The sequence below is a fragment of the Lysobacter zhanggongensis genome (assembly GCF_046638635.1).
GTDB lineage: Bacteria > Pseudomonadota > Gammaproteobacteria > Xanthomonadales > Xanthomonadaceae > Novilysobacter > Novilysobacter luteus.
Map to the genome: position 1 here is coordinate 1 of NZ_JBJXHK010000004.1, position 56,126 is coordinate 56,126.

Consider the following 56,126-nt stretch of genomic DNA (forward strand, 5'->3'; position numbering starts at 1 on the left):
CGGGCCCCCGCGCACCCCATCCCCACCAACCCCCAGGTAACGTCCCCACAAGCACCGCGTATCCATCCCATCACCCGAAATAGCACACCACGCCAGAACCGTTCTCATCCCACGAGACCGCGATCCTGCAGAATGGCTCCATGCCCGACGCACAAGCCGATCCGCTGATTGTCGCGATCTCTTCGCGCACCCTGTTCGACCTCGAGGACAGCCACACGCTGTTCGAGCGTGAGGGCCTCGATGCCTACGCCGCGTTCCAGCGCAGCCACGAGGACGACCTGCTTGAACCGGGCGTGGCCTTCCCGCTGGTGCGCAAACTGCTGGGCCTCAACGACGGGTCCCCGCCGGATGCGCCGCGGGTCGAGGTGATCCTGATCTCGCGCAACTCGGCCGACACCGGGCTGCGCATCTTCAATTCCATCGCCCACCACGGCCTCTCGATCCGGCGTGCCGCGTTCAGTAATGGCGCTCCGCCCTTTCCTTACATCCGCCCGTTTGGTGCCGACCTGTTCCTGTCGACCCATGCAGAGGACGTACGCAGCGCGCTGGCAGCGGGGGTCGCGGCGGCCACGCTGCTGCCGGCCAAGGCGCCGCAGCACCGTCATGACCAATTGCGGATCGCGTTCGATGGTGACGCCGTCATTTTCGACGACGAGGGCGAGCGGGTATCGCGCGAGGGTGGGCTGGAGGCCTTTGCCGAGCACGAGCGCACGCGCGCAGGTGAGCCACTTTCTGGTGGGCCGTTCCGCGGGTTCCTCGATGCACTACACCGGCTGCAGGCGGCATTCCCGATCGGCGAGGCGTCGCCGATCCGTACCGCGCTGGTCACCGCACGGTCGGTGCCTGCACACGAGCGGGTGATCCGGACGCTGCGCGAATGGGGCATCCGGCTGGACGAGGCGCTGTTCCTCGGTGGCCGGCCGAAAGGCCCGTTCCTGGACGCGTTCGGGGCCGACATCTTCTTCGACGACTCCGAGCACAACATCGAGTCGGCCCGTGGGCTGGTGACCGCCGGCCACGTCCCGCACGGCATCGCCAATCCCGTCCTGCCGGTGGGCAAGCCGACCGGCTGACGCCGGGGTGATCAGTCGACCGCGCTGATCGGCAGCCGGATGTCGGTGAGCTTCCACTGCAGGCCGTCGCGCGTCAGCACGAACGTGACCGGCTCGCCGTTGCCGTCCTCGACGGTGGCGGTAAAGCGCGACAGGGAATCGAATCCGTAATCGGGTTCGCGCAACGGATCACCCGGCGATGCGTGCTCATAGGTGTTGCCGGTGACGCCACCGCCACTGGCGCGGTGCCACACCGCGCGCCCCTGCAGTAGCGCGCCGATGCCGGCTGGCGTGACCATGGTGTCGACCGCGCCACCCGCCAGTCCACTGGCGATGCGCACCGCGACGGCGCCGAACAGGCTCGCCTGGGCATCGGGGCCGGCACGGCGCACCACGTAGTCGTCGACCTGCGCCTTGAGGTTGGCACGCAACACCGGGAAGTCCACGTGGCGCGCCAGCGCGCCGGTGTCCTGGGCCTGCACGGCGTCGCGGATGCCGTTGTAGGCCAGGAACGGGCCGGCAACGACGTAGGCGAGCAGCAACGCGAGGGCGAGGACGGGGAGGGCGAGCCACTTCTTCATTCAGAACTCCAGGTCCAGCGACGCACACAGGTAGTCGACAAACGGGGCGAGCGTTTCGAGGTCGCTCCGCAGCGTTGCCAACAGGCGGGGGCCGGTCATCGTGTCGTCGCCCAGCGGACGCAACGCGGCGAAGTTCTTGCGCCGCAGGTCGTCGGCAAACTCGAAATCGGACGGGAACCCCGCCGGCATGCGTACCAGCATCTCGCTGTCGTCGTGGCGGAACCGCCGGCGCAGACGGGTGCCGTGGGCCGCGGCTTTCCAGCCGGCCGGATTGTCCACGATGAAATGCCGGACCCGGCGCACGGTAGGCGTTTCCGGGTGCCACAGGCCGGCGCCGACGAAACATTCGCCCGGCTGCAGGTGGATGTAGAACGATGGCGCGGCGACCTGCCGGCGCCGCTCGTGGAAAACCCGCGCGCCCTGCCAGCCTTTGTACGGCGATTTGTCGTTGGCGAAGCGCGTGTCGCGCTGGATGCGGAACATCGACCCGCCCACTGTCCGCGGGTCGGACCGGTAGTGTGGGCTGATGCCGGCAATGATGGGTTGCAGGTCGGTCAGCAACTGCTGGAACGGTGCCCGGACCTGGGCCTCGTAGTCGGCCTTGTGCGCGTGGAACCAGGTCCGGTTGTTGTTGCGCGCCAGCGCCCGCAGGAACCGGAACGACCTGTCGCTGAAGTACGTGGACATGGCGCCTATCCTAGCCGTGGATGCCTGACGTTGAACTGTCGTGGATCAAGCCAGGCTGCGCTCGATGTCGCCGCGCCACGCCTCGATCTCGTCCAGCAGGGCCAGGCTTGCGGGATTGCCGGCGTGGAGGGTCCGGAGTTCGGCCAGCTCGGCGTCGAACCGCGCAAAACCGTACTCGGCGCCGGCAGCGTCATCGCGCAGGCGCCTGCGGCGGTAGTCGTTCCACCGCGCACGCTCGGTGGGGGACAGGGTCTCCGGCCAGTTGCGGGCGCGGTACCGGAACAGCAGTTCGTGCAGGCGGGCGTCGCGGAACCCAAAGTTCGCCCCGCCCAGCGCTTCGGGCGCGGTCGCGCGTACCTGCGGGAGCAGGCGCTTGTCGGCGCTGTCGATGAAGCCGTCGTACAGGCTCCCGTCCGGATCGCCGGGGGTGTGTTCGCGATTGCGCGCGAACACCTGGCGGACCTTTTCGGCCAGGTCCGGGCCGGCGTCGCGGATCGTTGCGGCGCGGCTTTCGGCCAACGCCGCGTCGATGCCCAGCCTGGCGAAATCAGCCGGGCGCAGGTGGTTCCAGGCCGACAAAGCCGGGCTCCGGTTGAGGTGGATCTCCTTCAGGCCAATGCGCTCGACGCCCTCGGGCAGGTCTGTGCTGCGCACGTACAGCCGTGCGGCGATTGCTTCGGCATCCAGCGCCAGCAACGGGCCGGGGTCCTGGCCCAGGTCGAACGCGACCACCCGATTGTCGATGTGCGGGTGGCGGGCAATCGGCACCATCGGCGCCGCGCACAGACGACTGGCCGGGAACCGCTGCGAGATGTGCAGCACCGGGGTCATCGCCACGGTGTCGAGCAGGCTCGCGGCGAACCGCTTGTCGCGCAGGCGCAGCGCGTAGTCCCATAGCCGCGGCTGGGCAGCCTTGAGCTTGCGCGCCAGGCCGATCAGGGCGCGCACATCCGACAGCGCCTCGTGGGCATCACCCTCGCGGACGCAGTTGGCCTCGGCCAGGTGCTCGAGCCGGAACGACGTCGCGCCGTCCTCGCGTGTGGGCCAGGCCAGACCTTCGGGGCGCAGGGCGTGCGCGAAGCGGAGCACATCCAGCAGGTCCCAGCGCGAGTTGCCGCCGCGCCATTCGCGCTCGTAGACGTCGAAGAAGTTGCGGAACAGCCCGTGCCGGACGAACTCGTCGTCGAACCGCAGCGAGTTGTAGCCGAGGCTGCAGGTCTCCGGCCGCGACATCTCCTCGCAGATCAGCGCGAACGCATGGGCCTCGGCCATGCCCTCGCTCAGGGCGTGTTGCGGCGTGATGCCAGTGATCAGGGTCGCGGTGGGCGAAGGCAGCAGGTCGTCGGCCGGGCGCACGAAGATGCTGATCGGCTCTTCGACCTGGTTGAGGTCGGTGTCGGTGCGGATTGCCGCGAACTGGGCGACCCGGCTGCCGCGCGGGTCGGCGCCGAAGGTCTCGAGGTCGTAGAACAGGAAGCTGGCGGGCATGGGCGGGTTCGGTTGGGCTACGGCAGGGCGCGCGCGGGCGTGCCCGGCATCATGCGGGCCGGTCGTCCCCGGGCAACGGCGCCAGGCGCGCGCGCACGGCCGCGTCCACTGAATCCCAGTCCAGCGTATCCAGGCGCTGGTGGCCGCGGGTCAGCTCCACCAGCAGCTCGCGCTGGATGTTGCCGCGCTCCAGCGCCACCGCGTACGGAATGTGCCGGAACGTGACCATCGCGTAGCGGGGCACGAAGCGGTCGGGATGGCGCTCGGCCAGCAAACGTTCGAGTGCGCGCTGGATCAGGTAATCATCGTCGTCGACCCGGTCGCGCATCTCCAGGTAGTTCTCCAGCGCCATGTGCTGGATCGCGCGGGCGTTGGGCAAGCGCTCGGCCTGGAACGCGGCGAATGCGGTGGCGCGGTCGGCGGTCCGGTCCAAGTGTTCGGCCAGCGCGACGCAGTCCTCGAACGCGCAGTTCATGCCCTGGCCGTGGAACGGCACCATGGCATGCGCGGCGTCGCCGACCAGCACGGCGCGCCCGTCCAAGTGCCAACGATCCAGGTACAGCGTGCCGAGCACGCCCGTCGGGTTGCCGTCAAAATCCTGCTCCAGCCGCGGGATCAGCGCCGAAGCGTCGGGGAACTCGCGGTCGAACAGCGCACGCGCGTCGGCGCCGGTGCGGATGGTGTCGAAGCCCGGCACGCCGGTCTCGGGGTCGGCCGCGTTGGGCAGGAACAGGGTGACGGTGAACGTCTGCTCGTCATTGGGCAGCGCAATGCACATGTAGCGGCCGCGGGGCCAGATGTGCAGTGCGTTGGGCTCGATCAGGAAGTCGCCGCCGGGCGATGGCGGAATCTCGAGTTCCTTGTAGGAGTGGTCGAGGAAGTCGCTGCGCTCGCGCAGGTCGGTCTCCGCCGCCATGGCCTGGCGCAGCGAGGAACCGGCACCGTCGGCACCAATCAGGGTGCGGAACGGGATCGCGCGCGACTGGCCGTCCCGGCCACCGTAATGGGCGATCCGGTTGTCGAAGTCGACGGACTGCAGGCCGAGGTCGAAGTGGAGCCTGGCGCCGGCGCGCTCGGCGATGTCGAGCAGGATCCGGTTGAGTTCGCCGCGGTGGACCGACCAGATCACTTCGCTGTCGTCGCGACCGTAGCGCTGCAGGTCGGTGCGGCCGTCGGCGAAGTGCACCATGCGTCCCCGCATCATCACCGCCTGCGCCATCACCGCTTCGTCGGCCGCGGCCTGGCGCAGCGCATTGCGGCCGCGCTCGGCAAGCGCGAGGTTGATCGACCGGCCGCGCTCGAGGTCGCGCTTGCGCGGATCGTCGCGCTTCTCGTAGACCTCGACGTCCCAGCCGCGGCGGGCGAGCAGGGTGGCGAGCACGGCACCGGCCAGGCCGGCGCCGATGATGGTGAGGTGCCTGTCGTTCGGTGGGTTCAACGGAGCGGACCTCTTCCCGGATCGGTGGTCATGGGGCTAGCGCCCGGCATCGCGCCAGGCTTCGACGGCATGGGCGAAGCGGAACACGTCCTCGAAGGTGTTGTACAGCGGTGCCGGCGAGATGCGGATCACGTCCGGCTCGCGCCAGTCGCCCAGCACGCCGTGCGCGGCGAGGTGGTCGAACAGTGCGCGGCCCTGCTCACGACCGCCGCGCACGCGGATCGACAACTGGCAGCCGCGCTGTGCCGGGTCGCGCGGAGTCACCACCTCAAGCGTGTCGGCCAGGCGTTCGTCGATCAACTGCTGCAAATAGCCGGTCAGCCGCAGCGATTTCTGGCGCAGGGCAGGCATGCCAACCGCGTCGAACTGGTCAAGCGAGGCGCGCAGCGGCGCAAGGCCCAGGATCGGCGGGTTGCTGAGCTGCCAGCCATCGGCGCCCTCGGACGGCACGAAGTCGGGGCCCATGCGGAAACGACTGGCCGGCTCGTGGCCCCACCAGCCGGCGAACCGCTGCACGCCACTATGCGCATGGCGCTCGTGGACGAAACAGCCGGCGACCGCCCCCGGCCCGCTGTTGAGGTACTTGTAGTGGCACCAGACCGCGAAGTCGGCGCCGTCGTCATGCAACGACAACTCGATGTTGCCGACCGCGTGGGCGAGGTCCAGGCCGCAGCGGGCGCCCTGGGCATGCGCGAGCCGGGTGACTTCGCGCAGGTCGAACGACTGGCCGGTGCGGTACTGGACGCCCGGCCACAGTACCAGCGCGAGCCGGTGGCCGTGCGTTTCGATGGCGGCTGTGATCGCCTCCATCGAGAACAGACCACCGGGCAGGTCGGGCTCCAGTTCGATCAGGTCGGTGGCCGGGTCGAAACCGTGGAAGGCGATCTGCGAAGCCACCGCGTACCGGTCCGACGGGAACGCACCGGCCTCGATCAGGATCGCCGGCCGCTCGGCGGTCGGGCGGTAGAAGCTGACCATCATCAGGTGCAGGTTGGCGGTCAGCGAATTCATCGCGACCACTTCCAGCGGCTTCGCCCCGACCAGCCGGGCGAGTGGCTCGCGCATCAGCCCGTGGTAGCTCAGCCACTGCGAGTGCCCGCGGAAATGACCCTCCACCGCCTCCATCGACCACTTGTCCAGCACGTCCTCCACCTGGGCGCGGGTGCCGCGCGGCTGCAGCCCGAGCGAGTTGCCGACGAAATAGGCCTGGTCGGCGTCATCGTGCCGGGGCACGTGGAACTCGGCGCGGCGCGTGGGCAACGGGTCGGTCGCATCGAGCGAGCGGGCGTGGTCGAGCGAGTACGGATTGGTCACTTCGGATGGGGTCCTTTGCGGGGCGGGGTGTCAGGCGAAGCGGGACGGCGGCAGGCCGAGCCACTCCAGCGCGGTGCCGTGGAACAGCCGCGCTTGCTGGCCGGCATCCAGTTCCAGCGCATCGATGCCGGCGCCGGGCGCCTGCTCGCCCAGCGGGAACGGATAGTCGGTGCCCAGCATCACCCGGTCCACGCCACAGGTGTCGAGCAGATAGCGCAACGCGGCACGGTCGGCCACCCAGGAGTCGAAGTAGAGCCGCTGCAGGTACTCGCGCGGGTTGCGCGGGTTGTCGGTGGCGACCAGGTCCGGGCGCATGTTGAAGCCGTGCTCGATGCGGCCGATGGTGTACGGGAACGAGCCGCCGCCATGGGCCAGGCAGATCTTGAGCTTCGGCAGCCGCTCCAGCACCCCGCCGAAGACCAGCGAGCAGGCCGCGCGCGATTGCTCGGCCGGCATCCCGACCAGCCACGGCAGCCAGTACTTGGGCATGGTGTCGGTGCCCATCATGTCCCACGGGTGGACCAGGATGGCCGCGCCGAGTTCGCTGGCGGCCTCGAAAAACCCGAACAGCTCCGGCGCGTCGAGGTTCCAGTTGCCACCGTCGGCCAGGCCGACGTGGCTGCCGATCTGCACGCCCTGCAGGCCCAGCTGGTCCATGCAGCGCTCCAGTTCCTGGGTCGCCAGCCGCGGCGACTGCAGCGGCACGGTGCCGATGCCGGCGTAATGCCGCGGGTAGTCGCGGCAGGTCTGCGCCATGTGGTCGTTGAGCGCCTGGTGCAGCTCCAGCGCGTGGTGCGGCCGGGCCCAGTAACAGAACATTACCGGCACCGTGCTCAGTACCTGGACCTGAACGCCGTAGCGGGCGTAGTCGTCGATGCGCTCCTGCGGGTCCCAGGTCTTGGACCAGATCTCGCGGAAGAACTTGCCGTCCTTGTAGATGCGGTGCCGGCCATCCTCGGTGTGGTGGATCACCGGGAAGCGGTTCTCGCCGTACTTGCGCGCCAGGTCGGGCCAGTCGCGTGGCAGGTAATGGGCGTGGGTATCGATCTTGAGCATCGTCACATCATGCCGGAGCGTCGGGTGGGCGGGCCAGCAGGGCGCTAGGTGATGTCGGCCTGCGAGTCGGCGTCCAGCTCGTAGCGCGACGGCCGTGGGTTGAGGGTGCCGCAGTGGGCGCAGGTGCGCAGGGCCTCGTCGCGGTAGAAGTTCTCGAACACCCGGAAGAAGTCCTGCTCGATGTCGACCAGGTGGAAGGTTTCCTCGTAGAGCTTGTGGTTGCAGTTAATGCAGAACCACATCAGCGCATCGTCCTCGTGCGCCAGGCGTTTGCGCTCGATCACGAGCCCGACCGACCCGGGCATCCGCTGCGGGCTGTGCGGCACCCGCGGCGGGAGGTAGAACATCTCGCCGGCGCGGATGCGCACGTCGCGCGGTATGCCGTCCTCCTGGATGCGCAGGACCATCTCGCCTTCCAGCTGGTGGAAGAACTCCGGGCCTTCCTCCCAGTGGTAATCGGTTCGGGCGTTGGGGCCACCGACGATCATCACGATGTAGTCGTCGTCGACGATGCACTTGTTGCCGACCGGCGGCTTGAGCAGGTCACGGTGTTCCTCGATCCACGCCTGCAGGTCAATCGGGGCGGGCAGCGGCATGGCAGTTCTCCGTCAGGCAGGCAGGGCGGCGACGCACTTGAGCTCGATGGCGATCGGCGTCGGCAGTGCGTCGATACCCAGGGTGGTGCGGCACGGGGCGGCGTCGATGTCGGGGAAATACTGCGCCCACACCGCGTTGTAGCCGGCGAAGTCGCCCGCCATGTCGGTGAGGTAGACGGTGACGTCCACCAGGTCCTCCCAGCGCGCGCCGCTGGCCTCGAGCACTGCGCGCACGTTCGCGAACACGGCATGGGCCTGGGCACCTATGTCGTGGGCGACCAGCCGGCCCTCGGCGTCATGCACGTTGCCGGCGATGGCGTTGGTGGCGGGGTCACGCGGGCCGATGCCGGACAGGAACAGCAGGTTGCCGACCCGCCGGGCGTGCGGATACGCGCCGACCGGCCGTGGCGCCGCGCTGGCGCGGATGCCGCCGGACATGTCAGCGGTCCTCCTTGTCCACGCGGATCCGGGCGAGGGCGTCGGCGTACTTCCCGGGCAACCGCTCGGACGCGTTGACGTCGATGCCCAGGTCGTGGACCCGGCCGTCGCGCAGGGTGTAGACCCAGCCGTGCACGGCCAGCGACTGCCCGCGCGTCCAGGCATCGCGCACGACGGTGGTGTGGCAGACGTTGACCACCTGCTCGAGCACGTTGAGCTCGCACAGGCGGTCGTGCCGCAGCTCGTCGTCGTTGAAGTTGCACAGCGCGTCGCTGTGCTGCTCGGCAACGTCGGCGACATGCCGGATCCAGTTGTCCGACAGCCCAAGGCGGCGCCCGTGCAGCGCGGCGTGCACGCCACCACAGCCGTAGTGGCCCACCACCAGGATGTGCTTGACCTTCAGCACGTCGACCGCGAACTGGATCACCGACAGGCAGTTGAGGTCGGTGTGCACGACGACGTTGGCGATGTTGCGGTGGACGAACACCTCGCCCGGTGCGCGGTCGATGATCTGGTTGGCCGGCACGCGTGAATCGCTGCAGCCGATCCAGAGGTACTCGGGTGCCTGCTGGCGCGACAGCCGTTCGAAGAAGCCGGGATCCTCGGCGCTGACCCGGTCGGCCCATTCGCGGTTATGGCGAAGAAGTTCGGAAAGTGAAGGCATCGTGTCTCAGTCCAGTCGTAGGCCGACGTTCTTGGCGTCGGTGAAGAATCGCATCGCTTCGGCGCCGCCTTCGCGGCCAAGCCCCGATGTGCCGGTGCCGCCGAACGGCGTGCGCAGGTCGCGCTGCAGCCAGGTGTTGATCCAGACCATGCCGGCGCGCAGGTCGCGGGCCAGCCGGTGGGCGCGGTTGAGGTCGCGGGTCCAGACCGAGGCGGCCAGCCCGTAGTCGCCGGCATTGGCGAGCGCGAGCGCCTCGTCGTCATCGTCGAACGGCTGCAGCGTCACGACCGGCCCGAAGATCTCCTCGCGGTTGCTGGCACAGTCCGGCCCGAGCCCCTCGATGACGGTGGGAGCGACAAACCAGCCCGGCCGGTCGACCACGGTGCCGCCGCACAGCACGCGTCCGCCCTCGTCGCGTGCGCGCGCGATCGCGGTGATCACCTTGTCGAAATGCGCCTGCGAGACCAGTGGGCCGAGCTGCGTGTCCTCGTCGATCGGGTCGCCGATGCGCAGGGCGGTCGCGCGTTCGACCAGCGCCTCGCGGAACTCGACCTGGATGCGGCGTTCCACCAGCATCCGTGAGCCGCACAGGCAAATCTGCCCGGAGTTCTGGAATGCCGACCGCACGAGGGTGTCCAGATGATCGCGCCAGTCGCTGTCCGCGAATACCAGGGTCGGGTTCTTGCCGCCCAGCTCGAGCGAGACCTTCTTCAGCAGCGGCGCCGCCAGACCGGCGATGCGGCGTCCGACCGGGGTACTGCCGGTGAACGACACCGCCTTGACCGCAGGATGCAGTACCAGCGGTTCGCCGACCTCGGGCCCGAGGCCGTGGACGATGTTGAGCACGCCGGGCGGGAAGCCAATCCCGGCCGCCAGCTGCGCCAGCATCGTCGCCGTCACCGGGGTGATCTCCGACGGCTTGGCCACCACGGTGTTGCCGGCCGCAAGCGCCGGCGCGATCTTCCAGGTCAGCAGGTAGAGCGGCAGGTTCCAGGGCGAGATGGTCGCCACCACGCCCAACGGGGGGCGCAGGGTGTAGTTGAGGCCGGCCTCCCCGTGGTGGGACTCGCTGGCGAACTGGGTCGCGGCATGGGCGAAAAAGCGCAGGTTGCTGATGGCACGCGGGATCTCGACTTCGCGCGCAAGCTTGATGGGCTTGCCGCCATCCCGCGATTCGGCTTGGGCGAACGCCTCCAACCGCGACTCCAGCGCATCGGCCAGTTTTTCGAGCCAACGGGCGCGGGCGCTGTTTGGCAGGGCGGACCATGTCGGGAAAGCCGCACGTGCTGCCTCCACAGCCGCATCGACATCGGTGGCGTCGCCCTGGGCGACCTCGGCGAACGGCCGGGTGCTGGCCGGATCGAAAACCGGTTGCGAGCGGCCATTGGCCGTCTCGCGTGCTTTGCCGTCGATCCAGTGGGTCAGGCGCATCGGGGAAGCTTAGCGCGCACCCCGGCATCCGTCTTTTGCATGCGCTACCGCACGGAGTTAAACCATCCGCCGCCCCGGCTCATCCGAGTGACTATGCTGACCGCCGTGATCGACCTCCCGAGCCACAACGATGCGAAGCCCCGGGCAGACGCCGGGCAGCGCGCCGATGACGCGGGCGCGGTCGATGACGACCGGCTGCTGGTCGCGGCTGCTGCCAAAGGCGGGGTCGCGGCCTTCGAGACGCTGTACCGGCGCCATGCCGGTCGCGTGCATGGCGTCATCGTGCGACTGGTCGGTGGCCGTGGCGCACGCGCCGACGATCTGACCCAGGAAGCCTTCGTGCGCGCGTGGCAGGCGTTGCCGGAGTTCCGGTACGAGGCGGCGTTCTCCACCTGGCTCCACCGGTTGGCGGTCAACACCGCGCTGATGGAACTGCGCAGGCGCCGCTCGCGCCCGCAGGACGACGGCGACGATGACGCCTTCGAGCTGCTGGGTGCGACCGACTCGGCCGGCCACACCACCGCGCTGTCGATGGACCTGGAGCGCGCCGTGGCGAGCCTGCCTCCGCGAGCCAGGGCGGTGCTGGTGCTGTACGACGTGGAAGGCTGGAAACACGAAGAGATCGCGACCGAGCTGGGCATGGCGGTAGGCAGTTCCAAGGCGCAGTTGCACCGCGCGCGCAGCCTGTTGCGCGAGCGGCTGGGAGCACATGCATGAACGATGACAACAACAACCTGCGCGACGACGCGACGGGCGACCCGCTGCGCTGGCAGTTGCGGGCGCTACGCCGCGACCAGGCGCCCGACCGCGATCTGTGGCCGGGCATCGAAGCCGCATTGGCGCGCCCGCTGGCCGCGCCCCGTCGCAACCGTTTCGTCCTTCCGGTGGCACTGGCGGCAAGCCTGCTCGCGGTGGTCGGGGTTGTAGGCTGGTGGCAGGCCGGCGAGCCGGTCTCCGTCCAGGTCGCCCGTCCGGACGCCACGGTGCCGGTCACCCTGGTCGAGCGCGAAGTTGCCGGCATGACGCGGCAGTACGACGCCGCGCTCATGGAACTCGGCACCGCCCGGGTCGCGCCAGACAGCGACCACGCCTACAGCGCCGCCCTGGACGAGCTGGACCGCAGCGCCGGTCTCATCCTCGACGCGCTGGCCCACGACCCCGACTCGCGACTGCTCCTGCAGCAGCTGCGCCGCACCTATACCCAGCGGCTTGCGCTCGCGCAGCGCGCCGCCCTCAGTTGACCGGAGCCCCGCCATGAATACTGTCCGCCACCGAATCCTCGCCCCGTCCATCGCCTTCGCCCTGCTGGCGGCGGCAACCGCTGCCTGGGCTGATACGCCGATCGACGAGACCCGTGCGCTCGACCCCGACGGCCGGATCGAGATCGACAACCTCAAGGGCCGCATCGACGTCGAGGCCTGGGACCGCGCCGAGGTGCGGATCACCGGTTCGCTCGGCGAGGGCGTCGAGAAGCTCGAGATCGACGGCGACAACCGCAGCCTCAGCGTGCGGGTGAAATACCCGCGGCGCGGCGGGCTCGGTTTCCTGTCGGGCGACAACACCGGCCCGACCCGGCTGCACGTGATGGTGCCGCTGCGCGCCGACCTGGAGATCGACTCGGTGGCGGCGGACATCGATGTGGTGGGCGTCGCCCCGGCCGAGGTGTCCATCGACAGCGTCAGCGGCAACGTGGTGCTGGTCGGCGCGCCGCGCGAGTTGTCGGTCGAAACCGTCGGCGGCGACCTGCGGGTGACGTCCAACAGCCGTGATGTGGACATCGCCAGCGTCAGCGGCGACATCCGGCTGGGCGGACGGCTCGACGGCAAGGTGGACCTGGAGACGGTCTCCGGCGACGCCGTGATCGAGGTGCACGAGTCGCTGGTGCGATCGGTGTCGGCGACCTCGGTGTCGGGCGACCTCGAGTTGCGCGCGGCCCTCGCCGCCGGCGGTGAGATCTCGATGGAAAGCGTCAGCGGCGATGTCGACCTGCGCCTGCCGGCCAACCTGTCGGCGGAAGTACGCGGCGAAAGTTTCAGCGGCGACCTGGTCGCCCCCGACGCGCGTATCGAGCGGCCGCGCCACGGCCCCGGTGCCAGTTTCCGCCACCGCTACGGCAGTGGCGACGGCGAGATCTCGGTCGAGACCTTCTCCGGCGACGCCCGCCTGCGGCTGGACTGACCGCCGGCGCCTGCCGGCGCGCGCGGGCTAGAGCGAGCGTGTGCGGCCGCCGTCCACCGGAAGGTTGACGCCGGTGATATAGGCCGCGGCCGGGGAGCACAGGAAGGCGACCGCGTTGGCGGTCTCCTCCGGCCGGGCGAAGCGGCCCAGCGGGATGTCGGCGACCATCGAAGCAAAGACGTCCTCGCGGCTGCGTCCGGTGCGCTCCGCGCTGGTGGTGATGATCTGCTCGATTCGCGGCGTCTCGGTTGAGCCCGGCAGCACGTTGTTGACGGTGATGCCGCGCGGCGCCAGCTCGGTGGCCAGTGTCTTGGCCCAGCTGGCGACCGCCCAGCGGGTGGTGTTGGACACGCCCAGCCCGCGGATTGGTTCCTTCACCGAGGTCGAGATGACGTTGACGATGCGGCCGTAGCCGTCGCGCTCCATGCCCGGAACCACCGCCTCGGCGAGCACGTGGTTGGCCAGCAGGTGCTGGCGGTAGGCGGCCTCGAACGCGGCCGGGTCGGTGCCGCGGATGGTGCCCGGGGCGGGGCCACCGCTGTTGTTGACCAGGATGTGGACGGGCTTGCCGGCCACCAGGGCTTCGACCCGGGCACGCAATTCCTCGGTATGACTGGCGTCGGCCGCAATCCACCCGTGTGCCTGGGCGCGCTGGCGGGGGAGTGCGGCGACGACGTCGCGCAGGACCTCCTCGCGCCGTGCCAGGACGGTGACATCGGCACCCAGGCCGGCGAGTGCCTTCGCGGTGGCCAGGCCGATGCCCTGGCTGGCGCCGCAGACCAGCGCGTGCCGGCCGGTGAGGTTCAGGTCCATCGTCGGTCTCCTCGGTTCCCGGAAGCGCCGGGTCGGGTCAGTGGCGGACGGGCAGCTTGCGCAGCATCCGCGCGGGCAATTCCTCGTCGCTGCCGGCCGGGGGCTCGAGCTCCGACAGGGTGAATCCACGGGCGGCCGCGTCGTCCTCGTCCATGCCGTCGAAGGCGCTGAACTCGGCGTCCATCAGCGCGGCGCGCGCGCTGTCCTCGCTGTCGTAGGACAGGGTGGCGCCATCGCTGTCGAACACCTCGGCGGTGCCGGCCTCGCGTACCCGCAGGCGGGCCCAGACCACGGTCCGGCCGATCGTCGCCAACCACCATTCCTCGCGGGTCGCCCGCGGCGTCTCGTCAGTCATGCGGCCACCAGTGAAAGCAGGTAGAGGGTCCCGGCCCCGACCAGGCCGGTGATGATCGTGGAAAGGGCGATCCGCGCCGGCGTGGCGAGGCCGTCCAGGTTGCGGTCCCCGGCCGATCGATAGCCACCGCGCAGCAACCAGGCCCATGCCGACGGCCGCGCGAACGCGTTGGCGCCCAGCTCGGCCAGCAGCGTCGGGTGGCGGTCGCGCACATGGACCAGCATCAACGGCCAGAAGATCACGAACGCGGTGGCCCCGGCGATGGCCAGGGCGAGGAAGAGCAGGGCGAAGAACAGGATCACCGTCGCCGCCTGTCAGTAGTCGGCCGTGCCGGGCGCACGCGGGTAGGGGATCGCGTCGCGGATGTTCGACAGGCCGCAGACATAGACAACCAGCCGCTCGAAGCCCAGCCCGAAGCCCGAGTGCGGAACCGAGCCGTAACGGCGGAAGTCGCGATACCACTGGTAGTGGCCGGGGTCGAGGCCGAACTGCGCCATGCGCGCGTCGAGCACGTCCAGGCGCTCCTCGCGCTGCGAGCCGCCGATGATCTCGCCGATGCCCGGGGCCAGCACGTCCATCGCCGCGACCGTCCTGCCGTCGTCGTTGAGGCGCATGTAGAAGGCCTTGATGTGCTCGGGGTAGTTGCTGACCACCACTGGGCGACCCACGTGCTGCTCGGTCAACCAGCGCTCGTGCTCGGTCTGCAGGTCCAGGCCCCACTCTACCGGGAAGTCGAACTTCTGGCCGGAGGCCTGCAGCAGCTTGATCGCATCGGTGTAGTCGATCTGCTCGAACGGTGCGTTGATGAACGCCTCCAGCCGGGCGACCGCGTCCTTCTGCACGCGCTCGGCGATGAACGCCATGTCGTCGGCGCGCTCGTCCAGCACCGCGCGGAACAGGTACTTGAGGAAGTCCTCGGCGACGCGCGCGTTCTCCTTCAGGTCGGCGAAGGCGATCTCCGGCTCCACCATCCAGAACTCGGCCAGGTGGCGGGTGGTGTTGGAATTCTCGGCGCGGAAGGTCGGGCCGAAGGTGTACACCTTGCTCAGCGCAAGGCAGTAGGCCTCGACGTTGAGCTGGCCGGACACGGTCAGGAAGGTCTCCTTGCCGAAGAAGTCACGGCTGAAGTCGACCTCGCCGCTGGCGTTGCGGGGCAGGTTGGCCAGGTCCAGGGTCGAGACCCGGAACATCTGTCCGGCACCCTCCGCGTCGGAGGTGGTCACGATCGGCGTGCTGATCCAGAAGTAGCCGTTCTCGTGGAAGAACCGGTGCACCGCCTTGGAGAGGCAGTCGCGGATGCGGGTGACCGCGCCGAACAGGTTGGTCCGCGGGCGCAGGTGGGCGACTTCGCGCAGGAACTCCAGCGAATGCGCCTTGGGCTGGATCGGGTAGGTCTCGGGGTCGTCGACCCAGCCGACCACCTCCACGCGGCTGGCCTGGATCTCGAAACCCTGGCCCTTGCCCTGCGAAGCGACCAGCTCGCCCGTGGCGATCACCGAGCAGCCGGCCGTGAGGTGCTTCACCTCCGACTCGTAGTTCGACAGCGTGGCCGGCGCGACCACCTGGATGGGTGCGAAGCAGGAGCCGTCGCTGACGTTGACGAAGCTCAGGCCGGCCTTGGAATCGCGCCGGGTGCGCACCCAGCCGCGGACGGTGACTTCGCCGCCTACCGGCAGCCGGCCTTCAAGGGCGTGTTGCACACTTGTCGTGGTCATGCAGTTTCTCGTTCCAGGGGGTCGCCGCCAGCCGGGCTTGAAACGCCGCGGCGCGGGCCGATATCAAGCGACGAAGTCTACCGGAGCGGTTCATCCCACGCCGCCGTTACCGCCGCCGCACCGCTATAATCGGCCCGGCCACACGCAGTTGCAGCACTACGGAGTATTCATGTCCATCAGCCTGACGCCCGCCGCCCTTGCCCGCGTGCAGCGCTACCTCGCCGAAACCCCCGACGCGATCGGCCTGAGGTTCGGCGTGAGCAAGACCGGTTGTTCCGGTTGGCAGCACACCGCCGACCTGGCCAGGGAAGAGCGGGCCGGCGACACCGTGTTCGAGCAGGACGGCGTGCGCATCTACGTCGATCCGATCAGCCTGGCGCAGGTCGACGGAACCCAGATCGATCTGGTCAAGCAGCGCCTGGGCGAGCAGTTCCTGTTCCGCAACCCCAACGCCAGTGCCGAATGCGGCTGCGGCGAAAGCTTCACGACCGACGCCGACGTCGCCTGAGCGGTTTGTAGAGGCGCTCGATCCGCGCGTCCCGCCACTGGTTGCGCGCCCCATAAGCTGCCATAATGCCCGGCTTCCTCCGGTTTTCCGGGGGAACCTTGCCCCACCTGCACGCGAATCCCGCCGGCAGGGGGGCTGTCCGGCCTAGGGGCCGATATCCACAAGGAAAACACCATGCGTCATTACGAAGTCGTGTTCTTGGTCCACCCGGACCAGAGCGAGCAGGTGCCGGCCATGATCGAGCGCTACAAGGGCTTGATCGAGGGCGGCGAGGGCAAGATCCACCGTCTCGAGGACTGGGGCCGCCGCCAGCTGGCGTACCCGATCGAGAACCTGGTCAAGGCCCACTACGTGCTGCTCAACATCGAGTGCAGCCAGGCCGTGCTGAACGAGCTGGTCGACGGTTTCCGCTTCAACGACGCGGTGCTGCGCCACCTGGTCATGAAGCGCGACGCCGCCGACACCGAGCAGTCGCTGATCATGAAGTTCAAGGACGAGAAGGGCGACAAGCCCGAGCGCGGCGAGCGTCGCCGCCGTGACGACGACAGCAACGAAGGCGAGGGCGGCAAGTCCGACGCCGGTTCGGAAGAGAAGTCCGACGACGCCAAGTCCGACGATTCCAACGAAGCCGCCTGATCACGCCCCCCAGGAGCACGCACATGTCCAAGTTCTTCCGCCGCCGCAAGTTCTGCAAGTTCACCGCCGAGGGTGTCAAGGAGATCGACTACAAGGATCTCAACACCCTGCGCCAGTACCTCACCGAGACCGGCAAGATCGTGCCGTCGCGCGTGACCGGTACCAAGTCGAAGTACCAGCGCCAGCTGGCAACGGCCGTCAAGCGCGCCCGTTTCCTCGCGTTGATCCCGTACACCGACAACCACAACGCCTGATCGACCTCCCGGTCATTCGGACAGCACTGTTGCGGGGCCACGCGCCCCGCTAACGAATACGGAGCACCACCATGCAACTGATCCTCCTGCAGAACGTGCAGAACCTCGGCAAGCTCGGCGACAAGGTCGACGTCAAGCCGGGTTACGGCCGCAACTTCCTGGTCCCGCAGGGCAAGGCCACGCCGGCGACCGAGGCCAACCTGGCCGAGTTCGAGACGCGCCGCGCCGAGTACGAAGCCAAGGCCAAGGCCATGCACGACGACGCCGAGGCCCGCCAGGCCAAGCTCGCCGACGTGTCGGTGACGATCCGCGCGAATGCCGCCGCCGAAGGCAAGCTCTACGGTTCGGTCTCGACCCGCGACATCGCCGAGGCGCTGACCAAGGCCGGCTACCCGGTCGAGAAGTCCGAAGTGATCATGGGTGAGGGCGCCATCCGCCGCACCGGCGAGTACGACGTCGTGATCCACCTGCACGCCGACATCGAAGCCACCGTCAAGGTGGTGGTCGAGGGCGAAGTGGCCTGATCGCCACCGCAAACGGATCCATCCGGGGGGCGCCGAAAGGCGCCCTTCGTTTTTTTGGGCGCCGCGGCGCGTCGCATATCCTGCGACAGCACCGTGGGACAAGTGGCTCGGCCGACTGTCCACCCGATATCCACAGACTTATCCGTACCCGGCCGTCGCGTTCGGCCCTAGGATGCGCGCTCGGCCCGCGCTCCGGTCTGCGACGGCCTTTCCAGGAACGACAGCATCGACATGAGCGCACGACCCGGCTTCCGCGGCGAATTCCGCGACTCCCGCTTCGAGACCCGGGCCGAGCAACGCGTCGACCAGCTCCGCATCCCGCCGCAATCGGTCGAGGCCGAGCAGGCGGTGCTGGGCGGGTTGATGCTCGCGCCGGAAGCCTACGACACCGTCGCCGACAGCCTGGCCGAGCGCGACTTCTACCGCCGCGACCACCAGCTGATCTTCCGCGCGATCCGCGAGCTGGCGGAAAAGAACAAGCCCTTCGATGCGGTCACCCTCGGTGAGTGGTTCGAATCGATCGGCGAGGCCGAGCAGGTCGCCGGCGGCGCCTACCTGATCGAGCTGGCCAGCACCACGCCGTCGGCCGCCAACATCAAGGCGTATGCCGAGATCGTCCGCGACAAGGCGATCCTGCGGCAGCTGATCGAGGTCGGCACCAACATCGTCAATGACGGTTTCCAGCCCGACGGGCGGGAGAGCAGCGAGATCCTGTCGACCGCCGAGCAGCAGGTGTTCGCGATCGCCGAGGCCGGCGCCAAGGGGCGTACCGACTTCACCGCGATCAACACCGCGCTGTCGGAAGCCTTCGACGTCCTGCAGACGCGTTATGCCAACGGCGGCAGTGTCACCGGCCTGCCGACCGGCTACACCGAGTTCGACGAGATGACGGCCGGCCTGCAGCCCACCGACCTGCTGATCCTTGCGGCGCGCCCGGCGATGGGCAAGACCACGCTGGCGCTGAACATCGCCGAGTACGCCGCGATCAAGAGCAAGAAGGCGGTCGCGGTGTTCTCGATGGAAATGTCGGCCAGCCAGCTCGCGCTGCGCCTGATCTCCTCCAACGGCCGCGTCAACGCCCAGCGCCTGCGCAGCGGCCAGCTGGAGGACGAGGACTGGAGCCGCGTGACCAGCGCGATCCGGATGCTCAAGGAAGCCAAAATCTTCATCGACGACACCCCCGGCCTGTCGCCGGACGCGCTGCGGGCCAAGGCCCGCCGGCTCAAGCGCGAGCACGACCTCGGGCTGGTCGTGATCGACTACCTGCAGCTGATGGCAGTGCCGGGCAACAACGAGAACCGCGCGACCGAGATCTCCGAGATCTCGCGCTCGCTCAAGCACCTGGCCAAGGAACTCAACGTGCCGGTGATCGCGCTGTCGCAGCTCAACCGCTCGCTGGAAACGCGCGCCGACAAGCGTCCGGTGATGGCGGACCTGCGCGAGTCCGGCGCAATCGAGCAGGACGCCGACGTGATCGTCTTCATCTACCGCGACGACTACTACAACAAGGAAAACTCGCCCGATAAGGGCCTGGCCGAAGTCATCATCGGCAAGCAACGTAACGGCCCGACCGGCTCGATCAAGCTGAAGTTCTTCGGCGAATACACCCGTTTCGACAACCTGTCGCACGATTCGGTCGGCAGCTTCGAGTAACCCCACCGTACCCGGCAACCGCATGGCCCGACCCACCACCGCCGTCATCGATACCGGCGCGTTGCGCCACAACCTGGCCCAGGTCCGCGGCCGGGCCCCCGGCAGCCGCGTGATGGCGGTGGTCAAGGCCGACGGCTACGGACACGGCTTGGAGCGCGTCGCCCGTTCGCTTGCCGGAGCCGACGCGTTCGGCGTGGCCGCGCTGTCGGATGCCGAGCGGTTGCGCGCAGCGGGCGTGTCGCAGCCGATCTTGCTGCTGTCGGGCTTCGACGAGCCGTCCGACATCGGCCGGATGCGTGCCCTGCACGTCGACTCGGCGATCCACCACGCCAGCCAGCTCGAGATGCTCGAGCAGGCCGATCCGGGCGAGCTGATCGGCTGCTGGCTCAAGATCGATACCGGCATGCACCGCCTGGGCTTCGCGCCCGAGCACGCGCGCGAGGCCCACGCGCGGTTGTCTGCGATACCGGGCGTGGTCGGCGAGATTCGCCTGCTTAACCATTTCGCCAGTTCCGACGAGTTCGACGACAGTCCGTCGCATGGTCGCCAGACCCGCGAGCAGATGCGCATCTTCCAGGACACCGTGGCGGGGCTGCCGGGCGAGCGTTCGCTGGCCAACTCGGCGGCGGTGCTCGGCTGGCCCGACGCCCACGCCGACTGGGTCCGTGCCGGCGGCGCACTGTACGGGATGTCGGTGGTGGAAGGGCGGACCGGAGCGGACTTCGGCCTGCAGCCGGCGATGACCTTCGCCACCCGGCTCATCGCGATCAACCACATCCGCAAGGGTGAGCGGGTGGGTTACTCGGCCACCTGGGAGTGTCCGGAGGACATGCCGATCGGGGTTGCGGCCATCGGTTACGGCGATGGCTATCCCCGCGCGGCACCGTCTGGGACGCCGATGCTCGTCAACGGACGGCGCGCACCGCTGGTCGGCCGCGTCTCGATGGACCTGGTCACGATCGACCTGCGTGGCGTGCCCGAGGCGCGCGTGGGTGACCCGGTGACCCTGTGGGGCCCCGAGCTGCCGGTCGAGACGATCGCGCTGGCTGCGGGGACGATCGGCTACGAGCTGACGTGCTCGATCACGCGGCGCGTGCGGTTCGTGGAACGCTGAGCAGGCAATCCGGCTGCTTCCTGAACAGGCGGCTCCACCCGTCACCCGTCTCATACGCGGGCGTGTTTAGCTTTGTCCCGGTTAACGGCCACAGCCAAAAGGGACACTTATGAAGACTTCGATCCGATATTCGCTCGCCGCCGCGGTGATGACCGCCATGCTTGCCGGTTGCGCGACCTCCGGTGGCGGCTACTACGGCCAGCAGGACCCCTATGGCCAGGGGCCGGACCCGGCCAACGACCGCACCAAGCGCGGCGCCATCATCGGCGCGGCGGTCGGCGCGGTTGCCGGCCTGCTCAGTGGCGATGACGCCACCGAGCGCCGCCAGCGCGCGCTCGTCGGTGCCGGCGTCGGTGGCCTGGCCGGTGGTGCCATCGGCAACTACCAGGACCGCCAGGAGCGCGCCCTGCGCGAGCGCATGGCTGGTACGGGTGTAGACGTGGTGCGTCAGGGTGACAACATCACGCTGAACATGCCCGACAACATCACGTTCGGGTTCGACAGCTCGGCGCTGCAGTCGCAGTTCTACCCGGTGCTGGACGACGTGGCCGCCACGCTGCGCGAGTACAACCAGACCATCGTCGAGGTCGCCGGCCACACCGACAGCAAGGGCACCGACGCGTACAACCAGGAACTGTCGGTCCGTCGTGCCGATTCGGTCGGCAACTACCTGATGTCCAAGGGCCTGATGCGCGACCGGTTCATCATCACCGGCGCCGGCGAGAGCCGCCCGATCGCGAGCAACGACACCGAGGCCGGGCGCGCGCAGAATCGCCGCGTCGAGATCACCCTGGTGCCGATCCGCTCCTGATCGGTCGCAGGCTGCACATGACGGACGGGCTCCACGGAGCCCGTCTTTTTTTTTGGCCCATACCGGGCGGGTGGATCAGCGTTAACCACCGCCCTTGGCCGATCGCTTCAACAGGCGGTCGCACAGGTTCAGCAACATCAGTACCAGCAGGGTGAGCAGGGTGGCCGCGGCGGCAAGGACGTAATAGTGGAACCCCGCAGCGAGGCCCACCACGGCCACCATCAGCAACGACGCGGCCGTGGTGATGCCCGCGATGGTGTCGCCGCCGCGACGTGCGAAGATCGTGCCCGCGCCGATGAACGCGACACCGGCGATCACTGCTTCGACCATCCTGAGCGGGTCGATCCGCAATTGTCCCGACGTGTTGGCGAACAGTCCGTCATCGGCCAGCGCCAGCCGCCCGATGCCCACCAGCAACGCCGCCGCGCCCGCCACGAGCATATGGGTACGAAAGCCGGCGGGGCGATCCTTGAGCTCGCGCTCGAGCCCCACCAGCCCACCAAGCACCATGCCGATGGCGGTTGCCCACACGGCCTCGAGTTGCGTTGTCCATTCCATGTCGCGCAGTGTCGTCGGTCGCGTGTTTAGGAAGCGTCACCGTATACACGTCGTGAAAGGATGCTCACGCGCGATAGGCTAGTTTTGTACAAATTTCACACCTGTATCACTTGATTGCTCAGGGGGAGCTCAAGAGTGACGTCAAGCACCAAGCGCACCGCGCGATCCGCCAGCCCGAGCGGCACCATGTCCACCGAACCCAAGGCAATGCCGTCGCGCGACGCCGCAGCCCAGCAGTTGCTGGAAGCCCTGTGCGCGATGCGCGATGGCGATTTCAGCGTCCAGCTACCGGTCCACTGGGACGGCATCGAAGGCAAGCTCGCCGATTGCTTCAATGCGATCGTCACCAGCAACCGTCACCTGGCCAACGAATTGAACCGTGTGGGGCAAGTGGTCGGGCGCGAGGGCCAGACTCGCAAGCGCCTCAGCGTCACCAACCACGGCGGTGCCTGGCTCGGCATGCAGCAGTCGGTCAATGGCCTGATCGACGACCTGGTGCGCCCGATCGAGACGATGACCGAGGCCACCGCCGGCGTCGCCAAGGGTGACCTGACCCGCACCGTGCCGTTGGAAACCGACGGCCGTCCGCTGCAGGGCGAGTTCCTGCGGTCGGCGACGATCGTCAACCGAATGATCGAGCAGATGGGCGAATTCTCGGCCGAGGTGACGCGCGTCGCGCTCGAGGTCGGCACGGCGGGCCGCCTCGGTGGCCAGGCCAAGGTCAAGGGTGTGTCGGGCGTCTGGAAGGAACTGACCGACTCGGTCAACCAGATGGCGTCCAACCTCACCACGCAGGTGCGCAATATCTCGGAGGTGACCATCGCGGTGGCCGACGGCGACCTTTCGCGAAAGATCACCGCCGACGTACGCGGCGAGATGGCCCAGCTCAAGGAGGCCATCAACACGATGGTGGACCAGCTGCGAAGCTTCGCCTCCGAGGTGACCCGCGTGGCACGCGAGGTGGGCACCGAGGGCAAGCTCGGCGGCCAGGCGGTCGTGCCCGGCGTGGCGGGTACCTGGAAGGACCTCACCGACTCGGTGAACGCGATGGCGTCCAACCTGACCAGCCAGGTGCGCAACATCGCCGAGGTGACCACCGCGGTGGCCAAGGGCGACCTGTCCCGCAAGATCGCGGTGGATGCCCAGGGTGAGATCCTCGCGCTCAAGAACACCATCAACACGATGGTCGACCAGCTCAACGGTTTCGCCGCCGAGGTGACGCGCGTGGCGCGCGAGGTCGGTACCGAAGGCAAGCTCGGCGGGCAGGCGCAGGTGCCTGACGTCGCGGGTACGTGGAAGGACTTGACCGACCACGTGAACTCGATGGCGTCCAACCTGACCAGCCAGGTGCGCAACATCGCCGAGGTGACCACCGCGGTCGCCAAGGGCGACCTGTCGCGCAAGATCACGGTGGACGTGCGTGGCGAGCTGCTCGAGCTCAAGAACACGCTCAACACGATGGTCGACCAGCTCAACAGCTTCGCGGCGGAGGTGACCCGCGTGGCGCGCGAGGTGGGCACCGAGGGCAAGCTGGGCGGCCAGGCAACGGTGCCCGGCGTCGACGGAACCTGGGCCGACCTCACCGATTCGGTGAACGCGATGGCGTCCAACCTGACCAGCCAGGTACGCAACATCGCCGAGGTGACCACGGCGGTGGCGCGGGGCGACCTCTCGCGCAAGATCGGCGTGACCGCGCAGGGCGAGATCCTGCAGCTGAAGGACACCATCAACACGATGGTGGACCAGCTCAACAGCTTCGCCGCGGAGGTGACGCGCGTGGCGCGCGAAGTCGGCACCGAAGGCAAGCTCGGCGGCCAGGCGACCGTGCCCGGCGTGGCGGGTACGTGGGCCGACCTGACCGACAACGTCAACGCCATGGCGTCCAACCTCACCAGCCAGGTGCGCAACATCGCCGAGGTCACCACCGCGGTGGCGAAGGGCGACCTGTCCCGCAAGATCGGCGTCGACGTGAAGGGCGAGATGCTCGAGCTGAAGGACACCATCAACACGATGGTCGACCAGCTCAACAGCTTCGCGGCCGAGGTGACCCGCGTGGCGCGCGAGGTGGGCACCGAGGGCAAGCTCGGCGGGCAGGCGGCGGTGCCCGGCGTGGCCGGTACGTGGAAGGACCTGACCGACAACGTAAACTCGATGGCGTCCAACCTGACCAGCCAGGTGCGCAACATCGCCGAGGTCGCGACCGCGGTGGCCAAGGGCGACCTGTCGCGGAAGATCGGCGTCGACGCGCAGGGCGAGATCCTCCAGCTCAAGGACACCCTCAACACGATGGTGGACCAGCTCAACAGCTTCGCGGCCGAGGTGACCCGCGTGGCGCGCGAGGTGGGCACCGAGGGCAAGCTTGGTGGACAGGCGATCGTGCCCGGGGTGGCCGGTACCTGGGCCGACCTGACCGACAACGTCAACTCGATGGCGACCAACCTGACCACCCAGGTGCGCGGCATCGCCCAGGTGGTGACCGCGGTCGCGACCGGTGACCTGAGCAAGAAGCTGACGGTGGAGGCCAAGGGCGAGATCGCCGAGCTGGCCGACACGATCAACTCGATGACGGACACCCTGGCGATCTTCGCGGACCAGGTGACCACGGTGGCGCGCGAGGTCGGCGTGGAAGGCCGGCTCGGCGGGCAGGCCAAGGTGCCCGGCACCGCCGGCATCTGGGAGAACCTCACCGGCAACGTGAACCAGCTGGCGGCCAACCTGACCACTCAGGTACGCGCGATCGCCGAGGTCGCCACCGCGGTGACCCAGGGCGACCTGACCCGCGAGATCCAGGTGGACGTACGCGGCGAGCTGGCCGACCTCAAGGACAACATCAACGTCATGATCGGCACGCTGCGTGCGACCACCGAGAGCGGGCGCGAGCAGGACTGGCTGAAGACCAACATGGCGACCTTCAGCAGCATGATGCAGGGCCAGCGTGACCTCGCCACGCTCGGCGACATGCTGCTGTCCGAACTCGCGCCGCTCGTCGATGCGCACCAGGGCTTGATGTACGTGGTCGACGGTGACGAGCCGGGCGCCACCCCGTACCTGCGCCAGCTGGCGTCCTACGCCAGTGCGGGGTCGGCCGATGGTCGGCCGAGCCTGGAGTTCGGCGAAGGCCTGATCGGGCAGTGCGCCGCGAAGGCGCGGATGATCATGGTCGAGAACGTCGACCCGAGCTCGGTGCAGATCCGCTCGGGCCTGTTGGAACTGGTGCCGCGCAATGTGATCGTGCTGCCGGTGCTGTTCGAGGACCAGATCAAGGCGGTCATCGAGCTGGCCTCGCTGTCGGAGTTCACCGTCTCCCAGCGTGCGTTCCTGGACCAGCTCTCGCGCAGCATCGGCATTGTGCTCAACACCATCGAGTCGACGATGCGCACCGAGCGTCTGCTCGCGCAGTCCCAGCAGCTGGCCGGCGAGCTGCAGACGCAGCAGCGCGAATTGCAGCAGACCAACGAGGACATCGCGCTCAAGGCGGCTTTGCTGGCCGAGCAGAAGAACGAGGTGGAGCGCAAGAACCAGCAGATCGAACAGGCCCGCCGCGCGCTCGAGGAGAAAGCGGCGGAACTGGCACTGACCTCGCGCTACAAGTCCGAGTTCCTGGCCAACATGTCGCACGAGTTGCGCACGCCGCTCAACTCGATCCTGATCCTTGGCCAGCAACTGTCGGAGAACGTCGACCAGAACCTGACGCCCCGCCAGGTGGAGTTCGCCAGCACGATCCACGGCGCCGGCACCGACCTGCTGCACCTGATCAGCGACATCCTCGACCTGTCCAAGATCGAGTCCGGCACGGTCACGGTCGACAACGAGGAGATCAGTTTCCGCCACCTGCGCGAGAACATGGAGCGCTCGTTCCGCCACGAGGCCGAGCGGCGCCAGCTGGAGTTCTCGGTCGACTTCTCGCCCGAGCTGGGTCGCGCACTCGACACCGACCCGAAGCGCCTGCAACAGATCCTCAAGAACCTGCTGTCGAACGCGTTCAAGTTCACCGCGCAGGGACGTGTCAGCCTCACCGCACGACCGGCGCAGGGTGGGTGGACGCAGGGCCATGCCGTGCTGGATGCGGCACCGACGGTGATCGCTTTCGAGGTTACCGACACCGGTATCGGGATTTCGCCGGACAAGCAGCGGATCGTGTTCGAAGCCTTCCAGCAGGCCGACGCGGGCACATCGCGCCAGTACGGGGGCACTGGCCTCGGCCTGGCGATCAGCCGCGAGATCGCCGGCCTGCTGGGAGGCGAGTTGCGCTTGCACAGCACGGTGGGCGAGGGCAGCACTTTCACCCTGTATCTTCCGCTGTCCTACGCCGGTGCCGACAGTGCCCACGAAGCGCGTGCCGCGCGGGCCCACGAGCGTGCCGCACTGGTTGCCCCCGCCAGCGATGAAACCACCCAGGCGCCGCAGCAGCGACTCGAAGACGACCGCGACGTGTTGGTGGAGGGCGAGCCGACGCTCCTGCTGGTCGAGGACGATGTCCGCTACGCCGCCGTGCTGCGCGACATGGCGCGCTCCAAGGGCTTCCGGGTCCTTGTCGCGCACCGCGGCAGCGAAGCGCTGCGGCTGGTGCGGGACTACCGCCCGAGCGCGATCTCGCTCGATATCTTCCTGCCCGACATGCTCGGCTGGACGGTGCTGGCGCGGCTGAAGCAGGACTCCGAGACCCGTCACATCCCGGTACAGATCGTCACCGTGGAGGAGGAGCGCCACCAGAGCATCGAGCGTGGTGCGTTCTCCTACCTGGCCAAGCCGGCCACCACCGAGACCATCGACGCCGCGTTGCAGCGGATCAAGGACTACACCCTGCCGCGCGTCAAGCGCCTGCTGGTGGTGGAGGACGACGCCGCCGAGCGGATGAGCATCCAGGAGCTGATCCGTCACGATGACGTCTCCATCGACACCGTCGGCAGCGGCCAGGAAGCGCTGGACGCGCTCAAGCGCGACGGCTACGACTGCGTCGTGCTGGACTTGCGCCTGCCTGACATGACCGGTTTCGAGCTGCTGGACCTGCTACAGGCGGAGCCGACGCTGCGCGACGTGCCGGTGGTGGTGTTCACGGGCAAGGACCTGAGCATCGACGAGGACCGCCGGCTGAAGAAGGCGGCCAAGAGCGTCGTCATCAAGGGGGTGGAGTCACCCGAACGCCTGCTCGACGAAACCGCGCTGTTCCTGCACCGGGTCATCGCGGACCTGCCGCCCGCCAAGCAGCGGATGGTGCAGAGCCTGCACGAGTCCGACGACGCGCTGCGCGACAAGCGCGTGCTGGTGGTTGACGACGACGTGCGCAACATCTTCGCGCTGTCGAGCGTGCTCGAACGGCACGGCATGGACGTCGTCACCGCCGGCACTGGCCAGGAGGCCATCCAGAAGGTGGCCGAGGACGATGAGATCGCGCTGGTGCTGATGGACATCATGATGCCGGGCATGGATGGCTACGAAACCATGCGTGCGATCCGCGAGGACCCCCGTTCGCGGGCCTTGCCGATCGTCGCGCTGACGGCCAAGGCGATGAAGGGCGACCGCGAGAAGTGCTTGGAGGCCGGTGCCTCCGACTACCTCGCCAAGCCCGTCGTCACCGACCAGTTGCTCGGAGTGCTGCGCCTGTGGCTGCATCGCTGACCTCCGTGCCGGGCCAGCAGAGCCCCGACGAGCCGGTGAAGATCCTGCTGGTCGACGACCAGCCGGGGCGGCTGTTGACCTACCGCGCGATCCTGGAGCCGCTGGGCGAAGAGCTGGTGGAAGCCAGCTCCGGCGTCGAGGCCCTGAAACGACTGATGGAGGACGAGTTCGCGCTCATCCTGCTCGACGTCAACATGCCCGACATGGACGGTTTCGAGACCGCCAGCCTGATCCACCAGCACCCGCGGTTCGAGAAGACACCGATCATCTTCGTTACCGCGGTCAACGTCACCGACATGGACCGCCTGCGCGGCTACAAGCTGGGCGCGGTCGATTACGTCATGGTGCCGGTGATCCCCGAGATCCTGCGCAGCAAGGTGGTGGTGCTGGCCGAGCTGCATCGGAAGCGGATGGAGCTGCAGGCGGCCAACGCCAAGCTCGCCGCGGCCAACCGCGCGTTGCAGGCCGAGCAGGAACGCGAGCTGGAGGTGCTGAACGAGTCGCTGCGCAACGCCAACGCTGCGCTGGGTGCGCAGAACGTGGAGCTGCATGGCGAGGTCGCCGAGCGCACCCGTGTCGAGCAGTTGCTGCGCGAGGCCGACCGTCGCAAGGACGAGTTCCTGGCGACGCTCGCGCACGAGTTGCGCAACCCACTCGCGCCGCTGCAGAACGCGCTCAGCATCCGTCGACTGTCCGACGCCCCGGGCGATCCCGCACTTCAACAGGTGATGGAGCGGCAACTGGGCCTGCTGGTCCGCCTGATCGACGACCTGCTCGATATCGCGCGCATCAGCCAGGCCAAACTGACCTTGCGCAAGCACGCGACATCGCTGCAGGAGATCATCGATTCGGCGATCGAGATCGCCCGTCCGTCCATCGAACACGGGCGCCACCAGTTGGTGCTGACCGTACCCGAAACGCCGGTTCCGCTGGTGGCCGACCAGGCGCGCATGTCCCAGGTGTTCGCCAACCTGCTCAACAACGCGGCCAAATATTCCGACGCCAATGGCCGCATCGAACTGGTAGCCCGGGCCGACCGGCCCGGTGGCCGGGTCGAGGTGCAGGTGCGCGACAGCGGCATCGGGCTCGCGCGCGAGCAGATGGACCGCATCTTCGAGATGTTCTCCCAGGTGGAAACCGCGGTGGACCGCGCCCACGGCGGGCTCGGCATTGGCCTGACCCTGGTCCGCCGGCTGGTCGAGATGCACGGGGGCGAGGTGTCTGCGGCGAGCGACGGGCTGGGCGCCGGCGCATGCTTCACCGTCTCGCTGCCGATGCACCAACCCGAGCCCCAAGCCGAAGCCCCGGCGGCACCGGCATCGACCACGGAAGAAATGCACAAGCGCGTGCTGGTGGTCGACGACAACCGCGATGCCGCCGACACGCTGGCGATGATGATCGAGATGCTGGGGCACCAGGTGCGGCGGCTCTACGACCCCCATGCGGTAGTCGCCGAGATGGAATCGTTCCAACCCGACCTGGTGTTCCTTGATGTCGGTATGCCCGGGCTGAGCGGGTATGAGCTTGCGCCGCGCCTGCGGGCGATGCCCGGGTTCGAGGACCTGGAGATCGTGGCGGTGACCGGCTGGGGACAGCCGGAGGATCGCCGCCGGACCCGGGAGGCCGGCTTCGACGAACACCTGGTCAAGCCACCTTCGCTCGATGCCATCCGGCAGTTGTGCACGCAACCGGTGCGCGACACGACGCGCAGGGAGCAGGTCGATGGATGAGCGCAAACCGCATGCGGGGTCCGTTGTGCAGGAAGCCCCAGACCCGACGCCGCAGTTCCTCGGTCGGCTCGCCCACGATCTGCGCGGCCCACTGTCGCCGCTGCAGACCGCGGCCTACCTGCTCAAGCGCGATGACCTGGACGAGGATCGCCGCGTCGAGTTGCTGGACATCATCGACCGTCAGACCCGGCGGCTGAGCAGCATGGTGCAGGAGGTATCCGACTGGGTCCGCGCGCGTGAGGCCCGGCTGGTCACCTACCGCGAGGTGGTCACCGTGCCAATGCTGCTGGATCTGGCGGCGGCCAACCTCGGCGCGGGAGTCGCACTGGAGGCGGTGCCGCAGCTGGACGAAGCCTGCGTCGAGGTGGACGTGCAGCGCATCCTGCAGTTGCTCGAGGCACTCGTGGAGTTCCTCGGCACCCGCGCGCCGCAAGTGCGCGTCGAGGCCAACGCAGACCGCGGACGCGTGCGACTGCTGGTTGCAGCGCCCGGTAGCGGCTGGCAGGACCAGGACGAGCGCGACACCCTGTTCCAACAACCCCAGGCCGCGCCCTTCGACGAAGGGCTCGGAATGCGCTTGCTGGTTGCGCGTTCAATCGCGGACGCGCACGGGGGGGAGCTCGCAGGCGTCGATGCGCCCGATGGCTCTGCCGCCGTGCGGCTCTATCTGCCGCTGGCGGACTGCGCCGCCCTGGAAAGCGTCTAGCAGTCGCGGCCGTTCGCAGTCAGTCCGGGGTCTTGGCCGGAATAAACGGTGACACCGGGTCGCTTGCGGGGAAGGTTTCCTCCAGCGCTTCGTCCTGGTTCTCGTTCTCGTGCCGCTTACGCTCTTCGGCGTCCTGCGGCTCGGCGGATGTCGTGTTTTCAGTGCGCGGCAAATTGGCGTTCATTGTGCGATCCCTTGGGCCCGGCGCCCTTTCGGTCACGATACGACCTGCCTGCTAAGGAGGCGTGAGCAACGCGTGGGCCGGGCTTTACGGTGCCGCCACGCGTCGCGCATAGGCTGGTCCCAGGTGCGATGCGCCTTCCCCCCACCGGCATCGCCGGACAGAACCCGCAGGAGTATGCAATGGTTACCAGTAAGCACGACCAGGCCCAGTTGCACGAGTTGCTTTACCAGGCGTTGGAAACCGAGATCGGCGGCGCGAAGATCTACGAGATGGCGATCGAGTGCGCGGTCAACGACGACCTCCGCAAGGAATGGCAGGAGTACCTCGAAGAAACCCGCACGCACCGCAAGGTGCTGCTCAATGTCTTCAGCGAGCTCGGACTGGATCCGGAAGTGCGCACCCCGGGCCGCGAGGTCGTCGCCCACCTGGGGCAGTCCTACGTCGCGGCGATGCAGATGGCGATGAAGGCCGGCGACCCGGTGGCGGCCGAGCTGGTCGCGGGTGAGTGCGTGGTGCTGGCGGAGACCAAGGATCACCTCAACTGGGAGCTCATCGGGCACGTGTCCAAGAAGGCCACGGGCAAGGAAGGCTCGGTGCTGAAGCAGGCTTTCGAGGCTGTCGAACAGCAGGAGGACCACCACCTCTACCACACCACCGGCTGGACGCGGGAGCTGTGGATGGGTGCCCTTGGGTTGCCGGCCGTGCTCCCGCCGCCGGAGGAGGTCAAGAACGTCGAGACCAAGATCGGCGCGTCGCGGGCCGAACAGGCACGAGGCGAAATGCTCAAGCGCAGCCATTGACCGCCGAGGGCGCGAGCACGGCTCGCGCCCTTTCTTCCAGGCGTGGCGCGAGCGGCTCCCGCCCTTTTCTTCCGGCCGGGCGTGGTTACGCCGCGACGCGTTTTTCGTGCATCCGGCGCCATGCCGCAGCGGCCGCGGGCTGGGCTTCGTTCCAGTCCAGCGGGCTGCGGCCCCGCGTGCGGTAGTAAGCCTCCGCCAGGTCCTCGCCGTGGTGCTCAAACAGCTCCACCTGCCCATGCAGGAACGCGTTGATGCCCAGTTTCAGTGCGGGCTCGTAGTCCTCGTACGACAGTCCTGGCCGGCAAAAAGGCGCGTTGGGGTAATGCGCGCGCCAGTAGTCGAGCTCGCCGTCAAAATCGACGTAGCTGGGCGTGGACGGTGATGCGGTTTCAGTCGACATGGAATTCCCTCCCTGAACTGCCCCCCTGCCTTCGCCATTCTCGGCCCAATCCGAGGCGAACTGCAAACCACGTCTCTGAATCTTTCATCGGGCGCGGTCAGGCGCGTGCATACCGGGCGGTGCGTACGTCAATGTTCATCGAATCCTTCATCAGGGCCAGCGCGCGCTCGGTGCGTTGCGCACTGATCGAGGCGACGCAGTCTCGGGGGACATGGACGGCGAATTCCCTCATGTGGGCGTCGGTGGCCGTGGTCAGTACGCAGCCGTCGGCGGCGACGCCGGTAATCACCAGGCGCTTGGCTCCGAGCTTGGCAAGCAGGATCGCCAGCGGCGTGTCGAAGAATCCCGAATGCTTGGGCTTGAGCACGAAGTAGTCGTCCGGTTCCGGCGGCAGGCATCGGGCCAGCTCCGCCCCCAGGCTGCCATCGTGCTGGCAGATGGCGACCAGCGCGCTGAAGTCGACCTGCCAGTGCATGAAGTTGTCGTTGACGTACACCACGGGCACGCCGTCGCGCTTCAGCCGCTGCTTCAGCGTGGCGATCCGTCGGGCCGCCTCGGCGGCCTGGGGACGCATTGCCTTGCCCCCCTCGAAGTCGAGGGGGTTGATCATGTCAACGATCAGCAGGGCGGTGCCGCCGATCTCCGCTTTGCGGGGTCTGGATGCCGTCGCCATGGGTCAGGGAGTCAGCACGACCTTGCGGCAGTCGTCCTGCTTCTCCTCGAACATTTCGTACCCCCGCGCCGCGTCGGCGAGCTTCATGCGGTGGGAGATGATGATCTCGGGCGCGAGCCGACCGTCCTCGATGAAACCCAGCAGTTCCGGCATGAACCGTTGCACGTGGGTCTGTCCCATCCGGAAGGTCAGCCCCTTGTCGAACGCGTCGCCGAACAGGAAGCCGTGGATGAAACCGGCATAGACGCCGGCGACGCTGACGATGCCGCCGCGCCGGGTTGCTGCGATGCACTGGCGGAGCGCCTTGCCGCTGCTGCCTTCGAGCTTGACAGCGGTCAGGACGGTCTCGGTCGTGCTGCCCTTGGCCTCGAACCCCACCGCCTCGATGCAGGCGTCGACGCCGCGATAGCCCGTCTGTTCCACGATCAGCCCCGCCGGGTCGTCGCACTGGTCGAAGTTGATCGGTATGACACCGTAGGCCTGCGCAGCGAAGTCCAACCGGTAGGGATGGTGGTCGACCATGAAGATCCGCTCGGCGCCCAGCATCCGGCAGCAAGCCGCCGCCATCAGCCCGACCGGCCCGGCGCCGAAGATCGCCACGGTCGAACCTTCGCCGACCTCGGCATTGATCACCGCCTGGTAGCCCGTCGGCAGGATGTCGGACAGGAACAGCACCTGCTCGTCGCCCAGGCTGCCAGGCACGACCAGCGGCCCGACGTTGGCCTTGGGTACCCGCACGAACTCGGCCTGGCCGCCGGGGACGCCGCCATACAGATGGCTGTACCCGAACAGCGCCGCCGGCGGGGTGAGCTCCTTGCGGTTGAGGATCGCGCCGCGACCGTCGTTGGTGGTCTCGCAGCAGGCGAACTGCTGCAGCTGGCAGAAGAAGCATTCCCCGCAGGAGATGGTGAAGGGAATCACGACGCGGTCACCCTTGCGGCACCGGGTCACGGCCGGACCGGCCTCTTCGACCACGCCCATGAATTCATGGCCGAGGATGTCGCCGTCGTGGACCATCGGGATCTTGCCGCGGTACAGGTGCAGGTCCGAGCCGCATATCGCGGTGGCGGTAACGCGCAACAGGATGTCGTCGGGTTCCAGGATGACGGGGTCGGGGACGGATTCGACACGCACGTCTTTTGCACCGTGGTAGGTCAGTGCCTGCATGGTAGGACTCCGGGGGGAGGGCGCTTCTGGATACCAAGCCGGGCGTAATCCGCGGGTGAGCCGGATGTGTACGCGTCGCATTCACGCCGCGCTTTCCGCAAGATCGGGCGATCGGCTCGCCGCCCGGCGACGTCGCCCTGCGACCCGCGCTCAGCAGGCACCGAGCCGACAAACAGAAGAGCCCGCCTTGAGGGCGGGCTCGTCTGCTGTTGATGGTGGAGGTGGCGGGAATCGAACCCGCGTCCGAAGGCACTCCATCCCCGGCACTACATGCTTAGCTCGCCGTTGGATCTCGTCCCCTGACAGCACGGCGCGCAAAGCGCATCAGGGGACCAGCCTGCTATAGGTTAACCGGGTGCTGGCAGGCGGCCACTCCCGGCGATTCCGTGATGATGACCCTACGTCGCGAGCACGGACACAAGCGATTTCGGGGCTTAGGCCTTAAGCGGCCAGTGCGTAGTTGTCGTCGTTGGCAACTAGAGTTTTGCAGCTGGATTTACGAGGAAAGCTACCCCCTCGGCATGCGCCAAGCGATTTCGCGACCCCCGTCGAAGCCAGTGCACCCCCGGGGAACTACAAGTTCGCTGACCTGGCCAGTATAGGGCTGCCGGCGCCGTCCTCAAGGCCCGCGCAACACCACGCTACCGGCGGTTCAGCCGGGCCCGCGCCCTTGTATGCTTGAGGCGCCATGGACGACCACGCCGCCGACCCCGATAAGCCAAGCCTGCGCGAGCGCCTGCGGCCCCTGCGCGGCCACCTGTGGGCGCTGGTGGTGCTGCTGGCGTCGCTGGCGTCCGTGCTGGCGTTGTGGCAACTGGCCTACGACCGCGAGCTGCGCGCGGCAGACGCGCGTTTCGTTTCCAACACCCAGGAAGCGACCGAGCTGCTCAAACAGCGCATCATCAACTACGAGCTGGTGGCCGGCGGCGGCGCTGCGCTGTTCGCGTCGGTCGACCGTCCCACTCCGACGCAGTGGTACGGATTCGCCGACGGCATGGGGATCGGTTCGCGCTTTCCCGGCATGGTCGGGCTCGGCTTTGCCGGGTATGTCAGCGGCAACCGGTTGCAGGACCTCCAGAACGAGTGGCGCGAAACCGGCTGGGGCGTGCTGCGCGTCCGTCCCGAGGGTGAGCGCGACCACTACGGGCCGATCCTCTACCTGGAGCCCAGGAGCGCGGAGAATGTCCAGGCGATCGGCTTCGACATGTACTCCGAGCCGGCTCGGAAGGCGGCGATGGAAGCGGCACTGGAGAGCGGCAAGGCATCGCTGTCGGGGCCGGTGCACCTGATCCAGGACGGTGCCACTTCGCGCACCGGCCTGTTGCTGTACCTGCCGGTGTATCGGGACGGGGCGCGTCCGGAGTCCGTCGCTGAACGCCAGTCGGCAATGCTGGGCTGGGTGTATGTCCCGCTCCGGGTCGACGAGTTTGTCCGCGAGGCACTGGGCGAAAACCCGATGCGGTTCCGCATCACCGACGTCACGCACGGCCGGAGCCTGCTCTACGTTTCTGTCAGTGACGAGGTGCAGCAGCCGCCAGCGTTCCACCATTCGGAAGAGGTCTCCCATTACGGCAGGCGCTGGCTGCTGGAGTTCGAGTCGCCGCCGCTGGAGCAGGCCGTGCCGCGACTCCAGAACCTGCAGGCGACGCTGGCGCTGGGACTGTTCGCATCGCTGCTGATGTACGCGATCGCCTGGATGCTTGCACAGACCGAGTCGCGCGCCCACAGGATCGCGCTGGGATTGACGGAGAACTACCGGCGTAGCGAGGAGCGGTTCCGCACCGCGATGGAGTACTCGGCAATCGGCAAGGTGTTGCTGGACAGCCACGGGTGCATTGTCCAGGCCAACCCGGCGTTTGCACGGATCGTCGGGCGCCCGCCGGAGACGCTGGTTGGCGAGCGCTTCCACGGATTGTTCGAGGACGCCGGCGACGCTGCGCACGAGTTCGGCACCGGTGGGGACCGGCGCGACAGCGTTCGACGCGAAACCCGCCGGCTCCATCGCGATGGCGGTGAGCCGCGCCAAGCCCAACTCACCTACGCACCCGTCCCGGGCAGCGTTGGCCAGGACGTGGTCGGCCTGGTGCAGGCCGAGGATGTCACCGAGCGTCTCCAGGCCGAGGCGCGGGTACACGCGCTCAACCGCACACTGGAACACCGCGTCGCCATGCGGACACGCGAACTGAGCCAGGCCAACCAGGAGCTGGAAGCTTTCGCCTACAGCGTGTCGCACGACCTGCGCGCCCCGTTGCGGGCGATCGACGGCTTCAGCAAGGTGCTGGCCGAACGCTATGCCGCCACCCTCGACGAGGCTGGCCAGGGCTACCTGGAGCGCGTCCGGAAGGCCGCCAACCGCATGGGCGAGCTCATCGACGCGCTGTTGAAGATGTCCCGCGTGACGCGCAGTGCACTGCGCCACGAGCGGGTCGACCTCGGTCGTATGGCTGCCGAACTGGTGGACGACCTGCGAGCCGGCGATCCCGACCACCCGGTCGAAGTGGAGATCCACGGAGACCTGGTTGCCGAAGGCGACGCGTCGCTGCTGCGCAACCTGCTGGAGAACCTGCTAGGCAACGCATGGAAATTCACCCGCGGCACGGCGGACCCGCGGATCGAGTTCGGCCGTAATGCGGTGGAGTTCTTCATCCGTGACAACGGGGCCGGCTTCGACCAGGAGTACGTGGACAAGTTGTTCCGGCCGTTCCAGCGGCTGCATGACCAGAGCGAGTTCGCCGGTCACGGCATCGGCCTTGCGTCGGTCAAGCGGATTGTCGAGCGCCACGGCGGCAGCATCCGCGCAGAGGGTCGGCCGGGGCAGGGCGCCACGTTCTACTTCACCCTGCCCGGCGAGGTGCGCGAGCAGGGCTGAGTGCCTTCGCGGCGGTTCGCGGGTGGCGGCTCAGGCGTCCTTGTTGTGCCGGCGCATCACGCGCTGTTTCTCGCGCGCCCAGTCACGGTCCTTGTTGGCCTGGCGCTTGTCGTGGTCCTGCTTGCCCTTGGCCAGCGCGAGCTCGATCTTGATCCGGTTGCCCTTCCAGTACATCGAGGTGGGCACCACGGTATAGCCGTCGCGCTGCACGCGGCCGATCAGGTTGTCGATCTCGCGGCGGTGCAGCAGCAACTTGCGGGTCCGGCGTTCGTCGGCCACCACGTGGGTGGAGGCCGAGATCAGCGGGGTCATCTGCGCCCCGAACAGGAAGATCTCGCCGTCGCGCACCACCGCGTAGCTTTCGCCGATGTTGGCGCGCCCGGCACGGATCGATTTGACCTCCCACCCCTGAAGGGCGAGCCCCGCCTCGAAGCGTTCTTCAAGGTGGTAGTCGTGGCGTGCGCGCTTGTTGAGCGCAATGGTGCCGCCGTTTCCCTTATCCTTGCCCGTCTTGTTCTTGCTCTTGGCCATCGCGCCATTGTCCCTGATTGCGGGGTCGATACGCGAGGCGCGACCCACTGAAAAGCAGCCATCCGTGCCCAGCATCCGCCGTACCGCCCTCGTCGAACACTCCGCCGCGCGCATGTTTGCGCTGGTCAACGACGTGGCGGCCTACCCGCGACGGTTCGACTGGTGCGACGGCGCTAAGGTGCTGGAGTCCTCCGAAGGACGCATGGTTGCGCAGCTGGACCTCGGCCTGGGTGCACTGAGGACGTGGTTCACCACCGAGAACACCATGTCCGAGCCGCACCACATCGACCTAAAACTGGTCGACGGGCCGTTCCGCCGCCTGGCCGGGCGGTGGGAGTTCCACGCGCTGGACGAGTCCGCGTGCAAGGTCACCCTGACACTGGACTTCGAACCCAAGGTGCGGCTGCTCGGGCCGGCGATGGCGCTCGGGTTCCAGAGCCTGGCCGACCGCATGGTCGACGACTTCATCCGGGTCGCGGACCGCGGCGGCGAATGAAGGTCGCCCTGGTCCGGGCATGGCCGCGGCGGTTCGACTGGATCGAAGTCGAACTTCCCGACGGCGCCCGGGTGGCGGATGCACTGCAGGCGGCCGGGTGGGCGGGCACGTCCGGGCCGGTGGAATACGCCGTGTTCGGCGTGGTCGCCGATGCGACCACCATGCTGCACGACGGTGACCGGGTGGAGCTGCTGCGCCCGCTGCTGGTCGACCCCAAGGAAGCCCGCCGGCGCCGCGCCGGCCAACGGGCCGGCTAAGGAAGCGCCTGGCCTGCTCGTGCAGGCGGGCTTTCCAAGATTACTTCTTGTCCTTGGCCAGGTTCGGGCCGAACTGCTTGCGTGCCGACTTGGCCAGGTCCGAATCCTGCTCCGGGAAGTACTCGCCTTCCCAGCGCGCCAGCTGGTCGTTTTCGAACCAGAGCGTCAATGTCTTGATCCGAGTGTGCGCAAGGCGGTCGGTGCGCTGGGTGGAGGTGTAGTCCCAGCGGTCGTGGTGGAACGGGTCCTGGATCGACGGCGTGCCGAGCATCCCGATCACCTGCTGCTTGCTCATGCCGGCCTGCAACTGCTCGACCTGGGACGATTCCAGCAGGTTGCCCTGGAAGATCGGCTGGCGGTAGACGATGCCGCAGCCCGAAGCGATCAGGGCGACGGAAAGGGCGAGCAGGAGCGTACGCATCGGGTGCTTGGGCATCGGTTCGAGCGGGAGGCGGACAGAAGCCCGATGATACACTGATGCATTGCCGGCGCAGTCTCCCGGCTGTCGCGTTCATCCGGTATTACGGACGTGTCCGCAGGTGGCGGATGCGCGCCCCGGTGGACGACGAGACCACCCCAAGGAGCCTTCATGGAATCGCAGGACCTTCGCAAGGCTGGCCTCAAGGTGACGCATCCCCGGATGCGGATCCTGCAGCTGCTCGAGCAGGCCAAGCCCCGTCACATGACGGCCGAGGACATCTACCGCCTGTTGCTGGACCAGGGCGAGGACATCGGGCTTGCGACCGTCTATCGGGTGCTCACGCAGTTCGAGGCGGCCGGCCTCGTGCTCAAGCACAACTTCGAGTCGGGGCAGTCGGTGTACGAGCTCGACCGTGGCCAGCACCACGACCACATGGTCGACATCGAGACCGGCAAGATCATCGAGTTCGAAAGCTCCGAGATCGAGGAACTCCAGGCGAGGATCGCCGCCGAGCACGGCTACCAGATCGAGGAGCACTCGCTGGTGCTGTACGTACGCAAGAAGCGCTGACGCAACCGGATCCGGCGCTGCCAGCTTCGGCTCAGCCGACGTCGCTCAACAACCGTTTCGCCGCGGCTCGCGCCTCTCGGGTCAACTCCACGCCGCCGAGCATGCGGGCGAGCTCTTCCTGTCGCTGTTTCGCGTCCAGCAGGCCCACCTGGCTCTGGGTCACGCCCTCGCTGGCTGCCTTGCTGACCCGGTAGTGCGCGTGTCCCTGCGCGGCGACCTGCGGCAGGTGGGTCACGCACAGCACCTGGCGGCTGGCGCCAAGCGCGCGCAACTTCTGTCCGACGATCTCGGCGACACCACCGCCGATGCCGGAGTCGACCTCGTCGAAGACCATCGTCGGCACGGTGTCGAGCCCAAGCGCGGCCACTTCGATCGCGAGCGAGATGCGCGACAGCTCGCCGCCCGACGCGACCTTGCGAAGCGCGCGTGCCGGTTGCCCGGGATTGGCCGCGACGAGGAACTCAACCCGCTCGCCCCCCTGCGGATCGGGTCGGTCAACTTCGACCGGCTCAACGGTAATGTCGAAACGTCCGCCGCCCATTCCCAGTTCGCCGATGAGCGCCGTGGTGGCGGCGGCGAGTGCCTGGGCGGCCGTGCGTCGCCGGTCGCCGAGCACGTCGGCGGCACTGCGCCAGGCCGACCGGGCGGCGACGATCTCGCCATCGAGCGCGTCCAGGCGCTGGCCGGCGCCGCGCAGCTGTTCCAGCTCCAGCGCGATGCGCTCGCGCTGGCCAAACAACTCCTCCGGCGTGACGCGGTGCTTGCGCGCCAGTTCGTGCAGCCGGCCGAGGCGCTGCTCGATGCGGTCGAACTGGGAAGGATCCAGGTCCAGATCGGAGCGGATGCGGTCCAGCAAGCTCAGGGCCTCATCGATCTGGATCGCGGCGGCGTCGAGCATGCCGTCGACCTCGTCCAGGCGCGGTTCGTGTTCGGCCACCCGCTGCAGTTCACTGCGGGCACGGCCGAGTTCGCGCGCCACGGCACCGTCGTCATCGCCACCGAGCCGTCCGAACACACTGTCGCAGGCGGCGATCAGGTCGGCAGCGTGGGCCTGGCGACGGTGGTCGGCCTGCAGCTCGGCAATCGACCCGGGCTCAAGGGTTTCGCGCTCCAGCTCGGCATGCTGGTGCTCAAGCCATTCGATCCGGTCCGACACGTCGCCCTGCTGGTTAAGCCGTTCGCGCTCGCCGAGCAGGGTGCTCCAGTGCGTGGCGGCCGTGGTCACGGCGGCGCGTTCGGCGTCTGTCCTTCCAAAGGCATCCAGCAGCGCCAGCTGGCTGCCACGGGCCATCAGCGCCTGGTGCTCGTGCTGCCCGTGGATCTCGACCAGCAGCGCGGCCAGTTCGGCCAGCTGCCCGATCGTGACCGGGCGCCCATTGATCCACGCGCGTGAACCGCCGTCGGCCCGCACCACGCGGCGGAGCAGGCAGGCCGTGCCATCAGCGTCGTCGAGCTCGGCGGCCTGCAGCCAGTCGCGAGCGGCGGGCACGTCGTCGAGCGCGAACCCACCGACGACTTCGGCACGCTCGGCCCCGTGCCGGACCACGCCGCTGTCGGCGCGCAGGCCGGACAGCAGGCCCAGCGCGTCGACCAGCAACGACTTGCCCGCGCCGGTTTCACCCGAGATCACGGTCAGGCCCGGCCCGAAGGTGAGTTCGGCTTCCTCGACAACGGCGAAATGCTTGAGGCTGAGATGGGTAAGCATGTGGCGGCGAGTTTAAGGCGGCGTGGGGTTGGAGGGCAGGGGGCGCGGACGCGGATGCAAGCACGGCCCGGTCTCACTGGATGAGCTGCGGCTTGCGCGAGCGCGGCCGCCGCCTTATACCCGGGCCATGAGCCGCCGTCGCGATGCCACCCGCCCCGATTCCAGCCCCGACACGCACGCGCCGGACCCGCACACGCTCGACCCGCGCGCCCGCCATCTGCTTCGCACGCTGATCGCGCGCTACATCCGCAGTGGCGAGCCGGTCGGCTCGCAGACCCTGGCCCGGCACGCAGGGCTGGACGTAAGTGCAGCGACGATTCGCAACATCCTGTCCGACCTCGAGGAGGTCGGTCTCCTGAGTGCGCCGCATACTTCCGCCGGCCGGGTGCCGACCGCCCAGGGGTACCGGCTGTTCGTCGACTCGCTCCTGCAGGTGCGGCCGCTGCCCGACAGCGAGCTGGCGCGGCTGCGCGGCGAGCTGCCGTCGGGCACCGGGACCCAGGCATTGCTGGGCAGCGCGTCGGAGCTGCTGTCGGCGATGACCCGCTTCGTCGGCGTTGTCAGCGTGCCCAAGCGCGAGCAGTTCGCGTTCCGGCGCGTGGAGTTCGTGCAGGTCGACAGCCAGCGCGTGCTCGCGATCGTGGTGTTCGCCGACAACGAGGTGCAGAACCGGATCATCCAGACCAGGACCAGCTACGCCCCGGGCGAGCTGGAGCGGGTCGCCAACTACCTCAACCACCATTTCGCCGGGCGCCCGGTAAGCGAGATACGCACCATCCTGCTGCACGAGTTGCGTTCGGCCCGCAGCGAGATGGAATCGCTACTGGCACGCTCGATAGAACTGGCCGAGCACGTGCTTGCGCCCGACAGCGACGACATGGTGCTGGCGGGGCAGACCCGGTTGATGGGCCTGCAGGACCTGTCCGACCTGGACCGCCTGCGTGAACTGTTCGAAGCCTTCGCCCGCAAGCGCGAGATCCTCCAGTTGCTCGAGCGGACCGTCCACGCGCCCGGCGTGCGGATCTTCATCGGCGAGGAGACCGGCCTGGCGCCGCTGGAGGGCATGTCGCTGGTGACCGCCCCCTACGCCGCCGGTGGCCAGGTGCTGGGCGTACTGGGCGTCATCGGTCCGACCCGGATGGCCTACGAGCGTGTGATACCCGTGGTGGAGGCCGCGGCGGACGCCCTTGGGGGCGCCTTCGCGCGTGACGTGGGACGGCCGGGCGACGCTTGAATTGCCGCCCGCCGGCCCCATTGCTCGGCTCTGTCAAGGAAATCGCGCCGCCGCGCGCCAGAACAGGGCCACGCATGACCACCGAACCGATGAAGGAAGCCGCCGAGCAGGCCTCCGCCGATAACGAGATCTCCCCCCTTGCCGCCGAGCTGGAGGCGTTACAGGCCGAACTGGCCCAGGTGCGCGAGGACACCCTGCGCGACCGCGCCGACCTGGAGAACCAGCGTAAGCGGCTCGAGCGCGAACGCGACACCGCCCGCAAGTTCGCCAACGAGCGCCTGCTGGCCGACCTGCTACCGGTCATCGACAGCCTGGAAGCTGGCCTGGGCGCGGCCGGCGGCGACAACGGGCCGCTGCGCGAGGGGATGGAGCTGACGCTCCGGCAATTGCTGAAGGTCGGCGCCGACAACGGCCTGGTCGAGGTGAATCCGGTCGGCCAGCCGTTCAACCCCGACCACCACCAGGCGATGAGCATGGTCGATAGCGACGAGCACGCCGCCGGGCACGTGGTGCAGGTCTACCAGAAGGGCTGGCTGCTGAACGAACGCCTGCTGCGCCCGGCGCTGGTCGTGGTGAGCCGGACCGACTGAGCGGCCGCGCCGCCACGGATGCTTGAACCCGTGGCAGGCGACCCCAGATAGCGGACATTGGCGGCTGCGGGCCGCCCCAGAACACAACGAGATTCGAGAGGGAGCAACACCATGGGCAAGATCATCGGTATCGACCTGGGCACGACCAATTCCTGCGTGGCGATCATGGACGGCGGCAAGGCCAGGGTCATCGAGAACGCCGAAGGCGACCGCACCACCCCGTCCATCGTCGCCTACACCAAGGACGGCGAGGTGCTGGTGGGTGCGTCGGCCAAGCGGCAGGCCGTCACCAACCCCAAGAACACCTTCTACGCGGTCAAGCGCCTGATCGGACGCAAGTTCACCGACGCCGAAGTCCAGAAGGACCTCGACCTGGTGCCGTACTCGATCATCCAGCACGAGAACGGCGACGCGTGGGTGGCGACCGCCGACGGCCGGAAGATGGCGCCGCAGCAGATCTCGGCCGAGGTGCTGGCCAAGATGAAGAAGACCGCCGAGGCCTACCTGGGCGAGACCGTCACCGAGGCGGTCATCACCGTGCCGGCGTACTTCAACGACAGCCAGCGCCAGGCCACCAAGGACGCGGGCAAGATCGCGGGCCTGGAGGTCAAGCGCATCATCAACGAGCCGACCGCGGCCGCACTGGCCTACGGCATGGACAAGAAGGGCGGTGACCGCAAGGTGGCCGTGTACGACCTCGGCGGCGGCACCTTCGACGTCTCGATCATCGAAATCGCCTCGGTCGACGGCGAGATGCAGGTCGAGGTGCTGGCCACCAACGGCGACACCTTCCTGGGTGGCGAGGACTTCGACAAGCGCGTCATCGACTACCTGGTCGAGGAGTTCCAGAAGGACCAGGGCATCAACCTGCGCCAGGACCCGCTGGCCCTGCAGCGCCTGAAGGACGCGGCCGAGCGCGCGAAGATCGAGCTGTCGACCGCGCAGCAGACCGAGGTCAACCTGCCGTACGTGACCGCCGACGCGACCGGCCCCAAGCACCTCAACATCAAGCTGACCCGGGCCAAGCTCGAGTCGCTGGTCGAGGACCTGGTCAAGAAGACGATCGAGCCGTGCCGGACCGCGCTCAATGATGCCGGCGTGCGCGCCAGCGACATCAACGAGGTGATCCTGGTCGGTGGCCAGACCCGCATGCCGAAGGTGCAGCAGGCGGTGACCGAGTTCTTTGGCAAGGAGCCGCGCAAGGACGTCAACCCCGACGAGGCGGTGGCGATCGGTGCGGCGATTCAGGGCGGCGTGCTCGCCGGCGACGTCAAGGACGTGCTGCTGCTCGACGTGACCCCGCTGAGCCTGGGCATCGAGACCCTGGGCGGCGTGTTCACCAAGATCATCGAGAAGAACACCACGGTGCCGACCAAGGCTTCGCAGACCTTCTCGACCGCCGAGGACAACCAGTCCGCGGTCACCGTGCACGTGCTGCAGGGCGAGCGCGAGCAGGCCCGCTACAACAAGTCGCTGGCCCGCTTCGACCTGTCCGGCATCGAGCCGGCGCCGCGCGGCATGCCGCAGGTCGAGGTGTCGTTCGACATCGACGCCAACGGCATCGTCCACGTGACCGCCAAGGACAAGAAGACCGGCAAGGAGCAGAAGGTCGAGATCAAGGCCGGCTCGGGCCTGTCGGAGGAGGAGATCCAGAAGATGGTCGCCGACGCCGAGGCCAATCGCGAGGAGGACCAGAAGTTCCAGGAGCTGGTGCAGGCCCGCAACCAGGCCGACGGCCTGATCCACATGGCCCGCACCACCATCAAGGAGCAGGGCGAGAAGCTGCCGGGCGAGGCCATTGGTGCCACCGAGGCGGCCATCTCCGAGCTGGAGACCGCGATGAAGGGCGACGACAAGGGCCAGATCGAGGCCAAGTCGAAGGCACTGGAAACCGCGGCGCAGGCCCTGTTCGCCGCCGCACAGGCCCAGCAGCCGGGTGCCGAGGCGGGCGCGGCCGACGCTGGCCAGGCCGCCGACGACGTGGTGGATGCCGAGTTCACCGAGGTCAAGGACGAAGGCAAGCAGTAAGTCGCCGAAACCATCCACCCGGCCGTGCGCGGGCGGGTGGCGATCCGGGCAGGGGTTCGGGACCGCGGAGCGATTCCGGGCCCCTGTCGTTTGAAGCAGACCGAGTCCCGGCCGTTGGTGGTGGGGCGGGGAACCCGTGACAGATGAGCAAGCGTGACTACTACGAAGTACTGGGCGTGGCCCGCGACGTCTCCGGCGATGAGCTGAAGAAGGCGTACCGCCGCTGCGCGATGAAGCACCACCCGGACCGCAATCCGGGTGACGCCGCCGCCGAGGCCGCATTCAAGGAGTGCAAGGAGGCGTACGAAGTGCTGTCCGACGCCAACCGGCGCCGGATGTACGACCAGCACGGGCACGCCGCGTTCGAGCACGGCATGGGCGGTGGAGGTGCCGGCGCCGGTTACGCCGACATGGGCGACATCTTCGGCGACATCTTCGGGAACATCTTCGGCGGTGGCGGCGCCGGTGGTCGTGGCCCGCGCCGTGGCGCGGACGTCGGCTACGTGATGGAGCTCTCCCTCGAGGAAGCCGTGCGCGGCATCGAGAAGGAGATCGAGATCCCGACGCTCGACGAGTGCGACACCTGCAGTGGCAGCGGGTCGGCCGACGGCAAGCTGGAGAGCTGCACCACCTGTGGTGGTCGCGGCCAGGTGCGCTTCCAGCGCGGAATCTTCTCGATGCAGCAGGGCTGCCCGCATTGCGGCGGCCGCGGCCAGACCATCAGCAACCCCTGCGGCGACTGCCACGGGCAGGGGCGCGTGGAGGAAACCAAGACCCTGTCGGTGAAGATCCCCGCCGGCGTGGACAACGGCGACCGCATCCGCCTGGCGGGCGAGGGCGAGGCCGGCCCGGCGGGCTCGCCGCCGGGGGACCTGTACGTGGACGTACGCGTGCGCGAGCACGACATTTTCAAGCGTGATGGCGACGACCTGCATTGCGACGTGCCGATCCGGCTGGGCCAGGCAGCCCTGGGAGACACCATCCGCGTCCCGACGCTGGGTGGCGAGGTCGAGCTTCGCGTGCCCGCCGAGACCCAGACCGGCAAGCTGTTCCGCCTGCGCGACAAGGGCGTGCAGTCGGTCCGAAGCCGCCGCCCGGGCGACCTGTACTGCCGCGTGGTGGTCGAGACCCCGGTCAACCTCACGGCCGAGCAGCGCGAACTGCTCGAGAAGTTCGACGCCACCTTCGCGGGCGAAGACGCCCGCAAGCATTCCCCGCGCTCGTCGACCTTCATCGACGGGGTCAAGGGCTTCTGGGACCGGATGACGTTCTGAGTCCCGTGCACGTGCGCGCGCCACCGCTTGTCGGGGCGCGAACGCGCGGCTAGCCTGCCTGGATGAATACGCCCGTTCGCGTCCTCGTTCATGGTGCCTCCGGCCGCATGGGCCAGTCCCTGTCGCGGCTCGCCCCCGAGCGGCGCGACCTGCAGGTCGTCGCCGCAGTGTCTGGAAGCCGGCCCTCGCAGCGCGTGGTCGACGGCGTCCCCCAGTTCGCGGCGTCGGAACTGTACGGCGTCCCGAATTTCGACGTAGCGGTCGATTTCAGCCTGCCCGCCGGCTTCGACGCCCTGCTCGCGCTGTGCGTGGAGCGCGGTGCTGCACTCGTCTCAGGCACCACAGGGCTGGCTCCGGAACAGCAGTCCGCGATCGATGCGGGTGCCGCGCGCATCGCCGTGCTGTCTGCAGCCAATTTCAGCCTCGGGGTGGTCGTGCTGGGTGACCTGGTCCGGCGCGCGGCAGCGGCGCTGGAGGGATGGGACTGCGACATCGTCGAGTCCCACCACGTGCACAAGAAGGATACCCCGTCGGGTACCGCGCTTGCCCTCGGGGCCTCGGCCGGGCAGGGCGGGGCCGAGCCGCGCTATGCGGCGCTGCGGGCCGGCGACATCATCGGCGAGCACACCGTCCAGTTCACCGGGATGGGCGAGCGGGTGGAACTGGTCCATCGCGCCACCAACCGCGACATTTTCGCCCGTGGCGCGCTGCTGGCGGCCGTTCGGCTGGCGGACCGCCCCCCGGGGCGCTACACCCTGCGGGACATCCTGCTCGCGGACCAGAACGCCACTGCCGGATGAACGGTGTGCTGGCATGAATGCCATTACATCGCTAGAATTCCCGTTCGCCTGAACTCCATTTCGGACCGGTCCCGCACCGCGTTCGTGCTTTGCTGCAACCTGCTTTCGGGTTGCGCTGCGCCACGGAGTCAGCATCCCCTGGCAGCCAAGGCGATCCCCGTGACCCATCCCGCAATCCTTGCCCTCGAAGACGGCACCATCTTCGAGGGCATTTCCGTCGGCGCGCCCGGCCTTTCCGTCGGCGAGGTGGTGTTCAACACCGCCATGACCGGTTACCAGGAAATCCTGACCGACCCGTCCTACGCCCGGCAGCTGGTCACGCTGACCTATCCCCACGTCGGCAACACCGGCATCACCGAGCTCGACAACGAGGCCGACGCGGTCTGGGCCGCCGGCCTGATCGTGCGCAACGTCCCGCGACGGCCCAGCAACTGGCGCAGCCAGGTCTCACTGCCGGAATGGCTGGCCCGCCGCGGCGTGGTCGCGATTGCCGACATCGATACCCGCAAGCTCACCCGCCTGCTGCGCGACACCGGCGCGCAGAACGGCGCGCTGATGGCCGGCGACGACGTCGACGCGGACCGCGCGATCGAGGCGGCCCGCAAGTTTGCCGGGCTGAAGGGCATGGACCTGGCCAAGGAAGTCTGCACCCGCGAGAACCGCGACTGGCGCGAAGGCCAGCTCGACCTCGACAGCGGCACTTTCGCCGCCAACGAGGGCCGCTACCACGTGGTCGCCTACGACTTCGGGGTCAAGCAGAACATCCTGCGGATGCTGGCCGAGCGGGGCTGCAACGTCACCCTGGTGCCGGCGCAGACCACCGCCGCCGAAGTGCTGGCCCTCAAGCCCGACGGCGTATTCCTGTCCAACGGCCCTGGCGACCCGGCGCCCTGCGACTACGCGATCGAGGCGATCCGTGAGTTCATCGACCGCAAGGTCCCGACCTATGGCATTTGCCTGGGGCATCAGCTGCTCGGGTTGGCGGTCGGTGCCAAGACGCTGAAGATGAAGTTCGGCCACCACGGCGCCAACCACCCGGTGCAGGACCTCGATACCGGCCGGGTGATGATCACCAGCCAGAACCACGGCTTCGCGGTCGACGAGGCCACGCTGCCGGCCAACGTCCGCGTGACCCATCGCTCGCTGTTCGACGGCTCCAACCAGGGCATCGCCCTGACCGATGCGCCGGCCTTCAGCTTCCAGGGGCACCCGGAAGCCAGTCCCGGCCCGCACGACGTGGCACCGCTGTTCGACCGGTTCGTCGAATCCATGAAGAACAACCAGCACGCAGAGGTGCGTTGACATGCCCAAGCGCACCGACATCAAGACCGTCCTGATCATCGGGGCCGGCCCGATCGTCATCGGCCAGGCCTGCGAGTTCGACTATTCCGGCGCACAGGCCTGCAAGGCCCTGCGCGACGAGGGGTACCGGGTGGTGCTGGTCAACAGCAACCCGGCCACGATCATGACCGACCCGGAGATGGCCGACGCCGTCTACATCGAGCCGATCAACTGGCAGACGGTCGAGAAGATCATCGCCAAGGAAAAGCCCGACGCGCTGCTGCCCACCATGGGTGGTCAGACCGCGCTCAACTGCGCGCTCGACCTGGCTGACCACGGCGTGCTGGAGAAGTACGGCGTCGAGCTGATCGGTGCGTCGCGCGATGCGATCCGGATGGCCGAGGACCGCGAGCTGTTCCGCGTCGCGATGGCGGAGATCGGCCTGGAGTGCCCGAAGGCGGCCGTCGCCAGGACCTTCGAGCAGGCCGTCGAGATCCAGGCCACGGTCGGCTATCCGACCATCATCCGCCCCAGTTTCACCCTTGGTGGCAGCGGCGGTGGCATCGCCTACAACAAGGAAGAGTTCGAGGAGATCGTCAAGCGTGGCCTGGAGCTTTCGCCGACCAGCGAGGTGCTGGTGGAGGAGTCGGTGCTCGGGTGGAAGGAGTTCGAGATGGAGGTGGTCCGGGACACCGCGGACAACTGCATCATCGTCTGCTCGATCGAGAACTTCGACGCGATGGGCGTGCACACCGGCGACTCGATCACCGTCGCCCCCGCGCAGACCCTGACCGACAAGGAGTACCAGCGCCTGCGCGACGCCAGCATCGCGGTGCTGCGCAAGATCGGTGTCGACACCGGCGGCTCCAACGTCCAGTTCGGCATCAACGCGCAGACGGGCCGCGTGGTCGTGATCGAGATGAATCCGCGCGTGTCGCGATCCTCGGCATTGGCCTCGAAGGCCACCGGCTTCCCGATCGCCAAGATTGCCGCCAAGCTGGCGGTCGGCTACACCCTCGACGAGCTGCGCAACGAGATCACCGGCGGCGCGACCCCGGCGTCGTTCGAGCCAACGATCGACTATGTCGTCACCAAGATTCCCCGTTTTGCGTTCGAGAAGTTCCCGGCCGCCGACTCCCGCCTGACCACCCAGATGAAGTCGGTGGGCGAGGTGATGGCGATGGGTCGCACGTTCCAGGAGTCGCTGCAGAAAGCCCTGCGCGGCCTGGAGACCGGCAAGGTCGGCCTCGATCCCACCGGGCTCGACCTGTCCAGCGAGGAAGGGCTGGTCAACCTGCGCCGCGAGGTCAAGGAGCCCGGCCCCGAGCGGATCTTCTACATCGGCGACGCGTTCCGCGCGGGGATGAGCGTGGAGGACGTGCATGCGCTGTCGTTCGTGGACCCGTGGTTCCTCGACCAGATCGAGGAAATCATCACGGCCGAGGCGCAGATCGCCGAGGGCGGCCTGGCCGCGCTCGACGCACGGCGGATGCGCGCCCTCAAGCGCATGGGCTTCTCCGACGCCCGAATCGCGCAGCTGACCGGCACCGACGAAACTGCCGTGCGGACCCTGCGCCACGCCTTCGGGGTGCGCCCGGTCTACAAGCGGGTGGACTCCTGCGCAGCCGAGTTCGCCACCACCACCGCGTACATGTACTCGACCTACGAGGACGAGTGCGAGGCCAACCCGTCCGACCGCGACAAGATCATCGTGCTCGGTGGCGGTCCGAACCGGATCGGGCAGGGCATCGAGTTCGACTACTGCTGCGTGCACGCCGCCTTGGCGCTGCGCGAGGACGGGTTCGAGACCATCATGGTCAACTGCAACCCCGAGACCGTGTCGACCGACTACGACACTTCCGACCGCCTGTACTTCGAGCCGTTGACGCTCGAGGACGTGCTCGAGATCTGCGAGCTGGAGAAGCCCAAGGGCGTGATCGTCCAGTACGGCGGCCAGACTCCGCTCAAGCTCGCCCAGGCGCTGGAGGCTGCGGGCGTGCCGATCATCGGTACCAGCCCCGACAGCATCGACCTGGCCGAGGACCGCGAGCGCTTCCAGAAACTGGTCGAAGACCTGGGCCTGAAGCAGCCGCCCAACCGCATCGCCCGCAAGGCCGAGGAAGCCGTGGCGCTGGCCCGCGAGGTCGGCTACCCCCTGGTCGTGCGTCCCAGCTACGTGCTGGGTGGACGCGCGATGGAGGTGGTGCATTCGGATGCCGACCTGGAGCGCTATATCCGCGAGGCGGTGCGTGTGTCGGAGAAGTCGCCGGTGCTGCTGGACCGCTTCCTCGACAACGCAGTCGAGGTGGATGTGGACGTCATCGCCGACCGGGAGGGCAACGTGCTGATCGGCGGCGTGATGGAGCACATCGAGGAGGCCGGCGTCCACTCAGGCGATTCCTCGTGCTCGCTGCCGCCGTATTCGCTCAAGCCGGCCACCCAGGCGCGCCTGCGCGAGCAGGTGACCGCACTGGCCAAGGCGCTTGACGTCGTCGGCCTGATGAACACCCAGTTCGCCGTCACCGTGAGCGACCAGCCCGACGGCGAGGACACCATCTACCTGCTGGAAGTGAACCCGCGGGCCTCGCGCACCGTGCCGTTCGTGTCCAAGGCGACCGGGATGCCGCTGGCGAAGATCGCGGCGCGCTGCATGGCCGGCAAGACGCTGGCCGAGCAGGGGGCCACCCGCGAAGTGGTACCCGAGTACTACTCCGTGAAGGAAGCGATCTTCCCGTTCGCCAAGTTCCAGGGCGTCGATCCGATCCTCGGGCCGGAGATGCGCTCCACCGGCGAGGTCATGGGCGTGGGCCGCAGCTTTGGCGCGGCGATGGCGCGCGCGCAGGAGGCCGGTGGCATCAAGGCCGTGCCTGACAGTGGCAAGGTGTTCGTGTCTGTGCGAGATCCGGACAAGCAGCGCGTGCTGCCGGTGGCGCGCGACCTCGTCAAGCGGGGCTACGAGCTGGTCGCCACCCACGGCACCGCCGCGTTCCTGCGTGGCGAGGGCCTGGAGTGCCAGGCGGTCAACAAGGTGGCCGAGGGCCGTCCGCACATCGTCGACCTCATCAAGAACGGCGAGATCGCCTACATCATCAACACCACCGAGGGCCGGCAGGCGATATCGGACTCGTTCTCGATCCGGCGCGAGGCGTTGCAGCAGCGCGTGACCTACTCGACGACCGTGGCCGGCGCGCGTGCGCTGGTGCAGTCGCTGGAGTTCCGCGGCACCGGACCGGTCTGGTCGTTGCAGGAGCTGCACGCCGAGATCGACGGGGCCGCCTGACGGCCCGGTTGCCAATCGCGCAGCGCCGGGCACAATTCCGGCATTACCTCGTCCCACCCTACATTTGGCCGGCCTCGTGCCGGCAGCAGGACCCGCCATGCAAGCACCCATCACCACCAAGGGCGCACAGCGCCTCCGCGCCGAGCTCGAGGAGCTCAAGTCGGTCAAGCGTCCGGCCGTGATCAACGCCATCGCCGAAGCGCGCGCGCACGGCGACCTCAAGGAGAACGCGGAGTACCACGCCGCGCGGGAGCAGCAGGGTTTCATCGAGGGCCGGATCAAGCAGCTGGAAGCCGAGCTGTCCCATGCCCAGGTGATCGATGTGTCCGCGCTCAATGCCGGCACGCGCGTGGTGTTCGGTGCGACGGTGGAGCTGGCCGACGCCGATACGGACGAGGAAAAGACCTACCAGATCGTTGGCGACCTGGAGGCGGACATCAAGCAGGGCCTGATCGCGATCTCGTCGCCGGTCGCCCGCGCACTCATCGGCAAGCACGAGGGCGACAGTGTCAGCATCGACGCGCCCGGCGGCACCCGCGAGTACGACATCGTCGCCGTCCGCTACGAAGGCTGACCCGTGGCGTCGGCCACGCTGCTGCTGCCGCCTGCCGCGCGTTTTGGCGGGCAGCGGGTGTCGCCCGACACCGCGCGATGGCTGGGGCGCGCGGACCGCATCGCTGCCGCCCCGGGGAGCGGTGCCCCGGGTGACGGGCTGACGCGGTACTTCGAGGTCCTGCCGCGGGGATGGCCCGCGGCAGCGGTAACCCGCCAACGTGATGCCGCGGCCGACGCCAATGGCCTCTGGATGCGGGCGGACCCGGTGTTCGTCCAGCCCGATATCAACGGCGCACGGCTTATGTCGCACGGCGATGCACTCGCGCTTGACCGGTCCGACGCGGAGGCGCTGCTGCCTGCGCTGCGCCCGCTGTTCGGCGATGCCGGGTTCGTGCTGGACGCGCCGCACCCGGCGCGCTGGTACCTGCGCGTGCCCGACGGGGCCAAGCTGCCGGTCACCGCGTCGCCCGAACAGGCACTGGGCGAGGACCTGTTCGAGCATCTTCCCGCCGGCGCGGAAGGGCGACGCTGGCGCTCGCTGCTGAGCGAGGCGCAGATCGTGCTGCACAACCATCCGCACAACGCCCGCCGCGCTGCAGCCGGCCTGGCGCCGGTCAACTCGCTGTGGTTCTGGGGTGCGGGCCGGCTGCCCGATCAGATCAGGACGACGCTGGATGCGGTACTGAGCGACGACGACACGCTGGTGGCGTTCGGGCAGGCGGCCGGCGCGTCGGCATCTTCACTGCCGGCGGCGTGGTCGGCCGGAGACGGCGACCGACTGGTGGATCTGCGCGGCAGCCGGGACCTGCGCGAGCTCGACCGCGACTGGCTCGCGCCGGCGTTGTGCGACCTTGCGGCCGGGCAGCTCCGCACCGTGTCGCTCGAGTTCCCGGACAGGGGCGGCCTGTACGTGGCCCGACGGCACCGCTGGCGCTTCTGGCGTCGGCCACTCCTCTCGTTCATTACGGCGCCCGCCGACGGAAGCGCGGAGTGAGCCTGCCGGCACCTGTGCTGCGACGACGCCCGGCCACCTCGGCCGGCCAATGGCCCGAGCAAGTGCCCGAACTGCTGCGGCGCATCTATTGCGCCCGCGGCGCCACCGGCATGGGCCAGGCCCGGCCCCGCCTGGCGACGCTGCTGCCACCCCATACGATGAAGGGCATCGACGCGGCCACCGCACTGCTGGCCGAAGCAATCGCGTCCGACCGGCACATCCTCGTGGTCGGCGACTTCGACTGCGACGGGGCCACCGCCTGCGCGGTCGCGGTGCGGGGCCTGCGGGTGCTGGGCGCACGCCGCGTCTCGCACGCGGTGCCAGACCGGGCGGTGCACGGCTACGGCCTGTCCCCGGCCCTGGTCGAGGACCTGGCGGGGCTGCAACCCGACCTGCTGGTGACGGTCGACCACGGCATTGCCTGCCATGCGGGCATCGCCGCCGCGAAAGCGCGTGGCTGGACCGTGCTGGTCACCGACCACCACCTGCCGGGGCCGACCCTTCCACCGGCCGACGTCATCGTCGACCCGAACCAGCCCGGCTGCGAGTTCCCCAGCAAGGTCATGGCTGGCGTGGGCGTGGTGTTCTACGTGCTGCTCGCACTGCGCCAGCGGTTGCGGGCCGCCGGTGCGGTCGAGGGCAACGGCCCCGACCTCGGCCGCCTGCTCGACCTGGTCGCCGTCGGGACCGTCGCCGACCTCGTGCCGCTGGATGCCAACAACCGTGCACTGGTGGCGGCCGGCCTGCGCCAATTGCGGATGGGGCAGGGATGCGCAGGACTGCACGCGTTGATCGAGGTCGCCCGGCGCGACCCGGCCACGCTGTCGGCCAGCGACATCGGTTTCGCGGTCGGTCCCCGGCTCAACGCCGCGGGGCGGCTGGAGGACATGGCGGTCGGCATCGAGTGCCTGCTGAGCGACGACGCCACGCAGGCGCGGGCCATCGCCGCCACGCTCGATGCGATCAATGGCGAGCGCCGCGCGGTGCAGCAGCAGATGACCGAACAGGCCGAGGCGGCGCTTGCGACCCTCGCGCTGGGCGCCCTCGGCCCCGCAGGCAGCCTGCCGCTGGCGCTGTGCCTGCACGATCCGGACTGGCATCCCGGCGTGGTCGGGCTGGTTGCGTCGAAGATGAAGGACCGACTTCACCGCCCGGTCATCGCCTTCGCGCCGGCCGAACCCGGCGGCGCGGTGCTGCGTGGCTCGGCCCGCTCGGTGCCCGGCTTCCACATCCGCGATGCGCTGGCGATGGTCGATGCCCGCCATCCCGGCCTGATCGAGCGCTTCGGTGGCCACGCGATGGCCGCCGGCCTCAGCCTGCCGGCGGAACGCCTTGCCGCGTTCGAAGAGGCATTCCTCGCCTGCGCGACCGAACGCCTTACCGCCGACCTGCTGCGCGCCGAGATACTCAGCGACGGCGAGCTGTCCGGAGACGAGTTCCGCCGTGACATCGCCGAGTCGCTTCGTGATGGCGGGCCGTGGGGGCAGGGGTTCCCCGAGCCGCAGTTCGACGGGGAGTTCGACGTGCTCGGCTGGCGCGTGGTCGGCCAGCGACACCTGAAACTGGAACTCGGCTACGCCGGCCGGCGCTTGAACGCGATCCATTTCAGCGGGTGGGACGAATGCGAGCCGTCGCCGCGCGTGCGTCTGGCGTTCCGGCTGGAGCCGGACGACTACCGCGGCGGTGATGCCGTCCAGCTGGTGGTGATCCACCGCGAGCCTGCCTGAAGCCGGTCCGCACCGATGCGACAGACCCGCGATGCGGCAGGCCCTGCCTGCTAGAATTGCCGGTCATTTTCCGCAGCAACCACGGACACGGAACCGACATGCTTGAACTCAATCCCGTCCGCCAGCGCATCGCCGACCTGACCGGTCGGCTGGATGCGCTCAGGGGGTATCTTTGACTTCGACCTCAAGGTCGAACGTCTTGAAGAAGTAGAGCGGGAGCTGGAAAGCCCCGACGTGTGGAACGACGCCGAGCGCGCGCAGGCGCTGGGCCGCGAGCGCGCCTCGCTCGAGAAAGTGGTGCGTGGCATTACTGGCCTGACCGAGGGCCTGTCCGGCGCCAGCGAACTGCTGGACCTGGCCGAGATGGAGGGCGACGAGTCCACCGCGCAGTCCGTGGTCGACGATGTCGAGGGCTTCGCGAAGGAGGTCGACAAGCTCGAGTTCCAGCGCATGTTCTCGGGCCAGATGGACGGCGCGCCCGCGTTCGTCGATATCCAGGCCGGCGCCGGCGGCACCGAGGCGCAGGACTGGGCCGAGATGCTGCTGCGCATGTACCTGCGCTGGTGCGAGTCGCGCGGCTGGAAAGCCGAGCTCATGGAGGTCTCCGGCGGCGACGTCGCTGGCATCAAGTCGGCGACCTTCCGGGTCGAGGGCGACTTTGCCTACGGCTGGCTGAAGACCGAGACCGGCGTGCACCGGCTGGTGCGCAAGTCGCCGTTCGATTCAGACAACCGGCGCCACACCAGTTTCACGTCGGTGTTCGTCTCGCCCGAGGTGGACGACAAGATCGACATCGAGATCAACCCGGCCGACCTCAAGACCGACGTGTACCGCTCGTCCGGCGCGGGTGGCCAGCACGTCAACAAGACCGAGTCGGCGGTGCGCATCACGCACGTCCCGTCCGGCATCGTGGTGGCGTGCCAGACCGAACGCAGCCAGCACGCCAACCGCGATCGCGCGATGAAGATGTTGGCCGCCAAGCTGTACGAGCTGGAGATCCAGAAGCGCAACGCCGAGCGTGACGCGGTCGAGGCGACCAAGTCCGACATCGGCTGGGGCAGCCAGATCCGCAACTACGTGCTGGACCAGAGCCGGATCAAGGACCTGCGCACCGGTATCGAGCGGTCCGACACCCAGAAGGTGCTCGACGGCGACCTCGACGAGTTCGTCGAAGCCAGCCTCAAGTCCGGCCTGGAAGTCGGTGCCAAACGCGCCGACGCGACGTGACCGCCACGCCGTTGCAGGAGCGACGCAAGTCGCGACCCGACGACATCACGATGCCCCCCGATCGCGACTGACGTCGCTCCGAACGTCCATCGCCCTCACTGACACCGCCATGACCGACAACACGCCGCCGACCGCCGCAGACGACCAAGCCCAGGACGAGAACCGCCTGATCGCCGAGCGTCGCACCAAACTCAAGGCGTTGCGCGGGCAGGGCGTGGCGTTCCCCAACGACTTCCGCCGCGGCGACTATGCCGGCGACCTGCAGGCCCAGTACGCCGACGCCGAGCGGTGGACCGCCGAGGCACTGGAAGGCGCGGACTGCCAGGTCGCCCTCGCCGGACGCATCCTGCTCAAGCGGGTGATGGGAAAGGCCAGCTTCGTGCAGGTCCAGGACGAGTCCGGCCGCATCCAGCTGTTCCTGCAGGCCAACGCACTGGGCGATACCTACACCGCGTTCAAGGGCTGGGACGTCGGCGACATCGTCGGCGCCACCGGCACCCTGACCCGGACCCGCACCGGCGAGCTGTCGGTGAAGGTCGACCAGCTGCGCCTGCTGACCAAGTCGTTGCGTCCGCTGCCGGACAAGTTCCACGGCCTGGCGGACGTGGAGCAGCGTTACCGCCAGCGCTACGTCGACCTCATCGTCTCGCCGGAGGCGCGCGAGGTGTTCGTCAAACGCAGCCGCATCATCCGCGCGATGCGCGAGTGGCTGGACACGCGCCGCTTCCTCGAGGTCGAAACGCCGATGATGCATTACATCCCCGGCGGCGCGACGGCCAAGCCGTTCACCACCCACCACAACGCGCTGGACCTGCAGCTGTACCTGCGGGTCGCGCCGGAGCTGTACCTCAAGCGGCTGGTGGTCGGCGGGCTGGAGCGGGTCTACGAGATCAACCGCAACTTCCGGAATGAGGGCGTGTCCACCCGGCACAATCCCGAGTTCACGATGCTCGAGCTGTACGAGGCCTACGCCACCTACAACGAGGTGATGGACCTGACCGAGGGCATGATCCGCGACATCGCGGTGTCGGTGATCGGAAGCACCGCGGTGGAGTGGGACGGCCAGTCGATCGACCTGGGCCCGCCCTTCCGCCGCTGGTCGATGACCGACGCGGTCCTCGAGCACAACCCCGGGATCGCCCGT

Annotated in this window: 53 protein-coding genes and 1 other RNA gene (1 of these 54 running past the window's edge); 31 read left to right on the forward strand and 23 right to left on the reverse strand. The window is 68.4% G+C overall.

The window, feature by feature from the left end:
- The first annotated feature begins 140 nt into the window (after positions 1 to 140).
- Positions 141 to 1,073, forward strand: coding sequence for a 5'-nucleotidase (locus ACKVMH_RS01385; RefSeq protein WP_215218081.1), 933 nt, complete (start codon positions 141 to 143; stop codon positions 1,071 to 1,073).
- Between the two features lie 11 nt (positions 1,074 to 1,084).
- Here ACKVMH_RS01385 and ACKVMH_RS01390 read toward each other — a convergent pair whose 3' ends face one another.
- The 10 genes from ACKVMH_RS01390 to ACKVMH_RS01435 are packed head-to-tail and all read right to left on the reverse strand — an operon-like array spanning position 1,085 to position 10,745.
- A complete protein-coding gene (locus tag ACKVMH_RS01390; RefSeq protein ID WP_412698966.1) occupies positions 1,085 to 1,633 on the reverse strand; it encodes a DUF2939 domain-containing protein in 549 nt (182 codons plus the stop codon).
- A complete protein-coding gene (locus ACKVMH_RS01395) occupies positions 1,634 to 2,320 on the reverse strand; it encodes a DUF2461 domain-containing protein (RefSeq protein ID WP_412698967.1) in 687 nt (228 codons plus the stop codon).
- A 45-nt stretch (positions 2,321 to 2,365) separates the two neighbouring features.
- A complete protein-coding gene (gene sbcB / locus ACKVMH_RS01400; protein ID WP_412698968.1) occupies positions 2,366 to 3,808 on the reverse strand; it encodes an exodeoxyribonuclease I in 1,443 nt (480 codons plus the stop codon).
- A gap of 49 nt (positions 3,809 to 3,857) precedes the next feature.
- A complete protein-coding gene (locus ACKVMH_RS01405) occupies positions 3,858 to 5,246 on the reverse strand; it encodes an FAD-dependent oxidoreductase (RefSeq protein WP_412698969.1) in 1,389 nt (462 codons plus the stop codon).
- Between the two features lie 36 nt (positions 5,247 to 5,282).
- Positions 5,283 to 6,560, reverse strand: coding sequence for a kynureninase (kynU, locus tag ACKVMH_RS01410; protein WP_412698970.1), 1,278 nt, complete (start codon positions 6,558 to 6,560; stop codon positions 5,283 to 5,285).
- Between the two features lie 30 nt (positions 6,561 to 6,590).
- The gene (locus tag ACKVMH_RS01415) at positions 6,591 to 7,616 is read right to left on the reverse strand and encodes an amidohydrolase family protein (RefSeq protein WP_412698971.1); all 1,026 of its coding nucleotides are present in this window, start codon (positions 7,614 to 7,616) and stop codon (positions 6,591 to 6,593) included.
- A gap of 44 nt (positions 7,617 to 7,660) precedes the next feature.
- Complete coding sequence (locus ACKVMH_RS01420) at positions 7,661 to 8,212, reverse strand: 3-hydroxyanthranilate 3,4-dioxygenase (RefSeq protein WP_412698972.1); 552 nt, start codon at positions 8,210 to 8,212, stop codon at positions 7,661 to 7,663.
- A 12-nt stretch (positions 8,213 to 8,224) separates the two neighbouring features.
- Positions 8,225 to 8,650 (reverse strand): RidA family protein, encoded by a 426-nt coding sequence (locus tag ACKVMH_RS01425; protein ID WP_215218073.1) that lies wholly within the window; start codon positions 8,648 to 8,650, stop codon positions 8,225 to 8,227.
- A 1-nt stretch (position 8,651) separates the two neighbouring features.
- Positions 8,652 to 9,314, reverse strand: a complete 663-nt coding sequence (gene can / locus ACKVMH_RS01430) for a carbonate dehydratase (RefSeq protein WP_215218072.1) — start codon at positions 9,312 to 9,314, stop codon at positions 8,652 to 8,654.
- A gap of 6 nt (positions 9,315 to 9,320) precedes the next feature.
- Complete coding sequence (locus tag ACKVMH_RS01435; protein ID WP_412698973.1) at positions 9,321 to 10,745, reverse strand: aldehyde dehydrogenase; 1,425 nt, start codon at positions 10,743 to 10,745, stop codon at positions 9,321 to 9,323.
- A gap of 195 nt (positions 10,746 to 10,940) precedes the next feature.
- Between ACKVMH_RS01435 and ACKVMH_RS01440 the strand changes: the two genes are divergently transcribed.
- Genes ACKVMH_RS01440 through ACKVMH_RS01450 form a run of 3 tightly spaced genes read left to right on the forward strand, consistent with a single transcriptional unit; the run spans position 10,941 to position 12,923 of the window.
- Positions 10,941 to 11,462 carry an RNA polymerase sigma factor gene (locus tag ACKVMH_RS01440; RefSeq protein WP_412699015.1) on the forward strand — a complete coding sequence of 174 codons (522 nt, stop codon included), beginning with the start codon at positions 10,941 to 10,943 and terminating at the stop codon, positions 11,460 to 11,462.
- Positions 11,459 to 11,986 carry a hypothetical protein gene (locus tag ACKVMH_RS01445; protein WP_412698974.1) on the forward strand — a complete coding sequence of 176 codons (528 nt, stop codon included), beginning with the start codon at positions 11,459 to 11,461 and terminating at the stop codon, positions 11,984 to 11,986. Before ACKVMH_RS01440 ends, ACKVMH_RS01445 begins: the two co-directional genes overlap by 4 nt.
- 13 nt (positions 11,987 to 11,999) lie before the next feature.
- Positions 12,000 to 12,923, forward strand: coding sequence for a DUF4097 family beta strand repeat-containing protein (locus ACKVMH_RS01450; protein ID WP_412698975.1), 924 nt, complete (start codon positions 12,000 to 12,002; stop codon positions 12,921 to 12,923).
- Positions 12,924 to 12,950: 27 nt separating this feature from the next.
- Here the strand turns inward: ACKVMH_RS01450 and ACKVMH_RS01455 are convergent, their stop codons facing one another.
- From ACKVMH_RS01455 to asnS, 4 genes are read right to left on the reverse strand one after another with little or no spacing between them, the layout of a single operon-like run.
- Positions 12,951 to 13,736: an SDR family oxidoreductase gene (locus ACKVMH_RS01455; RefSeq protein WP_215218068.1), complete on the reverse strand. Its 786-nt coding sequence runs from the start codon at positions 13,734 to 13,736 to the stop codon at positions 12,951 to 12,953.
- Positions 13,737 to 13,773: 37 nt separating this feature from the next.
- Positions 13,774 to 14,091: a hypothetical protein gene (locus ACKVMH_RS01460; RefSeq protein WP_412698976.1), complete on the reverse strand. Its 318-nt coding sequence runs from the start codon at positions 14,089 to 14,091 to the stop codon at positions 13,774 to 13,776.
- Positions 14,088 to 14,393, reverse strand: coding sequence for a hypothetical protein (locus ACKVMH_RS01465; RefSeq protein WP_412698977.1), 306 nt, complete (start codon positions 14,391 to 14,393; stop codon positions 14,088 to 14,090). Before ACKVMH_RS01465 ends, ACKVMH_RS01460 begins: the two co-directional genes overlap by 4 nt.
- Positions 14,394 to 14,405: 12 nt before the next feature.
- The gene (gene asnS / locus ACKVMH_RS01470) at positions 14,406 to 15,806 is read right to left on the reverse strand and encodes an asparagine--tRNA ligase (RefSeq protein ID WP_215218065.1); all 1,401 of its coding nucleotides are present in this window, start codon (positions 15,804 to 15,806) and stop codon (positions 14,406 to 14,408) included.
- Between the two features lie 169 nt (positions 15,807 to 15,975).
- Here asnS and ACKVMH_RS01475 point away from each other — a divergent pair, with 169 nt between their 5' ends.
- From ACKVMH_RS01475 to ACKVMH_RS01505, 7 genes are all read left to right on the forward strand, one after another.
- The gene (locus ACKVMH_RS01475) at positions 15,976 to 16,314 is read left to right on the forward strand and encodes a HesB/IscA family protein (protein WP_412698978.1); all 339 of its coding nucleotides are present in this window, start codon (positions 15,976 to 15,978) and stop codon (positions 16,312 to 16,314) included.
- Positions 16,315 to 16,488: 174 nt separating this feature from the next.
- Positions 16,489 to 16,950 (forward strand): 30S ribosomal protein S6, encoded by a 462-nt coding sequence (gene rpsF / locus ACKVMH_RS01480; protein WP_215218063.1) that lies wholly within the window; start codon positions 16,489 to 16,491, stop codon positions 16,948 to 16,950.
- Between the two features lie 23 nt (positions 16,951 to 16,973).
- Positions 16,974 to 17,204: a 30S ribosomal protein S18 gene (rpsR, locus tag ACKVMH_RS01485; protein ID WP_031372470.1), complete on the forward strand. Its 231-nt coding sequence runs from the start codon at positions 16,974 to 16,976 to the stop codon at positions 17,202 to 17,204.
- A 71-nt stretch (positions 17,205 to 17,275) separates the two neighbouring features.
- The gene (rplI, locus tag ACKVMH_RS01490) at positions 17,276 to 17,728 is read left to right on the forward strand and encodes a 50S ribosomal protein L9 (protein ID WP_215218062.1); all 453 of its coding nucleotides are present in this window, start codon (positions 17,276 to 17,278) and stop codon (positions 17,726 to 17,728) included.
- Positions 17,729 to 17,959: 231 nt separating this feature from the next.
- Entirely contained in the window at positions 17,960 to 19,381 is a 1,422-nt protein-coding gene (locus ACKVMH_RS01495) for a replicative DNA helicase (protein ID WP_215218061.1), read from the forward strand.
- A 22-nt stretch (positions 19,382 to 19,403) separates the two neighbouring features.
- A complete protein-coding gene (gene alr, locus ACKVMH_RS01500) occupies positions 19,404 to 20,495 on the forward strand; it encodes an alanine racemase (protein ID WP_412698979.1) in 1,092 nt (363 codons plus the stop codon).
- A gap of 109 nt (positions 20,496 to 20,604) precedes the next feature.
- Positions 20,605 to 21,306 (forward strand): OmpA family protein, encoded by a 702-nt coding sequence (locus ACKVMH_RS01505; protein WP_412698980.1) that lies wholly within the window; start codon positions 20,605 to 20,607, stop codon positions 21,304 to 21,306.
- 81 nt (positions 21,307 to 21,387) lie between these two features.
- On the opposite strand, the gene ACKVMH_RS01510 is transcribed toward ACKVMH_RS01505, so the two are convergent.
- On the reverse strand, positions 21,388 to 21,864 hold the full coding sequence (locus tag ACKVMH_RS01510) for an MgtC/SapB family protein (RefSeq protein WP_215218058.1): 477 nt from the start codon (positions 21,862 to 21,864) through the stop codon (positions 21,388 to 21,390).
- A gap of 186 nt (positions 21,865 to 22,050) precedes the next feature.
- Here ACKVMH_RS01510 and ACKVMH_RS01515 point away from each other — a divergent pair, with 186 nt between their 5' ends.
- The 3 genes from ACKVMH_RS01515 to ACKVMH_RS01525 are packed head-to-tail and all read left to right on the forward strand — an operon-like array spanning position 22,051 to position 29,919.
- On the forward strand, positions 22,051 to 27,483 hold the full coding sequence (locus ACKVMH_RS01515; RefSeq protein WP_412698981.1) for a HAMP domain-containing protein: 5,433 nt from the start codon (positions 22,051 to 22,053) through the stop codon (positions 27,481 to 27,483).
- Positions 27,468 to 29,213: a response regulator gene (locus tag ACKVMH_RS01520; RefSeq protein WP_215218056.1), complete on the forward strand. Its 1,746-nt coding sequence runs from the start codon at positions 27,468 to 27,470 to the stop codon at positions 29,211 to 29,213. Before ACKVMH_RS01515 ends, ACKVMH_RS01520 begins: the two co-directional genes overlap by 16 nt.
- Entirely contained in the window at positions 29,206 to 29,919 is a 714-nt protein-coding gene (locus tag ACKVMH_RS01525) for a sensor histidine kinase (protein ID WP_412698982.1), read from the forward strand. Before ACKVMH_RS01520 ends, ACKVMH_RS01525 begins: the two co-directional genes overlap by 8 nt.
- Positions 29,920 to 29,938: 19 nt before the next feature.
- Here ACKVMH_RS01525 and ACKVMH_RS01530 read toward each other — a convergent pair whose 3' ends face one another.
- The gene (locus ACKVMH_RS01530) at positions 29,939 to 30,103 is read right to left on the reverse strand and encodes a hypothetical protein (protein ID WP_215218054.1); all 165 of its coding nucleotides are present in this window, start codon (positions 30,101 to 30,103) and stop codon (positions 29,939 to 29,941) included.
- Positions 30,104 to 30,282: 179 nt separating this feature from the next.
- Between ACKVMH_RS01530 and ACKVMH_RS01535 the strand changes: the two genes are divergently transcribed.
- Entirely contained in the window at positions 30,283 to 30,903 is a 621-nt protein-coding gene (locus ACKVMH_RS01535; RefSeq protein ID WP_412698983.1) for a ferritin-like domain-containing protein, read from the forward strand.
- A gap of 85 nt (positions 30,904 to 30,988) precedes the next feature.
- Here the strand turns inward: ACKVMH_RS01535 and ACKVMH_RS01540 are convergent, their stop codons facing one another.
- From ACKVMH_RS01540 to ssrA, 4 genes are all read right to left on the reverse strand, one after another.
- Positions 30,989 to 31,303, reverse strand: a complete 315-nt coding sequence (locus ACKVMH_RS01540) for a hypothetical protein (protein WP_412698984.1) — start codon at positions 31,301 to 31,303, stop codon at positions 30,989 to 30,991.
- Between the two features lie 97 nt (positions 31,304 to 31,400).
- Positions 31,401 to 31,976, reverse strand: a complete 576-nt coding sequence (locus ACKVMH_RS01545) for a cysteine hydrolase family protein (protein WP_412698985.1) — start codon at positions 31,974 to 31,976, stop codon at positions 31,401 to 31,403.
- Between the two features lie 3 nt (positions 31,977 to 31,979).
- A complete protein-coding gene (locus tag ACKVMH_RS01550; protein ID WP_412698986.1) occupies positions 31,980 to 33,143 on the reverse strand; it encodes a zinc-dependent alcohol dehydrogenase in 1,164 nt (387 codons plus the stop codon).
- Between the two features lie 213 nt (positions 33,144 to 33,356).
- Positions 33,357 to 33,710, reverse strand: a transfer-messenger RNA (tmRNA) gene (gene ssrA, locus ACKVMH_RS01555).
- Positions 33,711 to 33,831: 121 nt separating this feature from the next.
- Between ssrA and ACKVMH_RS01560 the strand changes: the two genes are divergently transcribed.
- Positions 33,832 to 36,012, forward strand: a complete 2,181-nt coding sequence (locus ACKVMH_RS01560) for a CHASE domain-containing protein (protein ID WP_215218049.1) — start codon at positions 33,832 to 33,834, stop codon at positions 36,010 to 36,012.
- Between the two features lie 30 nt (positions 36,013 to 36,042).
- Here the strand turns inward: ACKVMH_RS01560 and smpB are convergent, their stop codons facing one another.
- A complete protein-coding gene (gene smpB / locus ACKVMH_RS01565; RefSeq protein ID WP_215218048.1) occupies positions 36,043 to 36,543 on the reverse strand; it encodes an SsrA-binding protein SmpB in 501 nt (166 codons plus the stop codon).
- Between the two features lie 64 nt (positions 36,544 to 36,607).
- On the opposite strand from smpB, the gene ACKVMH_RS01570 reads away from it, so the two are divergent.
- Both ACKVMH_RS01570 and ACKVMH_RS01575 read left to right on the forward strand, forming a co-directional pair.
- Positions 36,608 to 37,039 carry a type II toxin-antitoxin system RatA family toxin gene (locus tag ACKVMH_RS01570; RefSeq protein WP_412698987.1) on the forward strand — a complete coding sequence of 144 codons (432 nt, stop codon included), beginning with the start codon at positions 36,608 to 36,610 and terminating at the stop codon, positions 37,037 to 37,039.
- Entirely contained in the window at positions 37,036 to 37,296 is a 261-nt protein-coding gene (locus tag ACKVMH_RS01575; protein WP_412698988.1) for an RnfH family protein, read from the forward strand. The genes ACKVMH_RS01570 and ACKVMH_RS01575 overlap by 4 nt, the downstream gene beginning before the upstream one ends.
- Positions 37,297 to 37,336: 40 nt before the next feature.
- Here ACKVMH_RS01575 and ACKVMH_RS01580 read toward each other — a convergent pair whose 3' ends face one another.
- Complete coding sequence (locus ACKVMH_RS01580; RefSeq protein ID WP_412698989.1) at positions 37,337 to 37,717, reverse strand: outer membrane protein assembly factor BamE; 381 nt, start codon at positions 37,715 to 37,717, stop codon at positions 37,337 to 37,339.
- Between the two features lie 168 nt (positions 37,718 to 37,885).
- Here ACKVMH_RS01580 and fur point away from each other — a divergent pair, with 168 nt between their 5' ends.
- Positions 37,886 to 38,287: a ferric iron uptake transcriptional regulator gene (gene fur, locus ACKVMH_RS01585; RefSeq protein ID WP_215218044.1), complete on the forward strand. Its 402-nt coding sequence runs from the start codon at positions 37,886 to 37,888 to the stop codon at positions 38,285 to 38,287.
- 31 nt (positions 38,288 to 38,318) lie between these two features.
- Here fur and recN read toward each other — a convergent pair whose 3' ends face one another.
- Positions 38,319 to 39,992, reverse strand: coding sequence for a DNA repair protein RecN (recN, locus tag ACKVMH_RS01590; RefSeq protein ID WP_412698990.1), 1,674 nt, complete (start codon positions 39,990 to 39,992; stop codon positions 38,319 to 38,321).
- A gap of 127 nt (positions 39,993 to 40,119) precedes the next feature.
- Here recN and hrcA point away from each other — a divergent pair, with 127 nt between their 5' ends.
- The 12 genes from hrcA to lysS all read left to right on the forward strand — a co-directional run.
- Entirely contained in the window at positions 40,120 to 41,226 is a 1,107-nt protein-coding gene (gene hrcA / locus ACKVMH_RS01595) for a heat-inducible transcriptional repressor HrcA (RefSeq protein WP_215218042.1), read from the forward strand.
- Positions 41,227 to 41,300: 74 nt separating this feature from the next.
- Positions 41,301 to 41,816 (forward strand): nucleotide exchange factor GrpE, encoded by a 516-nt coding sequence (grpE, locus tag ACKVMH_RS01600; RefSeq protein ID WP_412698991.1) that lies wholly within the window; start codon positions 41,301 to 41,303, stop codon positions 41,814 to 41,816.
- 111 nt (positions 41,817 to 41,927) lie between these two features.
- Positions 41,928 to 43,844: a molecular chaperone DnaK gene (dnaK, locus tag ACKVMH_RS01605; protein ID WP_215218040.1), complete on the forward strand. Its 1,917-nt coding sequence runs from the start codon at positions 41,928 to 41,930 to the stop codon at positions 43,842 to 43,844.
- Between the two features lie 143 nt (positions 43,845 to 43,987).
- Entirely contained in the window at positions 43,988 to 45,118 is a 1,131-nt protein-coding gene (gene dnaJ / locus ACKVMH_RS01610; RefSeq protein ID WP_215218039.1) for a molecular chaperone DnaJ, read from the forward strand.
- A gap of 62 nt (positions 45,119 to 45,180) precedes the next feature.
- Entirely contained in the window at positions 45,181 to 45,918 is a 738-nt protein-coding gene (gene dapB, locus ACKVMH_RS01615) for a 4-hydroxy-tetrahydrodipicolinate reductase (RefSeq protein ID WP_412698992.1), read from the forward strand.
- Positions 45,919 to 46,077: 159 nt separating this feature from the next.
- Positions 46,078 to 47,220, forward strand: coding sequence for a glutamine-hydrolyzing carbamoyl-phosphate synthase small subunit (carA, locus tag ACKVMH_RS01620; protein ID WP_412698993.1), 1,143 nt, complete (start codon positions 46,078 to 46,080; stop codon positions 47,218 to 47,220).
- Position 47,221: 1 nt separating this feature from the next.
- Positions 47,222 to 50,479 carry a carbamoyl-phosphate synthase large subunit gene (gene carB, locus ACKVMH_RS01625; RefSeq protein ID WP_412698994.1) on the forward strand — a complete coding sequence of 1,086 codons (3,258 nt, stop codon included), beginning with the start codon at positions 47,222 to 47,224 and terminating at the stop codon, positions 50,477 to 50,479.
- 97 nt (positions 50,480 to 50,576) lie between these two features.
- On the forward strand, positions 50,577 to 51,053 hold the full coding sequence (gene greA / locus ACKVMH_RS01630; RefSeq protein WP_215218035.1) for a transcription elongation factor GreA: 477 nt from the start codon (positions 50,577 to 50,579) through the stop codon (positions 51,051 to 51,053).
- Positions 51,054 to 51,056: 3 nt separating this feature from the next.
- Positions 51,057 to 52,028: a phosphoglycerate mutase gene (locus tag ACKVMH_RS01635; protein WP_412698995.1), complete on the forward strand. Its 972-nt coding sequence runs from the start codon at positions 51,057 to 51,059 to the stop codon at positions 52,026 to 52,028.
- Entirely contained in the window at positions 52,025 to 53,755 is a 1,731-nt protein-coding gene (recJ, locus tag ACKVMH_RS01640; RefSeq protein ID WP_412698996.1) for a single-stranded-DNA-specific exonuclease RecJ, read from the forward strand. Before ACKVMH_RS01635 ends, recJ begins: the two co-directional genes overlap by 4 nt.
- 98 nt (positions 53,756 to 53,853) lie before the next feature.
- Positions 53,854 to 54,982, forward strand: a protein-coding gene (prfB, locus tag ACKVMH_RS01645) for a peptide chain release factor 2 (RefSeq protein WP_412698997.1) whose coding sequence is annotated in 2 segments (ribosomal slippage) — positions 53,854 to 53,928 and positions 53,930 to 54,982 — 1,128 coding nt in all. Because the reading frame shifts where the segments join, the coding sequence is not laid out codon by codon here.
- A gap of 109 nt (positions 54,983 to 55,091) precedes the next feature.
- A protein-coding gene (gene lysS, locus ACKVMH_RS01650; RefSeq protein WP_412698998.1) for a lysine--tRNA ligase crosses the window boundary here: on the forward strand, positions 55,092 to 56,126 show its 5' portion. 501 nt of this gene lie beyond the right edge of the window; 1,035 of the gene's 1,536 nt are visible here — the first part of the coding sequence; the start codon lies at positions 55,092 to 55,094; its stop codon lies off the right edge, out of view.

Bases quoted from the DNA above. Each gene is read 5' to 3' on its own strand.
- recN (WP_412698990.1), bottom strand. From the start codon at position 39,992: ATGCTTACCCATCTCAGCCTCAAGCATTTCGCCGTTGTCGAGGAAGCC.
- ACKVMH_RS01540 (WP_412698984.1), bottom strand. From the start codon at position 31,303: ATGTCGACTGAAACCGCATCACCGTCCACGCCCAGCTACGTCGATTTT.
- ACKVMH_RS01530 (WP_215218054.1), bottom strand. From the start codon at position 30,103: ATGAACGCCAATTTGCCGCGCACTGAAAACACGACATCCGCCGAGCCG.
- rplI (WP_215218062.1), top strand. From the start codon at position 17,276: ATGCAACTGATCCTCCTGCAGAACGTGCAGAACCTCGGCAAGCTCGGC.
- hrcA (WP_215218042.1), top strand. From the start codon at position 40,120: ATGAGCCGCCGTCGCGATGCCACCCGCCCCGATTCCAGCCCCGACACG.
- smpB (WP_215218048.1), bottom strand. From the start codon at position 36,543: ATGGCCAAGAGCAAGAACAAGACGGGCAAGGATAAGGGAAACGGCGGC.
- fur (WP_215218044.1), top strand. From the start codon at position 37,886: ATGGAATCGCAGGACCTTCGCAAGGCTGGCCTCAAGGTGACGCATCCC.
- ACKVMH_RS01535 (WP_412698983.1), top strand. From the start codon at position 30,283: ATGGTTACCAGTAAGCACGACCAGGCCCAGTTGCACGAGTTGCTTTAC.
- rpsF (WP_215218063.1), top strand. From the start codon at position 16,489: ATGCGTCATTACGAAGTCGTGTTCTTGGTCCACCCGGACCAGAGCGAG.
- ACKVMH_RS01450 (WP_412698975.1), top strand. From the start codon at position 12,000: ATGAATACTGTCCGCCACCGAATCCTCGCCCCGTCCATCGCCTTCGCC.
- ACKVMH_RS01510 (WP_215218058.1), bottom strand. From the start codon at position 21,864: ATGGAATGGACAACGCAACTCGAGGCCGTGTGGGCAACCGCCATCGGC.
- ACKVMH_RS01525 (WP_412698982.1), top strand. From the start codon at position 29,206: ATGGATGAGCGCAAACCGCATGCGGGGTCCGTTGTGCAGGAAGCCCCA.
- asnS (WP_215218065.1), bottom strand. From the start codon at position 15,806: ATGACCACGACAAGTGTGCAACACGCCCTTGAAGGCCGGCTGCCGGTA.
- greA (WP_215218035.1), top strand. From the start codon at position 50,577: ATGCAAGCACCCATCACCACCAAGGGCGCACAGCGCCTCCGCGCCGAG.
- ACKVMH_RS01455 (WP_215218068.1), bottom strand. From the start codon at position 13,736: ATGGACCTGAACCTCACCGGCCGGCACGCGCTGGTCTGCGGCGCCAGC.
- ACKVMH_RS01445 (WP_412698974.1), top strand. From the start codon at position 11,459: ATGAACGATGACAACAACAACCTGCGCGACGACGCGACGGGCGACCCG.
- ACKVMH_RS01425 (WP_215218073.1), bottom strand. From the start codon at position 8,650: ATGTCCGGCGGCATCCGCGCCAGCGCGGCGCCACGGCCGGTCGGCGCG.
- ACKVMH_RS01505 (WP_412698980.1), top strand. From the start codon at position 20,605: ATGAAGACTTCGATCCGATATTCGCTCGCCGCCGCGGTGATGACCGCC.
- ACKVMH_RS01475 (WP_412698978.1), top strand. From the start codon at position 15,976: ATGTCCATCAGCCTGACGCCCGCCGCCCTTGCCCGCGTGCAGCGCTAC.
- ACKVMH_RS01545 (WP_412698985.1), bottom strand. From the start codon at position 31,976: ATGGCGACGGCATCCAGACCCCGCAAAGCGGAGATCGGCGGCACCGCC.
- can (WP_215218072.1), bottom strand. From the start codon at position 9,314: ATGCCTTCACTTTCCGAACTTCTTCGCCATAACCGCGAATGGGCCGAC.
- ACKVMH_RS01515 (WP_412698981.1), top strand. From the start codon at position 22,051: ATGTCCACCGAACCCAAGGCAATGCCGTCGCGCGACGCCGCAGCCCAG.
- alr (WP_412698979.1), top strand. From the start codon at position 19,404: ATGGCCCGACCCACCACCGCCGTCATCGATACCGGCGCGTTGCGCCAC.
- ACKVMH_RS01460 (WP_412698976.1), bottom strand. From the start codon at position 14,091: ATGACTGACGAGACGCCGCGGGCGACCCGCGAGGAATGGTGGTTGGCG.
- dapB (WP_412698992.1), top strand. From the start codon at position 45,181: ATGAATACGCCCGTTCGCGTCCTCGTTCATGGTGCCTCCGGCCGCATG.
- grpE (WP_412698991.1), top strand. From the start codon at position 41,301: ATGACCACCGAACCGATGAAGGAAGCCGCCGAGCAGGCCTCCGCCGAT.
- ACKVMH_RS01435 (WP_412698973.1), bottom strand. From the start codon at position 10,745: ATGCGCCTGACCCACTGGATCGACGGCAAAGCACGCGAGACGGCCAAT.
- ACKVMH_RS01385 (WP_215218081.1), top strand. From the start codon at position 141: ATGCCCGACGCACAAGCCGATCCGCTGATTGTCGCGATCTCTTCGCGC.
- ACKVMH_RS01580 (WP_412698989.1), bottom strand. From the start codon at position 37,717: ATGCGTACGCTCCTGCTCGCCCTTTCCGTCGCCCTGATCGCTTCGGGC.
- rpsR (WP_031372470.1), top strand. From the start codon at position 16,974: ATGTCCAAGTTCTTCCGCCGCCGCAAGTTCTGCAAGTTCACCGCCGAG.
- dnaJ (WP_215218039.1), top strand. From the start codon at position 43,988: ATGAGCAAGCGTGACTACTACGAAGTACTGGGCGTGGCCCGCGACGTC.
- dnaK (WP_215218040.1), top strand. From the start codon at position 41,928: ATGGGCAAGATCATCGGTATCGACCTGGGCACGACCAATTCCTGCGTG.
- carB (WP_412698994.1), top strand. From the start codon at position 47,222: ATGCCCAAGCGCACCGACATCAAGACCGTCCTGATCATCGGGGCCGGC.
- ACKVMH_RS01415 (WP_412698971.1), bottom strand. From the start codon at position 7,616: ATGCTCAAGATCGATACCCACGCCCATTACCTGCCACGCGACTGGCCC.
- ACKVMH_RS01575 (WP_412698988.1), top strand. From the start codon at position 37,036: ATGAAGGTCGCCCTGGTCCGGGCATGGCCGCGGCGGTTCGACTGGATC.
- ACKVMH_RS01395 (WP_412698967.1), bottom strand. From the start codon at position 2,320: ATGTCCACGTACTTCAGCGACAGGTCGTTCCGGTTCCTGCGGGCGCTG.
- sbcB (WP_412698968.1), bottom strand. From the start codon at position 3,808: ATGCCCGCCAGCTTCCTGTTCTACGACCTCGAGACCTTCGGCGCCGAC.
- ACKVMH_RS01390 (WP_412698966.1), bottom strand. From the start codon at position 1,633: ATGAAGAAGTGGCTCGCCCTCCCCGTCCTCGCCCTCGCGTTGCTGCTC.
- ACKVMH_RS01420 (WP_412698972.1), bottom strand. From the start codon at position 8,212: ATGCCGCTGCCCGCCCCGATTGACCTGCAGGCGTGGATCGAGGAACAC.
- ACKVMH_RS01550 (WP_412698986.1), bottom strand. From the start codon at position 33,143: ATGCAGGCACTGACCTACCACGGTGCAAAAGACGTGCGTGTCGAATCC.
- ACKVMH_RS01560 (WP_215218049.1), top strand. From the start codon at position 33,832: ATGGACGACCACGCCGCCGACCCCGATAAGCCAAGCCTGCGCGAGCGC.
- ACKVMH_RS01495 (WP_215218061.1), top strand. From the start codon at position 17,960: ATGAGCGCACGACCCGGCTTCCGCGGCGAATTCCGCGACTCCCGCTTC.